Raw genomic sequence first — 57671 nt, forward strand, 5'->3', positions numbered from 1 at the left:
ATCCGCTTCAGATACCGGTAATCCGCGCCGCGGTGGAACCAGTACGTGTAGCCCTCGACATTCTTGGCGACGACGGCATCGTGGTTGGGGTGCCAAAGCAGGGCGAGCGGGTTGGCCGCCACATATCTCTTGATCACCTCGACCATCATGGCGTCGTATTTCGCCTGGTCTGTTTCGTATCGTGCGTCGTCACCGAGCTTTGTCGCGATGGCGTCGTTCCAGCCGCTGGCGTTCCAGCGCGTCGTCGCGGTCAGGAAAATCCGCGTCGTGTATTCGGATGTCGGCAGCCATGCCGTGAAGAAGTCGAAGAACATCGGCAGCCGGCGCTCGGAGACCATCGTCGTCATCTGGGCGTCCGGAAGCTTCTGAACGGTGACGTCCACGCCGATCGTGGCCAGACTCTCCTTGATCAGCGCCGCCATCGGCTCGACCGTGGTCGACATGCTCGCTGGAAAGGAGAAGGTGGTCCGGAACCCGCCGGCGTGCCCGCTCTCCGCGAGCAGCCTCTTCGCCCTATCGAGGTCGCGTCGGACCGGCATCGGCTGTGGTATCGCAGAAGACGGCGGTTCCGACCAGTCGGCGCCGAAGAGGCGCTTGCCGCGCCCGAAGATCGCGGCGTTGAACATGTCTTCGTAAGGCAAGGCCGCCGTGACCGCCTGCCGGACCTTGAGATCGTCGAAGGGCGCAGCGAGCGTGTTGAAGGCGACGGACTGCCAGGCGTTGGTCTGCGGCACCGCGATGATGCTGACGCGCCCCCTCTTCTCGAGGCCGGGGATGTCGCTGGCGGCGGCGTCGAGCGTGAGGTCGGCGTCGCCCCTCTCGACGAGGCTCGCCCGGGCGGAGACGTCGGGGATCGTCTGCACGATGACCCTCTGGAAGTAAGGCAGCTTGCCGTTCTCGCCGTTCTTCCAGTTCTCGTTCCGGCGCAGCACGACCTGCTGGCCCGGCCGGTTGCTTTCGACGATGTAGGCGCCGCCCGCGGCGGTGTTGTCCTTCAGCCAGTTGACGGCCCAGGGATCGTCGGAGGTCGCGTGCTTCTTGGCGAGCTTGCTGTTGAACATCGGCAGGAAGGGCACGCAGAAGGTCGCGAGGGTGAGCCGGTCCGGCCGCTCCGTCCTGATTTCGATCTGGCGGTCGCCGACGATCTTGAATTGGCCGGGGTCCGTCATCGAACCATTGCTCATCTGAGCTTTAGCGGTGCTCGGGGCCCCCACCGCGCGGTCGAGCGACCATTTGATATCCTCGGCCTCGACGGGCGTTCCGTCGTGCCAGGTCGCACCCTCGCGGAGATGAAAGGTGTATGTCCTGCCGTCGGCCGACCGATCGACCTTCTGGGCAAGCTCGCCGCGGATGTTGCCCATGTCGAACATCCGCCCGCCGGCCACCTGCTTCGTGCCGAAGGCGACCAGGCGATCGTAGACGTTCATCGAGAGCGGGGAACTCTCGCGCGTGGCCCCGCCGGTGGTCGGGTCGAGCGAGGTGAGGACCGCTCCCATGACGTGACGCAACGTCTCGGAGCGGGATTGCGCGGCGGCGATCGAGGAGCCGAGGGGGCCGCCAACGAGCGCGCCTCCGGCGAGACCGGCAGATCCCTTCAGGTAGTCGCGGCGATTAATGGTCATGGTCATTCCCCTTTTGTTTTAGTTTGATGCAGCTTTGGGCCGGGCCGCCCTCGGCTCGAGTTGCGGGCCCGCATGGCGCGTCAACTCGCGCCGGGCGTCACCAGATTGCGGAGCTTCGTGCCGTCGCGAAACGCGCGCAGGTTGCTCCGGCAAAGCTCATGGGCCCGATGCACGATGCCGGGGCTGCCGTAGCCAGCGGCGTGCGGGGAGAGGATGGCGTTCTCCAGCGACCAGAGCGGGCTCGACGCGTCCAATGGCTCGCGTTCGAAGACGTCCAGCGCAGCGCCCGCAATGAGGTTTCGCCGGAGGGCATCCGCGAGCGCGGCCTCGTCCACGGTGGCGCCGCGGCCGACATTCACGAAATAGCTGCCGGGCTTCATGAGCGTGAGGAAATCGCCATCGACGAAACCCGTCGTCGACGGCGAGGCAGGCAGCACGTTGATCAATATGTCCACGGTCGGGAGAAGCTCGCGAAGCTCCGACAATGCGACGGCCTCGTCGAGCAGCGGGCAATCGCGAGCGGATCGCGAGATACCCACGATATGTGCGCCGAACGGCCTTATCCGCTTGGCGATCTCCCGGCCGATCGACCCATAGCCGAGCAGAGCCACGCGCGATCCGTCGAGCGACGACAAGCTGGCGTTGAAGGCGGGCCGGTCCCATCGGCGGGCCTGCCTTCGCCTTTCCAGATCGGGGACCCTTCTGACCAGTGCAAGGACGAGTGCGACGGCGTGTTCCGCCACGACCGGCGCCCAGACCTCGCTGGCGTTGGACAGGGCGACGCCGGGCGGCACCCCATGTGCCCCTGCGCTCTCATATCCCGCCGACAGAAACTGAATGAACCTCAATCGGCCGCCGGGCTCGCGAATCGCGTTCGCGAAGTCCTGCGAATAGTCGGTCGCCAAGATGAGCAGCGCTTCGCTTCCGTGCGCAAGCCGAGCGAGCTCAGTCAGATCGTTCGCAGTGTGGAACGACGCGCCCTCGACCTCACATTTCGCCGCCGGTTCAAACCCCGGAAAACTCGCGTGATACGCTACCTTCATCGCCCGCCATGATCCATGATGCAGTGCAAGGCTAGGATCAAATGGTCTAATTAGCAATACCAAGGATCAAATGGTTCTGCGACCTACCTCGATATGGCCATGAGCGTTGGCGACCGATCCGCCAGCCGCATCCGGCCCTGGATCTGGATCGGTCAGTAGCCGCGCGACGGGCTCACGACGTTTCGCAAGGGCTGTCCGCCCAGCCATCTCGCCACGTTCTCCAGGAAGATGGCCGAGCTCGCAGCCGTATATCCGACGGAACTGTCCGACGAGACATGGGGGAAGATCGTCAGGTTCGGCACGTCCCAGAGTTCGGAGTCTGCAGGCAGGGGTTCACGCTGGAAGACGTCGAGAACGGCCCCCGACAAGTGACCCCGGCGCAGAGAATCGACCAAGGCGTCCTCGTCGATGACGTCGCCACGGGAAATATTGACCAGCCCGGCTCCTGGACGCAGCCGGCCCAATTCGAGCGCGCCGATGACCCGTCGCGTCTCGGGGGTCAGCGGACAGGACAGGAGCAGGAAGTCGACCTCGGTGAGCGCACCACGAAAATCTGCCGGCGTATACATCCGGTCCACCGCCGGGTGGGGCGCGCCGTCTCTGCGGACGCCCCATACCTGCAATCCGATGCGCTTGGCCGCTTCGGCGGCCGCGCCGCCCAGCGACCCCACGCCGAAGATCATGACGACCTTGCCGCGTATCGGATCGCAGAAGGTCCGTTGCCATGATCGGTCGCGCTGCAAGCTGGCATAATGCGGCGCGCGGTTGTTCAGCATCAACAACGCCGTCATCGAGAACTCGCCAGCCCGCGTACCGTGAATGCCTCGGCTGTTGGTCAACACGGCCGAGTCCAGAAGCCAATCGAGGGGCATGAGCTTCTCGACGCCCGCGTTGAGAGAGTGGACGATCGCAAGCTGCTTCGCGTGACGCTTCAATCTTTCCTTGTCGATCTGGCCGCCGATGAAGAAGGTCGCCTTTTCCAGGGACTGGATATTGGGCGCATCGGTCTTGGCTTCGACCACATCGATCCAAGGCGATATTTGGTTGGCGGATTCGCGGATGCTCGCGACGTCGATGCGGTGAACCGGTTCGGCATCCCTCGCATTCTCGACATAGATCAGGAATGTTCGAGCGTCAGACATCGTACTTATCCCACTAGGCAAGTTGTACTGAGAGCCAAAACGAGTTGTACTTCAGGGGAGCGCAAAGCGAGGGAGGCATGGGACGTCGCCCTCATCCTGCCGGAGGTTCCCCGCCCCCCGCGGGAGCCCGTGGCCCGGCAGAAGCCGTGTATCGGGCGCGTGGCCGTTTGATCGACGGCCCCTGCGGGCCGTCTCCGTTTCATCTGGCCGTTGCGCCCGCCAAGCCAGCTCCCGGCTAATGGATTTCCGGCTCGGGAGTGGCTGGTCCCCTCTCGAGGAAGGAGAAGTCGCAGCCTTGATGGGCTTGCGTTACCTGGCTGCTGTAGATCGCCCCATAGCCTCGCGCGAAGCGGGGTCGAGGCGCGGTCCACTTCGCGCGTCGGGCGGCGATCTCCTCGTCGCTGACGAGGAGATTGAGCTCGCGGTTCGCGACGCTCAGCTTGATCCGGTCGCCGTTCTGGACGATGGCGAGAGGACCGCCGACGTAAGATTCCGGCGACACGTGCAGGACGCACGCCCCGTAGGACGTTCCGCTCATCCGAGCATCGGAGATTCGAACCATGTCGCGGACCCCCGCGGCGAGGAGGCGTTTCGGCAGCGGCAGCATGCCCCATTCCGGCATACCGGGGCCGCCGACCGGCCCGACATTCCTCAGGACCAGAATCGTGTCCGCCGACACCTCCAGGTCGTCCCTGTTCACGGCTTCGTTCATCTCGTCATAGCTGTCGAACACGAGCGCGGGTCCGACGTGCTCGCGCAGATGGGCTTCCGCCGCATGGGGTTTGATCACCGCGCCCTCGGGAGCCAGATTCCCGCGCAGGACGACCAGCCCGCCGCGATCCTCGACGGGCTCTTCCAGCGTCCTGACGACGTCGTTGTCGAAGACGGCCGCACTCGAGATGTTGTCCATCACGGTCCTGCCATTGATGGTCGGGCGATCGGTGTGGAGCATGCCGGAAATCCGGTTCAGCGCCGCCAGGATGCCTCCGGACGCGTAGAAGTCGTCCATCAGGTATGAGCCGATGGGCTGGATATTCGCGATGACGGGAGTTTTCTCCGCGATGTCGTTGAAATCGTCCAATGACAGATCGATGCCGCTCCTGCTCGCCATCGCGATCAGGTGGATCACGGCGTTGGTGGAGCCCCCCAGGGCCATCAATGCGGTTACCGCATCGAGATAGCCCTCGCGCGAGAGAATCGTTGATGGCTTCCTGTCGAGCCAAGTCGCGTCGACAATGGTGCGGCCGCTCTCCGAGCACAGCCTGATATGCTGCGAGTCAACGGCCGGGACGGAAGAGAAACCTGGGAGCGTAAGGCCCAGTGTTTCTGTCAGAGCCGACATGGTGGAGGCTGTCCCCATCGTCATGCACGTACCCGGTGACCGGTTTATGCTCTGCTGAATAGTTTCCCACTCCTCCTCAGAAAGGAGTCCGGCACGTCGATCGGCCCAGTACTTCCAGCTGTCGGAACCCGAGCCCATCGTCTTGCCGCGATAATGCCCGCGGATCATCGGGCCCGCGCAGACAAAAATGGTGGGCAGATCCGTCGAGATCGCGCCCATGAGGAGCGCGGGCACGGTCTTGTCGCACCCGCCCATCAACACGACGCCGTCCACAGGGTAGGAGCGCAACAGCTCCTCGGTCTCGAGCGCGAGAAGATTACGATACATCATCGTCGAGGGCTTCTGGAATGGCTCGGACAAAGAGATCGCCGGCAATTCGATGGGGAAACCGCCGGCCTGGAGCACGCCTCTTTTGACGTCATCGACCCTCGTCTTGAAATGCTGGTGACAGGGGCTGATGTCGCTCCAGGTGTTCACGATGCCGATGACCGGTTTGCCGAGATATTCCTGGGGGGAATAGCCCATCTGGCCGGCGCGGCCACGGTGTCCGGAGCCGCGCAGGTCGTTGGCCGCGAACCAGCGCGCGCTCCGAAGGTTCTTGGGCGAAATCCGTCCGTCACTCATGGGGAACTCCCGACAATCTGGGCTCTTGCCGTGCGCCGGAAAAAGGCGGTGCGGCGTCGTTTTTCTCTTGAGCAGTTATAGCGTCGGGCCGAGGCCGGCTTGCAGGCCAGTCCCGCCTCGGCGCCGGGGCCTGTTGGCATGCCGCCCGCTCGCGGCGGTTCAGCCCAGGTTCTCGAAGCGGTCGATCGCGAGGCAAGCCAGATCGAGGAACATGCCCTCCGGCGACGAGGGCAGGGTCGGCGGGCTCCTGCCCTCGATCAGAGCGAGAATGGAGCGCGCGCGCCCGGACGTCCCGGCGCGAGCAGCGGACGACGGCTGACGAATGATATCGCTTCGGGAAGGCGTGTATCGACGCATGAAAAAAGCGGGGGCCGGCGCCGGCCCCCGTTCTCTTCACCTGTCGTCGTCTCGAACCCGCTTTACTGGATCCAGGCATTCCAGCGTTCGACCAGCATCGCCTGGTTGGCGTTCAGCCAGTCCAGGTTCGGCTCGATCAGGACGGTGGCCGCGCCCGCCGCCGGCAATTTCGCCTTGGCTTCCGCGCCCAGCAGAGCGAGCGCGGCGTCGCTGGGTGGGACCACGCCGGTCAACTCGGAGTAGCGGGCCTGGACGTCCGGGTTCTCCATGTAGAACTTCAGCAGCTTGAGAGCCGCCTCTCGGTTCGGAGATCCCTTTATGACTTGCAGGCTGTCGCCGATCATGAATGCCTGATTGAAGGAGACTTCGATGGGCTGCCCTTCGTCGCGAAGCGTGTTCGCACGGACCGCGAACAACATGCCCAGCACATAGTCGCGATTCCTGAAGCCTTGCTGGCTCTGGTCACCGGTGCGCCACCAAAGATCGATCTGGCGCCGGATCGTATCCAGCTTCTTGAAGGCGCGATCGACGTCCAGGGGGAACAGGTTCGACGGACTCACGCCATCGGCCAGGAGGGCCGCGGCCAGTACACGCCAGGGATCGCCGAAGCTTGGCAGCGCGCGGCGCCCGGGAAATTTCTCGACGTCCCAGAAATCGGCCCAAGACGAAGGCTTCGCGCCCGCGAAAGCCTCCTTGTTGAACACCATGGTCGTCGCATTCCGCGAGAAGCGGAGCCCGGCTGCACTGCAAGTGCCAGCCGACAGCTTTGGGCTGCCGATATAGGGCGCGCAAAATTCCGACAGATCCTCGGTAATGGCGCGGTTTCCGCTGGAGGCTGCCAAGATCTCGTGGTTGTTGAAGATATCCCATTCGACCCGGCCTGCGCGGACCATGGCGGACGCTCTGGCCCTCTGTTCCGCGTCAGTGGCGACCACGCTGATCACCTTGATACCGGTGGCTTTGGTGAAAGGGTCGAACCACGCCGTTCGCAGCGCGCGTTCGAAAGACCCTCCCGCGGTTGCCACGACCACCCGCTCTTCTGCCTTGGAGGGCACCGCGCCCAGGAGCATGCTTCCGATCAATGCGGTAGCGACCAACGCGGACCGGCGCAGCACTCCACAACGATACTTGATCGACATTATCGCGATCCTTTCATGGGTAAGGGAAGCTTCAGATGGAGACAGGCAAGGATTAATCTTGAGTCGTCGGCCGGCGCATTCTTTCGACGAGGAGCATCAAGAGGATGGAAATCAGCAAAATAACCGATGATACCGACGCGATTACCGGTGTGAGATTGTAATCGATGTCCTCGAACAGCTTTCGTGTGATGGTTTTTCCTTCGACTCCTGAAATGAAGAACGATACGGTCGCCTCGTCGAAGGATGCCAGGAAGGCGAAGATGGCCCCGGCGGCGACACCGGGAGCGATGTTCGGCAGAACGACCAGCAGGAACGCCTTGGGCCTTGAGGCGCCACAGCTCAACGCCGCGAATTCGAGACTGGGATCCAGCTTCTGCAGAGCGGATGTGACGGTGATCACCACATAGGGGACCGACAGCATCGAATGGGCGATGAGGAAGCCCAGGAAGCTGCCGGTGAGTCCGATCGGCGCGAACACAAGGTAAAGCGCCACGGCTATGACGATGTGCGGCACCACGAGCGGCGCTAGCGTCAGGACCTGCAATGCGGATGCGAACCTCAAGCGCCCCCTCACCAAGGCCAGCGAAGCGAGCGTCCCGACGATTGTCGCCATGACCGTCGTCGCGATCGCGATCTTGAGGCTGAAGAGGAACGATGCGATCCAGGCAGGATCCCTGATCAGCTCAAGATACCAGCGCAACGAAAGGCTGCGGGGCGGGAACTGGATGAAGGGCTCGCTTCCCAGCGAAATCGGGATGATCAGCAAGGACGGGACCATCAGGAAGACGAGCACCGCGGCGGCATAGGCGTTGAGGGAAAGCCGCCCCCAATCGATCGCTTTACGGGGTTGCATCGATCAGACGCCTTTTCCGATGCGGAGGAAGCGGCCGAAAACGGAGACCAGCCCGAGCGTCGCGGCCAGGAGGATGCCTGCCAACGCGCCGGCAAAGGGCCAGTTCAGCAGTTCCGTCGTCTGCTGGGCGATGAGGGTGGCGATGGTCATGCTCTGGGGGCCACCGACCAGAGCGGGGGTTACGTAAAAGCCCAGCGCCAAGATGAACACGATGATCGTTCCGGCGTAGACACCCGGCAGGCTGTTCGGGAACACCACCCGGAAGAAGCTGTCTATCGGGCCTGCCCCGAGATTCCTGGCTGCCTTGTCGAGGTCGGGGGGAATCGCGATCAGCGCCGAGTAGATGGGCAGGATCATGTATGGCAGGAGGACATGCGTCATCGCCAGCATCACGGCGGCGTCGGTATAAAGCAGTTTCAGCGGCTCGCTGATGATCCCTGCATCCATCAGGGCCGTATTCACGATGCCCTTCCGCTGCAACAACACGATCCAGGCGTAAGATCGCACGAGAACGCTCGTCCAAAGCGGGATGAGGACGCAGGCCGCGAGATAGATGACGCGCCGTCCCTTCTGGCGAGACATCACCAGCGCGACCGGATAGCCCAGCAGGAAACACATCGCCGTGACGACGCAGGCCGTCCGGATCGTCCGCATTAGCACGCCGAGATACAGCGGCTGGGTGAGGCCCTTGGCGTAATGTTCGAACGTGAGATGAGGCGCGAAAAGACTCTCGAAGATCAGGACCAGGATCGGTGTGACGAATGCGCCGGCAAGAAGCAGGGTCAAGGGCAGCAGAAGCGTCAGCGCCAGAGCGTTCGGCAGCGCGCCGCCGCTCGAGGCTTCCTTGGAGACAGTGCGCGAGTTCATTCGGCTCGCTCCGAGAAAATCGTGACCAACTCGCCGGGGAGCCGCAGCGACACGGCCTCGCCTTCGGCTAGATAGTCGCGGCCGGCCAATTGGACATCGACACGCACACCGTCGGGAAGCCGGACGGTGTAGGTGGTGTAGGCCCCCACGAACACGACGCCCTCGACGATGCCGTGCAGCGCATCGGGGCCGCCCTGCACGACGTGGAGGTTCTCCGGGCGAACAGATATCTCGACGGCCTGACCGATCTCGGCATTGCCGGGGGCCATGTATCGTGCGCGGGGAACCGACAGCATGACCGATTGAACGTTGATCGTGAGGCTGTCTTCCGAGGTGGCTGAAACGGTGCCGGGCAGGAAATTCGTCTTTCCCAGGAAGTTCGCGACAAAACTGCTTTGAGGGGTAGCGTACAGGCTCCGCGGATCACCGACTTGAATGATCCTGCCATGGTTCATCACGGCAATTCTGTCGGAAAGCGTGAGGGCCTCTTCCTGATCGTGCGTCACGTAAACGATCGTCAGGCCGAGATCGCGGTGAAGGCGCTTGATTTCGATCTGCAGATCCTCGCGCAGTTTCTTGTCGAGCGCGCCCAGCGGCTCATCCATCAAGAGGACTGGGGGTTCGAAAACGATGGCGCGCGCAACCGCTACGCGCTGCTGCTGGCCACCGGAAAGCTGCTGAGGGAGCCGGTCGCCGTAACTCTCCAGGCGGACCATCGCGAGCGTCCGCGCCACCTTAGACCGGATGTCGTCTTTGGCCAGGCCGCGCATCTTGAGCGGAAACGCGATGTTCTGCGCCACCGTCAGGTGCGGGAAGAGGGCATAGCGCTGGAACACCATGCCGATCCCGCGCTTGTTGGGCGGAACATGGGTGAGATCGCGGCCCGCCATCGTGATCGCGCCCGAGGTCGCTGTCTCGAAGCCCGCCAGCATCATGAGCAGGGTCGTTTTTCCGGAGCCGGATGGTCCCAGAAGCGACATGAATTCCCCGGGTTTGATCTCGCAGTCTATCCCACGCACGGCCTCGACCTTGCCGTAACGCTTGTAGAGATTCGTAATGGACAGGTCGGCGCCCCTTATCGCGCGACCTTCCGTGCGGTTTGATGCCAGCATGCTCCCCTCTCGACCAGCGATCGCGCCCGTTCGGGGTTCGCGTGCCTTGCTTTATCGCTGCGAAAGAGAACCAGTATGCTCCGGCCCTGACGGGCAAAAGGCCAGTTCATGAGATCCCGGGCGAGCCAGTTGGTACCCGTCCGAAAAATGGGTCTGGATGCCACGCGCATTGTTTCGGCGGAAAGGGCAGTCGCGCGGATCGCCGCTGGGCATGCGTGAGAAGAACCGCCCGAGCTGTCAGCGCCGCGGGCGCGAGCGGTTCAGAAGCCTGATAAAGAGCCCGATTTTTTCAGGTATCGTCTTCAAATCCATTCGTCCGGTCCCCAGCACGATGCCCTGCCGGCGGGCGGCCGTCAGATACATGCTCGACATATCGAAAGCTGGGATCTCGGCCGAGCGCGCGAGCCGTGCGATGTCCTTGTCGGTCAGAGGCTCGGCGGCAGCGAGCCAAGCCGGCAAGAACAGGCTGGGGGCTTCGCTGCTCAGCTCGAACAGCCCCTCGGCCTGGCGGGTTATTTCCTGCTTCGCCAGGTATTGCCTTTCGCTATAAACTTTCCGCATGCGCCGGATATGGGATTCAAGATGACCACCTTCGATAAAAGTCGCGAGAACAGGCTGAGGCGTCAGCGGTGGGAAATAATCAATATAGTAACGCGCCGATTCAATTGCAGATATGATTTCATGATGTGCGATTATATACCCTATTCTTAAATGCGATCCTATCGATTTTGAAAATGTACCCATATAGACGACGCGATTGTTGCGGCCCAAGCTGAAGAGCGGGAGTATCGGCTGCCCGGCTGCGACCAGTTCGCCATCGTAGTCGTCCTCGAAGATCCAGCCGCCCGTGCGGCTCGCCCAGGACAACAGTTGGATCCGTCGTTCGAGAGAAAGCGTCGCCCCTGTTGGATAGTGATGGCTCGCCGTCACCAGCGCGGCGCGGGCGTCGCATGCGAGGTCGGTGCCCAGTTCGACATCCAGCCCTGCCGCGTCCACGTCCACGGGAACCAGTTCTATGCCCTGCGCGCGTGCCAATAGCGCGGCCTTCGGTCGGCCGGGGTTCTCGACCATCAGCTTGTCGCCGGGGTCGAGCAAGACCCGCATCAGCAAGTCCAGCGATTGGGTGGTGCCCGACGTGATCAGGATCTGTTCGGGAGTGGCTTGTATGCCGCGTGTGCGCTGCACCAGCCTGCTGATCGCCTCGCGCAGGTCGGGGTGTCCGCCGATCAGGGGCGACATGCCGAGGCGCTTTTTTCCGCCTCCCCAGACACGCGAGTGAATACGATTCCAGATCTCGAACGGAAAAAGCGAGCTGTCCGAAGCGCCGAACAGCTGAAGCGGGTCCGTCTCGTCCCGCGAACTCATTTCCGTCAAGCGCTGGCCGAACCTGCTCAGGGGCGGCATCGAGAAGGCCGTGGCGTCGCCGTCCCGACGTAGCAATCGGTCGGAGACCATCTCCGCTGCGAGCTCGGATACGAACGTCCCGACCCCATGTTCGCTGCGCAGCATGCCTTCGTAGACAAGATAGTCGTAGGCGGTGGCGACGGTGTGCCGCGAGCATTTGATCTGGTCGGCGAGCGCTCGTGGCGACGAAAGCATGACGCCTGGAGCAAGCGCTCCGTCGAGGATCAGGCGTTTCAGCTCGCCGTAGATTTGCCGATAGAGCGGCACCTTGCTTTCATGCGCGATATCGAGGCCGGTCAGAAGAGAAATTTGAGACCGGTGACAAGGTGATCTGTCTCTCCTCTTCAGTGAGATTGCGTTGTCACGTTCAACGACGGTCATGGGCTTTGGGCTTTTCTTAGGAATGGCGCGAAGGCTCGCAGCTGCAAGAAAGAGAGCTCTCGAATGCACTGCGGCATTGATGATCTGGGCTCAGCGATGAATGGCCGAAATTGCCCACTCCACTGAATTGAAGATGCCAACCGGCGGTTAGGGCGCCGCCCCGGCAGACGGTGCGGCCTACGAGCAAGCGATCTTGTCCGGGCAGGCGAGCGTTGCGCCGGGATGAGCGATCGGTGTCGCGTCGAGAGCGTCGCAATCCGATCGGTGCTCCTCTTTCGAAGAAACGTTGCGTGGTCGCGCGCCCCATTTGCCTCAGCCGTTAAGAACCAAATGATTTACTTGACATGAGTATGGATCAAATGGTTCCAAGGCGTCAAATGGCGATGTGGAGGAGCGCGATGGCACCTGCCGAATTGGGGAAATTGCGTCATGACTTGATCGATGCGGCGCGGGCGATCATCGGTGCCGGTGGCCTGCTGTCCGAAGCGGCCGATATGGAAGGCTACCTAACCGATTGGCGCCGCAGGTACACCGGCGAAGCTCTGGCGGTCGCACTGCCGTCGGGCGCGGGACAAGTGTCCGAACTCGTCAAAGCCTGCCGTGCCCTCGGCGTGGCGATCGTTCCGCAAGGCGGCAACACGGGTTTCGCCGGCGGCGCCGTCCCCACCAAGGATCGGCCCGCGCTGCTGCTGAACCTGTCGCGGATGAACCGCATCCGCGAGGTGGACGTCGCCAACAATTCTTTCGTGGCCGAGGCGGGTTGCGTCCTCGAAATGGTCCGGCAGGAGGCTCAGAACGCGGGCAAATTGTTTCCGCTCCTGCTCGGCAGCGCGGGCAGCTGTCAGGTGGGCGGGCTGGTCGCGACGAATGCCGGTGGGACCGGCGTGCTGCGTTACGGCAACATGCGCGATCTGGTCCTCGGCCTCGAGGTCGTCCTGCCGGACGGCAGCCTGTGGAACGGCTTGAAGTCGCTCCGCAAGGACAATTCCGGCTATGATCTCAAGCAGTTCTTCATCGGCGCGGAAGGCACGCTCGGGATCATCACCGCCGCCTCGCTGAAGCTTTTCCCGCTCCCCGACAAATCCGCGAGCGCGATGGTCGCGGTGCCGGACGTCCAGGCGGCGGTCGACCTCTTGCACATGTTCATGGAGCGGACCGGGCGGAGGGTCGAGGCGTTCGAGCTCATGTCGCGCGGCCAGATCGAGAGCATCCTGGCCAATACACATGTCCGTCAGTCGCCGATGGAGCTAACGACGCCGTGGTTCATCCTGATCGAGCTTGCGGACAGCAGCGTCGACTTCGAGCCGGAGCGCCTCTTCGAGACGATTCTCGGCGAGGCCTTGGAGCGCGGCCTGGTGAGCGATGCGGTGATCGCCGGCGATTCCACGAAGGCGAACAAGATCTGGGAGCTGCGACACAGCGCGTCCGAAGCCAATGTCCGGAAGGGCTTCTCGGTCGCCAACGACACGTCGGTTCCGATCTCGAAGCTTCCCGAGTTTCTGGAGACCGTCGAGCGGAGGCTGCTAGGCGAGATCGAGCAGGCTGATGTCTTCCATGTCGGCCATATCGGCGACGGCAATATCCACGTCGTGGTCGTGCTCGATCGCGAGCGCTACGCGGACCAGTCCGATCGGGAGCAGGCCGCCGCGCTGGCCAACCACATCGTCCACGGGGTCAGCGTCGATCTGGGCGGCAGCATCAGCGCGGAACACGGCATCGGCATGATGCATGCCGCCGAGCTTGAGCAGTTCAAGAGCGCCCTCGATCTGCGGATGATGCGGGCGATCAAAACTGCCTTCGATCCCGAGAACCTCATGAACCCCGGAAAAGTGCTGCGGCGGTAGCTCGGCGTTTCGCGCAAGGGCGGATTCGCAGGTGCCGATCCGCCGGCTGCAAATTGGAGAATGATCGATGAAATTCGCTCGAATGACGCATGCCGGCCGTATCCGACTATCGGTGGTCGAGGGGGAGGTCGCGACGCTCCTGCCCGAAGCGTTCGACGACCTCGTGTCGATCATCGCGGGTGGCGAAGTTGCGCTCTCTGAGGTCAGGGCGGCCTGCGCTGCCAAAGGCGCCGAGCGTATTGCCTTGAATACGCTCGAACTGCTGGCTCCCATCGGCCGCTTCCGCCGCGATGTCCTCTGCACGGGCTGGAACTATCACGACCACTTCCAGGAGGGGCAGGGCAAGCGGGAAGGCCAGGACGCCAAGGAACTGCCGAAGGCGCCGACCTTCTTCACCAAGGCGCCCGATACGGTGATCGGCCCGCGGGATGCGATCGCCTTCGACGCAAAGCTCTCGTCCAAATGGGACTACGAGGCGGAGGTCGCGGTCATCATCGGGAAGGGCGGTCGCAGCATCCCGGAGGAGGAGGCCGCTAGCCATATTTTCGGGTACTGCCTCGCCAACGACGTCTCGCAGCGCGACCTGCAGCGGCGCCATGGCGGCCAGTGGTTCAAAGGCAAAAGCATCGATCGCACCATGCCGCTGGGCCCGTTCGTCGTCACGCGTGACGAGGTCGGCCCTCTCGGATCGGTCCGGCTGGAGTGCCTCTTGAACGGGGAGGTGATGCAGGACGCCCGGCTCGTCCAGATGGCATTCCCGGTCGAGCGGCTGATCGCCGAACTCTCCTTCGGAATGACGCTTCATCCCGGCGACGTCCTTTTGACTGGAACCCCGAGCGGTGTCGGCTTCGCGCGAACGCCGCCTGTGTTCCTGGCTGAGGGCGACGAGCTCGTGGTTCGTGCCACGGGGCTTGGCGAGCTGAGAAACCGGCTGGAGGCGACCGACCTGGCGGGCCGGTCGGGCGTCGCGATTGCGTAAACGTCGAAACGCAGACGCCCCGGCGCCCGTGCCTCCAACCGGGGCAGGTTCCGGAACGCTCGACATTCCGCCCCGTCCCGGCGATGGTCGCTGGAATTCACAAGGGCGAACGGGCAAACCCGGTTTCGGGACGCGGCCGCGATTTGCCGCTCATCGGAGTAACAGGGTGCCGGAAGATCTCATCGAACAGATCAAGGAACTTTGTTCGGATCTTTCCGGCCAGGCTGTCGACGCGGCTCACTACCTGATCAACAACCCGGACGAGGTCGCGTTTCACTCGATGCGCGAGATCGCCAGGCGCGCCGACGTCCCCCCTGTGAGTCTGGTCCGCCTGGCGCAGCGGCTGGGTTTTCCCGGCTACAGCGACCTCCGGGATCGTTTCATCGCCAAGATGAAGGACCGCCAGCAGCGGGATAAGGTTTCCTTGCAGAGGAACCAGCAAAGCGCGCAGGCGCTGATTAGCAGGAAGGGCGGTGGGATCGACGAGTTCGTCGATTCGTTCTTCACGGCGGAACTCGATGTCGTGAGACAGGCGCGGGCGCATCTGTCGGCCGAGAAGCTGAACGAGGCGGTCTCGATCCTGTCCGAAGCGCAGAAAGTCTTCGTGTTCGGCCGGAGAACGGCCTTCACGCCCGCCTACACCTTGGCCTACACGCTGCGAAAAGCCCGCCCCAATGTGATCCTTCTCGATGGGCCCGGCGGCGCGCCCGAAGGCGGGCTGGAGGACCTCTCGCCGGGCGATGCCTTCGTCGCGGTGACCTTCGCGCCATTCAACCGCCTGGTCTACGGCCTGACCGAAAGGGCGGCGCGCGCGGGAGCACGGGTGATCGCGATCACCGACAGCTTCGCCGCCCCTGTCGGGGAATTTGCGGGGCGGCTCCACTTTGTGGCCCAGACCTCCGGTCAGGCCTTTCCAGAATCGACCCTGGGGGCGATCGCGATCGCCCATCTCCTGGCTGCGCTGACGATCTCCAACATCGGTGAGCCGGCACAGAAAAGAATTCGCGAGAACGAACAATTTCTCGTCGGCTCGGGCGAATACATGTTGAATGGAAAGCCGTCCCGGCAGCGCCAATAGGCGATCGGCGCCCTCGCTCCACGCATAGTGCTGGTCGCCAGCTCACTGCACGCCTGAGGCGTGCGGTGGGGTTGCGCGTGCCGGCAGCTGAATTCACGCCCCGTCGTGGCGGCACCGCGGATTCAGTGCGGTAATGTCGCCGGGATCAAATGATCCTGTTGACATTTATATGGATCATACCGTTCAGTGTTGCCATCAGCATTCTTGGAGATGGCGATGACGGCCCCAGGCAAAGGACACAACAGCAACTCGGACAGCGCGGCTTCGTCGTCGCTTTCCGAGGCCGCCTACCGGCGGGAGGTCAAGGTCGTGCCTGGAGGTTCCATGCGCGCAGCGTCCTGGTTCAAGCCGCATCCGCCCTATGCCGCGCGTGGAGAAGGGTGTTGGGTCGTCGATCTCGACGGGCGGCGTATCCTCGATTGCGCCAACAACTTCTTCTCCTTGATCCACGGGCACGCGTTCCCGCCGGTTCTCGATGCGGTGCGGGAGGCGATGGCCAAGGGCACGGCGTTCGGCATGCCGACCGAAAGCGAGATCCAGCTCGCCGAGGCCCTCGCGGCCCGGAACCCCCGGATGGAGCAGACGCGCTTCTGCAACTCCGGCACGGAAGCCGTGCTCGCCGCGCTCAAGGGCGCCCGTGCGCTTACGGGCCGCGAGCGGATCGCGAAGTTCGAGGGCTGCTATCACGGGGCCTATGACTGGATCGAGGTCAGCCTCGATCCGACGCCGGCCAACTGGAACGACGAGAACGGCAATCCGGCATCGGTGCGGCACAATGTCGGCACGCCGGATTCCGTCCTGCGCGAGACCGTCGTCCTCCCCTATGACGACCCGCAGCGTTGCGCCGAGATTCTGCGGCGCGAGGGCCCGACGCTCGCGGCCGTGATCCTGGATCTCCACGCCTCGCGTGCGGGCACCGTCGCTATGTCCAAGGAGGTTTCCGCAGTCGTGCAGGAGGCCTGCCGCCGTGACGGCATCATGCTGATCTCGGATGAGGTCATCTGCTTCCGGCTCTCCTATGAAGGCGCGTCCCCGCTCTTCGGTCTTGAGCCGGACCTGATCACCACGGCGAAGATCATTGGCGGTGGATTGCCGATCGGAGCCGTCTCGGGACCTGCCGCGCACATGGCCGTCTTCAACCATGCCGACGGCAAGCCGAGAGTCTCGATGGGCGGCACCTTCAGTGGAAACCCGCTGAGCATGGCCGCGGGCCTCGCCTCGCTCGAGCACTACTCCCGCCCGGTCGTCGAGCGCCTGAATGGCCTCGGAGACGACTTCCGCAAGAGGGTTCGCGAGGGGCTTGCGGCGAAGGGCGTGGAAGCGACGCTCAGCGGCCTGGGCTCCTTGTTCCGGCTGCATCTGGGACCGGGCGAAGTCACCGGATACAGGACCGCGCTCCCCAGTCCGGAAAACGCCGCCCGGATTCGTCGTATCCAGCTCGCCATGCTGGCGAAGGGCGTGCTGCTCACGCCGAACTGCTCCGGCGCCCTGTCCACGCCGATGACCGAAGCAGAGATTACCCTTCTCGCCGACAAGCTCGTCGAAGTCGTTGCGAAGGAGACATCCGATCAGGCCAGCGTCGCCGCCTGACCTGCAAACCGCCGAACCGAGCAAGAAAACCAAGTCATGGGATCGCCGATGCTAGTAGCGCCTTATCGAGTTGGAGTGGACGTCGGGGGCACCTTTACCGATTTGGTGCTCGTCGATGGTCGTGGGACCGTTCAAGCGTTCAAGTCACCCTCCGTGCCGTCCAATCCGACGGATGGCGTCCTCGCCGCTGTCGATCTCGCCGCCCGCACCCTGGGCTGCGGCGTTCCCGAATTCCTGTCGAGAACGGAGCTTTTCGTCCACGGCTCCACGGTGGCGACCAATACGCTGCTTGAAAAGAAGGGCGCGAAGGTCGGGCTGCTGACGACGGAAGGGTATCGGGACTCGCTCGAGATCCGCCGCTCGATCCGCGAGAACGTCTGGGATCATCGCAAGCCTTTTCCCGACGTCCTCGTGCCGCGCTATCTGCGCCTGCCCGTGACCGAGCGCATGGAGCATGATGGGGCCGTGCGGCTCCCGCTGGATCTTGCCTCCGTCGCGGCAGCGGCGCGGACATTCGCCGAGGAGGGCGTGGAGGCCGTCGCGATCTGCTTCCTGCACGCCTATGCGAACCCGGCCCATGAGCTGGCCGCCCGGGAGGAACTCCAGAGGCACCTCCCGAATGTCTGGATCACGATCTCGTCCGAGATCGCGCCGATCATCGGCGAGTATGAGCGGACCTCGACGACGGTGGTGAACGCCTATGTCGCGCCTCGCGTTGTGCCGTATCTGGAGAGCCTGGCCGAACGGCTGCGGCAGCTCGGCCTGCCGCGGAAGCTGCTGATGATCCAGTCGAATGGCGGAGCGATCTCGATCGATGAGATCGGGCACGCTCCGGTGAGCCTGGTGCTCTCGGGCCCTGCCGCCGGCGTCGGTTCGCTGAAGTTCTTCGGCCAGGATACGGGCTCGGACCAGCTCATCTCGATCGAGGTCGGCGGCACCAGCTGCGACGTCACGCTGATGCAGCAGGGCGCCGTCAGCATGACCGATCAGATCGTCGTCGACGGGTATCACCTGAACATCCCCGCCGTGGACATCCACACGGTCGGCGCCGGAGGCGGCACCATCGCTTCGGTGGACGGTGCCGGGCTGCTGAACGCCGGCCCGGAAGGCGCCGGCTCGACGCCCGGGCCGGCCAGCTACGGCAGAGGCGGCGAGCGCCCCACGGTGACCGACGCCCAGCTCGCCCTGGGCCGTCTCAAGCCCGGCCCCTACGCGGGAGGCGCGATCACCCTGGACCTCGAGAAGGCGAGACAGGCGATCGAAATCCATGTCGCCCGCCCGCTCGGCCTCAGCATCGAGGACGCGGCCGCCGGCATCATCCAGCTGGTCGAACAGAATATTCTTCACGCGGTCGAGCAGGCGTCGCTGGAGAAGGGCTACAATCCGCGCGCGTTCACGCTGGTCGCCGCAGGCGGCGCCGGACCGCTGCATGGCGTCTCGACGGCCAGGCTCCTGGGCAGCCCGAGCCTTTACGTGCCGCGGCTGGCGGGCGTGTTCTGCGCCTTCGGCATGTGCAATTCCGATCTGCGCCACGACTACGTGCGCAGCTGGCTGCATGGACTCGACGACGAGGCGACCTCCGCCCCCGCGGTGCTCGAGCAGGCTTTCGAGCAATTGCAGGAGGCCGCGAAGGACGTTCTCGCCCGGGAAGGCTTCAGGGGGGACAAGGCCGGACTCCAGCGCGGCTACGACCTGCGCTATTTCGGGCAGCAATGGACGATCCCGGTCGAGTGCTCTTCGGCAGATCCGGCCGCAGTCAGAGCCGCGTTCGAGCAGGTCTATCAGCGTCTGTTCGGCTATGTGCAGGACAATGGCGCCATCGAGATCGTCAATCTGCGGCTTGCGGCGATCGGGAAGCTCGACGCGCTGGAGATCGCCCAGGTCCCGCCGGCGGTTTCGGAGCCCGTCCCGCATTCCCGCCGGAGCGTCTGGATCGATCGCGAGACCGGCTTTGCGGAAACCCCGGTCTATGACGGTACCGTCCTGACGCCGCGCCAGCACCTCACCGGGCCGGCGGTGATCGAGGAGGCGACGACGACGATCTTCGTCGGCCCGGGCGACAGGCTGAGGATCACCGATGCCGGCAATTATCACGTCGAGATCGCGCATGCGGGCAGTGCGGCTGATGTCGCACGGGATGCACTCGCGATGAACGCGGCGTGATCGAGCCGATCGCGCGTTTCAGTAATTGGCCATCGACGTCCACGTGAAACCGATCATGTGGCGCAGCATGGATGGGATAAGACCATGAATATCGCCAGTACCGTCCACCATGATCCTGTTCTGCTCGCGATCCTGCAGCGTCAGCTCGATCACATCACGCTGCAGATGGGCACGATCATGACGCGCACCGCGCGGAGCCCGATCTTCAGCCAAAGCCACGACTTCTCCTGCTTCATGAGCAATGCGAAGGGCGAGACCGTCGCACAGGCGGACGGGTTGCCGATCCATTCCGGCAGCGGAGGGTTCGCCGTCCGCGCCGTGCTGAGGGACTTCGCCGGCCGGATCGAGGAGGAGGATGTCTTCATCCTCAGCGACCCTTACGTCGCCGGCGGCAACCACCTGCCGGACTGGACGATCATCAGGCCGGTCTTCGTCGCCGGGGAGCTGGTGGGCTTCTGCAGCAACCGCGCCCACCAATCGGATATCGGCGGCGGGGCGGCCGGCACCTACAACGCGGCCGCGACCGAGATCTTCCATGAAGGCATCCGGCTGCCGGTGCTCAAGCTGGTCGAGAAGGGGCGGCTGCGCGACGATCTCTGGCGGCTGCTGCTCCTGAACTCTCGCTGCCCCGACCTCATGGAAGGCGACCTCGGCGCGATGCTGGGCTCGACGCGGATCGGCGCGAGCCGGATGGCCGACGTCATCGAGCAGCATGGCATCAAGAAGGGCAACAGCTACCTGACCGCGCTCCTGGATCATGGCGAGCGGAGAATGCGCCAGGCCATCGCCGAGCTGCCTGACGGGACATGGGAGGCCTTTGACATCAGCGACACCGACTGCTTCGAAAGCGTGGATGTCGAGACGCGGGTCAAGGTGACGGTCAAAGGCGACGAGATCACCTTCGATTTCACCGGCACGTCGCCCCAGATCAAGGGCTTCAAGAACAGCGGCATCGCCAACACGCATTCGTCGGTGTACTGCGCGCTGTCCTCGTTCCTCGAGCCGAGCATCCCGCGGAACGAAGGCGTCTATCGCTGCGTCAAGATCGTTGCCCCCGAAGGGACCATCGTCAACGCGCTGCCGCCTGCGCCAATGACGATGAACACGGTCTTCCCCGCGATCGACATCATGAACGCGTGCTGGGGCGCGCTGGCGCAGGCCAGCCCGGATCGCGCTTGCGCCGGCTGGGGCAAGTCGGTCTACGGCATCTCCGCCGGGACGCAGCCCTCCGGCAGCGTCTTCGTGCTCTATCACTGGCACGGCAGCTCGGGTGGCGGCGCCGTGAAGGGGCGCGACGGTTTCCCGACGAGCAGCCACCAGATGACGCTCGGGGGCATGTTCATCCCGAATGTGGAGACCTACGAGCAGTCCTATCCGCTGCGCGTGCATCGCTACCAGATGCGCTCGGACACTGGCGGCGCGGGTCAGTATCGCGGCGGCACCGGCGTGGATTACGAAGCCGACATCCTTGTCGGCGGCGAGCATCTGCTTCGCGCGGAAGGGGCGCGGAAGCCGACTGGCGCCGGGACGAATGGTGGCGGATGGGGAGCCAAGGGCTCCATCCGGACCTTCGACCTGGAGACAGGCGAGGAATTCTCATCCCCGCCCTACGGCGTTCAGCAGGTGAAGCCGTTCCGTCTGGTGATCGAGGCGTCGGCCGGCGGCGGTTGGGGCCATCCCCATAAGCGCGATCCGCAGCTCGTGCTCCGGGATGTCCGTGACGGCCTGGTCTCGCGCGAGACGGCCGAACGGATCTATGGCGTCGCGGTCGCGGCCAATCTCAAGACGATCGTCTCGACCGCGGCCAGGACCGCTCACTAGCGTCTGCCGTCCAAGACACGGATCCGAGACGGGAGAGAGCGTCTCGGATCCGTGTCGGCCGACGCGCTCCGTGCCGGTTCTCCCCGAGAGTGGCCCGCCGGCCAGCACCGTTCCAGCAGAAAGCTGCGCAACCGCCGCCGCAGAGCGCGGGCAGAACGCCAAATTCCACAAGCAAAACAGGGGAACCAAAATGACAATCGATCGTCGGGATTATTTGAAGGGTATGGCTGGGCTGGCCGCGGGCAGCGTTCTTGCTGGCGCGGGGGCTTCATCCGCCAAGGCCCAGTCGCGGTCCGAAACCCTGAGGCATGTCCTAGGGTCGCATTTCAGCTCGCTGGACCCGACCCTTCAAGGAGCGACGCGCGAAAGTTCGCCGCTTTCCGTTAACATCTACGACCGTCTCGGAAGCTTTGAGCGCAAGAAGGACGCTCAAGGCTACACCTTCGACTTCGACAATATCCGCGGCGAGCTGGCGGAACGCATCGAGCGCTCCCCCGACGGTCTGACCTACACCTTCCATCTCCGCGAGGGGGCGACCTGGCACGATGGGTCGCCTGTCGACGCGGCGGATGTGAAATGGTCGCTGGACCGCGGCGTGAACGCCAACAGCTTGTCCAGGCCCCAGCTGGCCAATGGCTCGATCGTCAAGGAAGATCAGATCGCGATCGTCGGCGAGCGGCAGGTGCAGGTCAAGGTCGACCGGCCGGACCGCCTGGCATTGGCGGTACTCTGCGTGCCCACGGTGCCGATGTTCAACAGCAAGCTCGCCAAGAAGCACGCTACTGCCGAGGATCCGTGGGCGATCAACTGGTTGAAGGACAACACGGCCGCGGGTGGCGCCTATATCGTCGAGAGCAACCGGCCAGGCCAGCAGGTCACCCTGCGCCGGAACGACAAGTGGAGGAATGGGAAGGACGGCAAGCTGCCCCACTTCCAGAGGGTCATCGTCCAGACGGTTCCGGACGTTTCCGCGCGCGCCAGCCTCGTCGAGCGGGGCGATGCCGACCTCACGCTTGACGCCGCCACCAGCGACATCATCGGGATCGAGCAGAGGGGCCGGGCGAAGGTCCTGCCCATCCCACAGAGCAACGCTTTTCAGGCGATCGGCTTCAACACCCAGAAGGCCCCGTTCAACGACGTCAGGGTGCGCCGCGCGATCGCGGCAGCACTACCCTATGAGGCCATGTTCAAGGTCGCTCTGTTCGAGCGCGGCGAGCGCCTTTTCGACGCGACCTGGACGGAGCCGAAGGAGCCCGAACTGTTGCAGGCCCTGCCGAACCGTACCGATCTGGATCGCGCGAAAAAGCTACTGGCGGAAGCCGGCATGCCGAGCGGGTTCAAGACGACCTTCTCCTTCGCGGCCAGCGCAGCCTCGCTCAACGAGCCGATGGCTGCCTTGATCAAGGAGAGCCTGGCGAAGATCGGCGTCGAGGTGACGGTGCAGAAGCTGCCCGAGGCGCAATACGTCACCATGATCCTCGAGCGGAAACTCGACATGTATTTCGAGTTCGCGACCTCCTGGTTCCCGAACGCCGAATACGTCATCAGGACGTTCTTCATGGGCAATGGTCGCTGGAACTCGTCGGCCTGGAGTGACGATCGGGTCGCGAAGCTGACCGAGGAGGCGCGGTTCGAGACGGACGCCGCCACCTACGACAGGAAGGTGATCGACATCGTCAAGCGACTGAACGAGGAGACGCCGGTCGCATTCCTCTGGCACCCGAGTCATGACGCCGTGGTGGCGCGCGATATCGAGGACTACACGTACTGGTTCCATCGCGGCGCCGATTACCGGGATCTCAAGCGGGCATAGGGTCGCGAAGCCCGATTCCGCACCCGGACGGACCGCTGGCTGACGACGGAAGGTGTCAGCCAGCGATCCGTCGCCGTTACTGAACGCAAGCGGGCCCGGCGATATCTACGAGGAAACCAGTTTCGCGCCGATCGAGAGCTTGGCGGCCAACCGTCTGCTACCTTCGGAGAGCGCCGCGAGGTTCTGCTCCAGCTTCTCGCCCATCAAGCGCTGGAGCGGCCCCGACATGCCGACGGCGTAGAGGACGAGCCCGTCGGATTGCCTGACGGGCGTAGCGATAGCGGCGAGGCCTTCGTCGACCTCTCCGATGCATGTCGCGTAGCCCTTATCCCGCACCCGGGAGAACTCCTCGCGGATCCATTCGGGATCGTTGCGCGTGTTGACCGTGAGCTTCGGGAGGTCGCCGGCAAGCGCCCGCGCGACGAGCTCCTCGCTCTGGTAGGCGATCACCGCCTTGGCGCTGGCCGCCGCGTGTGGCGGCATTTCGTGGCCGGGCCGGACATAGCTGCGCCACCGCACCTCCGGAGCTTCCGAGACGGCGACGAAGACGCGGCTGTCCACCAGTTTCGTCAGATAGCAGGCCTCCCCGGAGGCGTCGGCGAGTTCACTGAGGATCGGCCTCGCGAGCGCTTCGAGCCAGCCGGTGTCGGCGGTCGCGTGCAGGATACGGGATAGGCGCGGGCCGATCGAGTAGGATCGGCCGCCCTGGCCGCCGGTGGCCAGTTCGGCCTTGACGAGCCCCTTGAGCAAGCGATGCGCTGTCGTCTTGGGCAGATCCGACAGGTTCGCGATGTCCGTCAGTGCCAGCCGATCGGGGAATGCCGCGATCAGCTCCAAAAGCCGCATGTAGCGTTCAAGCGGCCCGTCGCGGTCTTCGATCATGGTTCCCCCTACACGACGATTGACAGGTCGGGAAAGACGCGTTTATGATTTTTTCGATTAACGGAATACTAGTCCGAAAATCGGAACAAGTCAAGACGCTGGATTGGCCACGCTCACGGAGAGCTTCGACAAGCCGGCGAAAAAACAAGGGGATCTCACATGGCGATCAGACAGCCCATCCTGCGCATCACTCTGGCGGCGGCCCTGTTCCCGCTGGCGGCATCGGGAGCGTTCGCACAGCAGCCGGACATCACGATCGGGGCGACGGTGCCGATCACGGGACCGCTCTCGCTGACCGGCAAGCAGTATCACAACGCTCTGCAGATGGCCGAGAAGGACATCAACGCCGCTGGCGGGATCAGCGGCCGCAAGATCAAGATCGTGTTCGAGGATACGCAGGCGTCCAACGGCACCGCGGTCAATGCGTTCATGAAGTTGGCCCAGGAGGCCAAGCCGGCATTTTATTTCCTGTCGAGCTACTCGACGCAGAACCTCGCCGTGTCTCCAGAGGTCAAGAAGATTGCGGCTCCCGCCATGTATGCCGGCGGTGCGGACGTCATCGCGGAGGCGGGCAACGAGTGGCTGTTCCGGGTCCGGCCAGCCGATGTTGTTTCGGCGCGGGGCATGGTCGAGGCGGCGCAACTGCTGAAGGCCAAGAAGCCGGGCATCATCTTCATTCAGAACGACTTCGGGCAGGGCGGAGCCCAGGTCGCGGCCAAGCAACTCGAGGCGCTCGGTACGCCCATCGTGGGCATGGAAGCCTACGGGCAGAACGACAAGGATTTTTCAGCGCAGATCATCAGCCTTCGTAGCAAGGGCGCGGACGTCATCCTGCTCTTCAACTACCCGCAGGACGGCGCGCTCTTCCTCCGTCAGGCGAAGATGCTCGGGCTGAAGATTCCGCTCGTCACCTCGTCCTCCGCCCTCGTGCCCGCCGTCATGCAGCTGATCTCGCCGGCCGAGCTTGAAAATGTCTGGGGCGTGGTCGATGCGCATATGGACGCCAGCGTCAGCGACCGGATGAAAGACTTCATTGAACGCTACAAGAAGCAATTCGGCATCGATCCCGACCCGTACGGCCTCGCCTATTACGATGGTGCGCTCATCATGGCCGAGGGCATGCGACAGGTCGGGCTCGAGCCGAAGGCATTGCGCGACTGGCTGGCGAAGCTTCGCGGCTGGCAGGGTATCGGCCACGTCTACAGCTTCGACCAAAAGGGCAACGGCGTCTTCGACCTGGCGGTCGTGAAGGCCAAACCCGGCACCAAGGACCTCGAGCTGGTGAAGACCGTCAAGATCGATTGAGGGCCGCATAGCGACGGGCCCTGCACCGAGGTCGGGCGGGCCCGTCCAAAGCTCCTGCTGATCGCCGCGATGGCGGCCGGACCCCAAACCCATCGATCGAATCCGCGAGCGGAAAATGACCGATTTCATACAATTGTTCATCAACGGCCTGGCGCTTGGCAGCGTATACGCGCTCGCAGCCATCGGCTTCGTGATCGTCTACTCCGCGACCGGGGTCGTCAATTTCGCCGCCGGCCAGTTCGTCATGTTCGGCACCTTCGCCGGGGTGGCGATGCTGTCCAACCTCGGGTTGCCCTGGCCGGTCGGCTACGCCGCCGCTCTTCTCGCGATGGCGGCGTTCGGGGCGCTTTTCTTCGCCACCGTCTACCTTCCGCTCCGGAACAGTCCGGTCGCCACGGTCATCATCGGGACCGTCGCCGTCAGCATCGTCATGCAGAACGCCGCGCTTCTCGGCTTCGGATCTTGGCCTTTCCGACTTGCTTCGCCGCTGGACGGCATCACCTTCGACATTGCCGGCGCGGCGATCACCGCCCATGCCGCCATGGTCATCGTCCTGACGTCACTTCTCGTCGGGCTGATCTGGCTGCTCTTCTACCGGACGTCGCTGGGCATCGGCATGCGGGCCGTCGCGCAGGACCCCGAGGCGGCGCGCCTGATGGGGCTCAACGTCAACAGACTTCTGGTTCTGTCCTGGGTTCTCGCCGCCGCCCTGGCGGGCGTCGCCGGCCTACTGCTCGGCCCGATGTGGTTCGCCGACGTCAATATGGGCGACCCGATTGCGCTGAAAGCCTTCGCGGCCACGATCATCGGCGGGTTCGGCAGCCTTCCCGGCGCGATCGCGGGCGGCCTTTTTGTCGGCCTGACCGAGCTGCTCGGGGCCTCCTACATCTCCTCGGCCTACAAGGACCTGATCGCCTTCGTCGTGATGATCCTCTTTTTGCTCGTCCGCCCGCAGGGCGTCTTCGGCGAGCGCATCCAGGACAGGGGCTGACCGTGATGCGTCCTCATTCGAGCCTTCTCGCCGCCGTCGCGGTCCTGGCGATAGGCGGTGTCCTCTCGGTCTTGCTGGCTGATTACCAACTGCGGCTGCTAAACATCTCCGTCATCTCCGCCATCGCCGTGATCGGCTTCAATTTCGCGTTCGGCCTGGCCGGGCTGATCTCGCTGGGACACGCCGCATTCGTCGGCATGGGGGCCTATACGCTGGCGATCGTCACGACGACGCTCGGCCTCTCGCCCTGGGCCGCGATTCCGCTCGCGATCACCCTGACGACGGTCTTCGCCGGCCTCATCGGCTATCCGCTGCTGCGGCTGCGCGGCCACTATCTCGCTCTGGCCACCCTCGGTCTCAATGTCAGCTTCACCATCGTGCTGACCAACTGGGTCGGATTGACCGGCGGAACGAACGGCATCTCCAACATCCCCGATCTCCGCATTGCCGGTTTCGCGTTCCATGACGAGCGGCGCTTCCTGTGGCTGGCGATGGTTTTCCTGGCCGCCTGCACTGCCGCGGCCGTCACGCTGCAACGGTCGTCGCTCGGCAGGGCCATGATGGCCGTCCGCGACGACGAGATCGCGGCCGAGATGACCGGGATCGACGTGACGCGGATCAAGATCATCGCGCTATGCCTGAGCGCGGCCTTTGCGGCACTGGCGGGCGCGCTGTTCGCGACGCATGTCCGTTTCGTCGCGCCCGAGGACTTCAGCTACGCGCATTCGATCGTCTACCTGGCCATGCTTATCGTCGGCGGCGAGGGAACCGTCATCGGCGCGATCATCGGTGCGACGCTGCTCACCTTCCTGCCAGAATGGCTCCGCTTCCTCGGAACCGCCTATCTCGCTTTCTTCGGGCTGATGCTCCTCGTGATCCTGATCTTCCTTCCGACAGGCCTCGTCGGCCTGATCAGTCGCCTGCGCCGCGGCAAGCGCGCCAGCAAATGGGGCTCAATGCCATGACCCTCCTTTCAGCCACCGGCATCTCGAAACGCTATGGCGGACTGATGGCCCTGAGCGAGGTCGACTTCACCGTTGGCGCAGGCGAGTTCGTCGCGGTGATCGGGCCGAACGGCGCCGGCAAGTCGACGTTCCTCAACGTCCTGACGGGATTGACTCCGCCATCCGCCGGCAAGGTCGTCCTCGGCGGCGCCGACATCACCCGATCGGCCACCCACAAGCGCATCAGGGCAGGTCTGGGCCGAACCTTCCAGCACGGCAGGCTATTCTCCCGGCTATCGGTGATCGAGAACGTGATGACCGGCGCGGCGATCCGTCCGGAACGCGACGCGGCCTATGTCAGGGACCACTCGCGCGGCATCCTCGCCTCCATGGGGCTCGAAGAGGTCGCCGATCGGCCGATCGGGGCGCTGTCCTACGGGCAGCGTCGGATGGTGGAGCTCTGCCGCGCGTTGGCATGCGGCCCTCGGGTGCTGATGCTCGACGAACCCGCGGCAGGCTTGAACTCAGGCGAGGTCGAGCTCCTGATGCAGCGGCTCACCTCGCTGAGGGAAAAGCACGAGCTCGCCGTCGTTCTGATCGAGCACAATATGGGCATGGTGATGCGCCTCGCGCAGCGCATCCTGGTGTTGAATTTCGGCTGCAAAATCGCGGAAGGCGCGCCTGCGGCCATCCAATCCGACCCGGCGGTTCTCTCGGCTTATCTTGGCGAAGGATACGGCAATGCTGGCAGCTGACGGGATCGTCGTCGCTTATGGCGGGAACATCGCCATCCACCAGGTCTCGCTCAAGGTCGGTGCCGCGGAGACGGTCGCGCTCATCGGAGCCAACGGCGCGGGCAAGACCACGTTGTTGCGCGCGATCTCCGGCCTGAACCCGCTGCGTTCCGGGTCGATTTCTCTCGAAGGCAGCGATCTCGCGCATTTGAGCAGTGACAAGCGCGTCGCCCTGGGCATCGCCCACGCGCCGGAAGGCCGCCGGATCTTTCCCGGCCTGACGGTCGAGGAGAACCTCGTGCTCGGGACCACGCCTTGGAGGCGCTGGGGGCAGTCGCCGGCCGACGACCTCGCCAGGGTCTTCGACCTCTTCCCGCGCCTAAAGGAACGTCGCGATCAGCTCGGCTGGTCGCTGTCCGGAGGCGAGCAGCAGATGCTCGCGATCGGGCGGGCGATCATGGCCAGGCCGCGCCTGCTGCTGCTCGACGAGCCTTCGCTCGGGTTGGCACCTCGACTCGCCGAGGAGGTCTATGAGCGGATCCGCCTGATCGCCGCGGAGGGCCTCACGATCCTCGTCGTCGAGCAGAACACGGTGCTCGCGCTTGCGGTCGCGGATCGGGGCTACGTTCTGGAGACCGGCCGGGTGGTCCTGGAGGGCAGCGCGCAGGAGCTGAGGCAGGATCCCCGTGTCCGCGAAGCCTATCTCGGGCGTTGAGCAAGGAGAATGACTATGCAGGCGGACTCAGGGCTCGGTTCTCGATCGTCACAGCGCGGTCAGCGATGACCTAACGCCCACACTCTCGAATTTCATCGTGAACGTTCGGCAGTGGCGCCCGCACGGCGCCGCACGATGCTTCACGGCCAAAAGGAAGGTCAATCAGATGTCGACCATGGTCGATCCCATAACGCGTTCCGTCGTTCAGCACCGGCTATCGTCGATCGTTGCCGAAATGGGCGAGGCGATGCTGCGAACCTCGTATTCGCAGATCCTGAACTCGAGCCGCGATTTCTCCATCGGCATCTGCGACACGCAGTCCCGGTTGATCGCGCAGGCGGACCACATCCCCGTCCATGTCGGCGCTCTGCCCTGGGCCACCCGCGCCGTGGAGGCGCGCTTTTCCGACGTCGCGCCCGGCGACGTTTTCCTGTTGAACGACCCCTATTGCGGTGGCAGCCATCTGCCGGACCTGACGGCTTTCGTGCCGGTCTTCGCGGATGGCGAACGGGTGCTCTGGACGATCGTGCGCGCGCATCAGAGCGACATCGGCGGGGCTACGCATGGCGGTTACAACCCGGAAGCGACCGAGATCTGGCAGGAGGGCCTGCGGGTGCCGCCCATCCGCCTTTACGAAAGCGGCAGGGTACGAGACGACCTCCTCGACATGCTCGCGCTCAACGTCCGCAACGGGCCCGATTTCCGCGGCGATCTCGCCGCGATGGTGGGCGCGGCTCATCTGGGGCAGCGGCGTCTGGAACGCCTTTTCGCGGAGTTCGGTCGCGAGATGGTGCGGGCCGCCATGGAAAGCATCCTCGACGCTGCCGAGCAGCAGGCGCGAGCCGTCGTCTCCGGCTGGAGGGACGGTGTCTTCTATGGCGAAGCGTTTCTGGACGATGACGGTCGCGGCCGTGAGAACCTGCGGATCGCCGCCAAGGTGACCAAGAGGGGCTCGGATATCGAGGTCGATCTCAGCGACTCCGACCCCCAGACCAACAGCTTCGTCAATTCCTCGCATGCCAACACCCAGGCGGCGGCGGCGATGGCCTTCGCCTATCTGATCGACCCGCAGACACCGAAGAACGACGGGGCGTTGCGGCCGCTCAAGCTCGTCGCAAAGCAGGGGACGATCGTCTGGGCCGATCCCGGCCGCCCGGTCACGATGTGCACGAGCCATCCCTCGAACGAGATCGTCGAGGCGATCATGAAGGCCCTTGCCGCCTGCTGTCCGGATCGGGCGATGGCGGGCTGGAGCCGGCGCTTCCGGGTGGCGATTCAGGGCGAAGATCCCCGCACCGGGCGCGAGTTCATCTGGCATCTCTTCCAGGCCAGGCCGGGCGGCGGGGCTTCGCCGGACGGCGACGGCTGGTCGTCGATCGGCGAATGGCACAGCGCCGGCGGCATCAAGTTCGGATCGATCGAAGTCGCCGAGGTCCGCTTTCCCTTGCTCTTTCGCCATCACGAATATCGCACCGATTCCGGCGGGAAGGGGCAGTACCGCGGCGGTCTCGGCGTGGCGCTCGATCTGGAACTCGAGATCGCGAAGACGGCGATGGCGAATACCGCAGGCGACGGCATTCGCCACGGGGCCTGCGGCCTGCTCGGCGGCGAGGACGGCGCCCCGCACAACTATCGCCTGCTTTCTGGCGGCAAGCCTCCGCGACCTCTCAGGACCAAGGAGGTCGGCATCGCGCTTTCGCCGGGCGACGTGCTTGAAATCCGCTCCGCCGGCGGCGGCGGCTGGGGACCGCCGGAGAAGCGGGCTGAGACGGCGATCGCGCGGGACCGCGCACAGAATTTGATTTCGGAAGGCCGGAAGGGGCTTTGACGATGTACACCATCGGTATCGACGTGGGCGGCACGTTTACGGACCTGGTCGTGGTTGGCCCGGATCGGAAGGCGTTCTTCGCAAAGTCGCCCTCCACCCCGAACGACCAGTCGATCGGCGTGATGACCGGGCTCGGGGAGTTGGCCCTGAAGCTCGGCCTCGAGCGGTCGGAACTCCTCGCGAACACCACGCGCCTGGTCCACGGCACCACGGTCGCGACCAACGCGCTCCTCGAACGCAAGGGCGCGAAGGTCGCCCTCCTGACGACTGAGGGCCATCGCGACGTCATCGAGATGCGCGAGGGACTGAAGGGAAACCGCTACGATCTGCGCACGCCGCCCCCGGAGCCGCTCGTTCCGCGCGAAATGCGGTTCGGGGTGCGGGAGAGGCTGGGGCCGGAGGGCGACGTCAGGGTCCCGCTCGACGAGCGCTCGTTGGACGAGGCGATTGCGGCCATCCAGGCAAGCGGCGCCACCTCAATCGCGATCTGCTACCTGCATGCCTACCGCAACCCTGCCCACGAGATCGCAACCACCGAGCGCATCCGCCAGGCCTTGCCGAGCGCTTACATCTCCCGGTCGAGCGACGTCTGGCCGCAGATCAAGGAGTACGAGCGCGTCTCCACGACAATCGTCAACAGCTATGTCGGGCCGGCGGTGAAACACTATCTCGGCAGCCTCGAACGGAGGTTGGCCGAGGCGGGTTTCGGGGGCAGCCTCTTCATCATCCTCTCGCATGGCGGCATGGCCCCGGTCGAGGAAGCCTCGCGCCTCGCGGCCGGCACTGTGCTTTCCGGCCCGGCCGGCGGCATCTCCGGCTGCCGCAGATGCACGGAGCTGCTCGCGGTTCCGGACCTGATCCCCTTCGACATGGGCGGAACCAGCACCGACATCTCGCTGATCGCCGAGGGGCGCGCGATGCTGACCGCCGATGCCGGCCTCGCCGGCGAACGCATCGCGCTGAGAAGCCTCGACATCGCGAGCATCGCAGCGGGCGGCGGCTCGATCGCCTCGGTCGACGCCAGCGGCACGCTGAGCGTCGGCCCGGCGAGCGCGGGTTCCCAGCCCGGCCCCGCCTGCTACGGGAATGGAGGCAGGTCCGCTACCGTGACGGACGCGAATGTGGTGCTGGGCTATCTCGGCGCCGACACCTTCATGGGCGGACGTCGCAAGCTCGACCGGGAAGCGGCAGAGGCCGCCGTCGGCGAGATCGCCGCGGCGCTCGGAATCTCGCAGCACCAGGCCGCCGCCGGCATCTACCGGATGGTCAATCTGGGCATGGCCGACGGCATAAGGCTGATGACCCTCCGGCGCGGCGTCGATCCCCGGCGCTTCGCCATGATCAGCTTCGGTGGCGCGGCCGGACTCCACGCTGTTGAGGTCGCCCGGGAGCTCGAGATCCCGCGGGTGATCGTCCCGATTGCCGCCTCCGTCCTGTCGGCATGGGGCATGCTGTCGAGCGACCTGCGCTACGAGGTCGGGCGCACCAGCATCGGTTCGGGACCCCTCGATGCAGACTCGGTCCGCAGCGTCTTTGCAGATCTCGAAACGGCGGCGCGCGACAGGATGCAGGACTGGTTCGCGGGGGAGGTCCGGATCGAGCGCTCGGCCGAGATGCGCTATGGCGAGCAGATCTTCGAGATCGACGTCGATCTCGATGGTCTCGACCTCGGCACCAAGGACGCCGTGCAGCAGATCGAGGCCCGCTTTCATCGTCGCCACGAGGACCTCTACACCTATGCCTCCCCGGACCAGGAGGTTGTGTTCGTCAACGCCCGCGTCTCCGCTGTAGGCGATGTGCCGAGAATCGCCGAGACGAACGTCCCGGAGACCGTGGCAGGCGGGCCGGTCTCGAAGTCCCGGCGGAAGGTCTATTTCGCCCAGCACATCGAGGTCCCGGTCTATTCCTTCGAGGAGCTGGCGCCGGGCTCGACCATCACAGGGCCCGCTTTGGTCGAGGCCGAGACGACGACCGTGCTGGTCGGCGATCGCGACGTGCTGACGGTCAATGCGATGGGCTGGCTCGACATCGCGATCCATCGCGCCTGAACCGGTCGGCGCCCGGAGGGTGCCGGCAATCCAAGCCAACGAAGTCATGGGAAGAAAAGTCATGGTCGAGCCGGTTGAGACGGCAGTTTCGAAAAGCGGTGGCGCGAGGGACAATTCCCTGGAAGCGGCCCTTTCCGCCGCCCGCAGAGCCTACGAGCAGGCGAACCCGAAGAGCCGGGCCCAGAACCAGCTCGCAGCGGAGGTGCTGCCGGGCGGGAACACCCGAACGGTGATCTACACGGCGCCTTATCCGCTGACGATCGCCAAGGGTGAGGGGGCCCTCCTCTGGGACATCGACGGGCACCGCTACACGGACTTTCTCGGCGAATACACGGCGGGCCTTTTCGGACATTCGCACCCGGCGCTGCGGGAGGCGATCGCGCGCGGTGTCGAGCGGGGCTTGAGCCTTGGCGGCCACAACAGCGACGAGGCGAAGCTGGCGAGGCTGATCGTTGATCGCTTTCCCTCCATCGATCTCGTGCGGTTCACCAATTCGGGCACTGAGGCGAACATGATGGCCATCACGGCCGCGATCGGGTTCACCAAGCGGACCAGGATCGTAGTATTCGAGGGCGCCTATCACGGCAGCGTGCTGCGCTATCCGGCGGGTGAGAAGCCAGCGAGCAACGCGCCCTACGATGTTGAAATCCTCCCCTACAACGACATCGGGGCCGCGACCGAGTTCCTCACCCGATCGGGCCAGGATGTCGCCGCGGTGCTGGTCGAGCCGATGATGGGCAGCGCGGGGTGCATACCGGCGACTCCGGAATTCCTGCGCGCGCTGCGCGATCTCACGAAGCGGGTTGGAGCGGTGCTGATCTTCGACGAGGTGCAGACGTCGCGGCTGGCGCCCGGCGGGCTCCAGGCCCTCCACGATATCCGGCCGGACATGACGACGGTCGGCAAATATCTGGCGGGTGGCGTGTCCTTCGGCGCCTTCGGCGGCGCCAAGGCGATCATGGACCAGTTCGACCCGCGTCTCAAAGGCGGGCTCTCCCACGCGGGCACCTTCAACAACAATTCCATCACCATGAGCTGCGGCGTGACGGTGCTCGGCGAGCTTTTCGACGACGAGGCTTGCGCCGTCTTGAACCGCCGGGGCGACCGGCTTCGGGAACGGATCAACGCGCTGGCCGCCGAGTGCGGCGTCCGGATGACGGCGAGCGGCCTGGGCTCGATCATGAACATGCATTTCGTGGACGGCCCCGTTGCCGATGCCTGGGCTGTGAAGAAGGGACCGCAGGAGCTGCGCGAGCTGCTCTGGCTCCACATGGTGAGCTCGGGCTTCTGGATCGCCCAGCGCGGGATGATGTCCCTGTCCCTGCTGATCGAAGACAAGGACACCGACGCGATCCTCGATGCGATCGGTGAGTTCATCGACCGCTACGGACATCTGTTCCCGCGCTGACGCCTGCGTCGCCCAGGACGAGATCGAAGGACCAGGAGGAAACCATGATCAATCTCGGCAAGAAGCCGACGATACTGACCTGCGCCGTCACGGGAAATCTGACGCGCCCGGACCAGCATCCGGGTCTGCCGATCACGCCGAAGCAGATCGCCGATGCCTGCATCGAGGCGGGCGAGGCGGGGGCGGCCGTCGTGCATATCCACGTCCGCAATCCCGAAACCGGTGCCCCCTCGATGGAGCTCGAACTCTATCGCGAGGTCGTCGAGCGCATCCGTGCCGCTTCGCCCCGGCTCGTCATCAATCTCACAACGGGTCCCGGCAGCCGCTTCACACCCGCGGCGGATGACCCGCGCGTCGCGGGGCCGGGGAGCACGCTGACCTTCCCGGGGAAGCGCGTCGCGCATGTCGGGGCGATCAAACCGGAGATCTGCACGCTCGATCTCAACACGATGTTCTCCTTCGGCTCGATCGTGATGAACACGCCTCCGACGGTCCGCGCCATGGCTGCCGAGATCCGCAGCTTCGGAGTGCGGCCGGAACTCGAATTGTTCGATACCGGCGACATCCAGTTGGCGAACGATCTGATCGCGGACGGGACTCTCGATGCGCGGCCCCTGGTGCAGCTGGTCATGGGCGTCAAATACGGGGCGCCGGCCACCCCCGACATGCTGGCGACGATGATCAGGATGCTCCCGGCGGACTCGATTTGGGCCGCCTTCGGCATCGGGCGGATGTCGTTCCCCTTCGTCGCGCTCTCCTTCCTGCATGGCGGCCACGTCCGAGTCGGGCTGGAGGACAACATCTACATCTCCAAGGGCGTGCTGGCGGAGAGCAACGCTCAGCTCGCCCATAAGGCGCGAGGGATCGTGGAGTCGCTCGGAGGACGTCTGGCTTCGCCGGAGGAAGCCAGGGACATCCTTCAGATTCGGTAGCGAAACCCGCCGCGCGAATTTCCTCCCGGCGTCGCCGTCGCTAGATCCAGACGAGGCATTCCATGTCCGTAGAACGCTTCATCGCGGGGATTCGCGAGGCCTTGGACGGCCCAGCGGTGGTGACCGATCCGTCCCTGCTGGCGAAATACGAGACCGATCAGCGCGCGCTCATGACGGGCCGCGCGTGCGCGGTTCTGCGACCGAGATCCACCGCGGAGGTCGTCGCGATCGTGCTGCTTGCCCGTGAGAACGGTGTCGGTCTGGTCCCGCAAGGGGGCAACACCAGCTATTGCGGAGGCGCCACCCCCGACAGCACGGCTACGCAGGCCGTTGTCAGCCTGGAGCGGATGACCAGCGTTCGCGGCCTCGACCGCATTGGGTTTACCATCTCGGTCGACGCAGGAGTGACGCTGCAGGCGATCCACGATGCGGTGGGTTCTGCGGGTCTTGCGTTCGGTCTGTCACTCGGATCCCAAGGGTCCTGCACGATCGGCGGCAACATCGCGACCAACGCCGGCGGTATCGCGGTCCTGCGTTATGGCATGGCCCGCGATCTCGTCCTGGGCCTCGAGGTCGTGCTTCCTGACGGAAGCATCTTCGACGACATGCGGGCGCTTCGGAAGAACAATTCGGGCTATGACGTCAAGCAGCTTTTCATCGGCAGCGAGGGCTCCCTCGGTATCATCACCGGCGCGGTCCTGAAGCTGCATCCGATCCCTGACACGCATGCTACCGCATGGGTCAAGCTCGCGGAGAATCCGCCGCTAGGCGAGATGATCGCCCTCGCCAGGCGGGAAAGCGCCGATCTCATCACCTCGTTCGAGTTCTTATCACCTCGCTCCCTTGCTCTTTCGCACGCGTCGCCACCGGTCCTGGAAGGCGGCTCCGGCGGTGCTCTGCTCGTCGAGCTCACCTCGTCGACCGCGAGAATCCCGCTGGACGAGGTGCTAACGGGCTTGCTCGAAGAGTTCTTCACGAGGGGCTGGGCCGAGGACGCACTCATCGCGACTGGTGGCCGACAAAGGACAGAGATGTGGCGCCGGCGCGAGTTGCTACCGGAGGACGAGAAGGCGGCAGGCGGCTCCGTCAAGCACGACATATCCACGCCGCTGTCTTCGGCCGATCGCTTCATGCGCGAGGCCGTCGACGCCGTGCGATCTTTCGACCCAGCGCTGGAGCTTTCGCTCTATGGCCATGTCGGCGATGGCAATATCCATTTTAACGTGCTGGTTCCGCCCGGAGCGGACAGGATCGCCTTCACCGCCATGATCGAGGCGGAGCTATCCCCTCGGCTTTATGAGATCGCGCTGGAACATGGCGGTTCGTTCAGCGCCGAATACGGGATCGGCCGGTTCAAGCGAGGTCTTCTTGATACCTATGCCGACGGTCGGAAGCTCGGCCTGATCAAGAGTCTCAAGACGGCCATCGATCCGGGTTTCCTGATGAACAGGGGCGTATTGCTCAGCGAATAGAATAGGCCGGTTCCGCTGTGCCCGTGCCGATATTGCCGCCGGCACCCGCCTTGTTCTCGATTACGATTCCCTGACGAGCTGTCGTGTCATGTCCTCAGTCAGGATGCGGGTCGTCACATCTGCCGGCCCGCCGACCTATTTGGGTAATCCGGTTGAGCACGCGCCCGGAAGGCATCAGGGCGGCATAGCCAATGACGTTGCGCCAGCCCCAGCAGCGCTCTGCGAGACAATTTCATGAACGCTCTCCCGATGCCCACTTCTCGGGGGCTGGTCCGGGAATGCGCGCGAGCGCTACGGCTAGCGGTATTGTCGAGACGTCATGCATGAGTTTTCGTCTGCAAGATTGCAGGGATTCAGGCACGTTCCAGCGCTATCGAGATGCCCTGTCCTACGCCGATGCACATGGTCGCTAGCGCGTTCACCTTGCCGGTCAGCGATAGTTCGAGCGCGGCGGTCCCCGCGATGCGAGCCCCTGACATGCCGAGCGGGTGGCCGAGCGCGATCGCGCCGCCATTGGGGTTCACATGGCCGGCATCCTCCGCGATGCCGAGTTCGCGAAGCACGGCGATGCCTTGGCTCGCGAAAGCCTCGTTGAGCTCGACCAGATCGAAATCGCTCGGCGACAGGCCGATGCGGGCGCAAAGCCGGCGCGTCGCCGGGACCGGGCCGATGCCCATGATACGCGGCGGCACGCCCGCGCTGGCGCCCGCGACGATGCGGGCGAGCGGGGTCAGGTCATGGCGTCTGATCGCTCCGTCCGAGGCAATGATGAGGGCCGCCGCGCCATCATTCACGCCTGACGCATTACCCGCCGTGACGGTGCCACCCTCCTTCCGGAAGGGAGTAGCCAGGTTGGCGAGTGTTGCCAGCGTGGTATCGCCGCGCGGGTGCTCGTCGGCCTCTACCCGGATCGGCTCACCCTTGCGCTGCGGGATTTCAACCGGGATAATCTCGCGCCCGAGACGTCCGTTCTGCTGGGCGACGATAGCCTTGAGCTGTGAGCGCAGCGCGAAGGCGTCTTGGTGCTCGCGCGTGATCTTGTAATCGGCGGCGACGTTCTCGCCGGTCTCCGGCATCGAATCGACGCCGTATTGCTGCTTCATCAGCGGGTTGACGAAGCGCCAGCCGATCGTGGTGTCGTGGACCTCGGCCTGCCGCGAGAAGGCGCTCGTCGCCTTCGGCATGACGAAAGGGGCGCGCGACATGCTCTCGACGCCGCCGGCGATGACAAGGTCGGCCTCGCCGGCCTTGATCGCGCGGGCGGCCGCGATCACCGCATCCATGCCCGAGCCGCAAAGCCGGTTGATCGTCGTGCCTGGAACCGAGACCGGCAAGCCCGCAAGCAACAGTGACATGCGCGCGACGTTGCGGTTGTCCTCGCCGGCCTGGTTGGCACAGCCGAAGATCACCTCGTCGATCGCCTCGGGATCGAGCCCGGCATGGCGCTTAAGCAGCGCCCGCAGCGGTACTGCGCCAAGATCGTCGGCCCTGACCGACGACAGGACGCCGCCAAAGCGGCCGATCGGCGTGCGGATATAATCGCAGATGAAAGCTTCAGTCATATACGCTTCTCCTTCGGCCTCAGCCGAGCCGGGCGAGGTCGCCACGTCTTCCGCCCGGCCCCGCGGCCGCCGCCAGCTTGTCGAGCGCAGCGTTCAGTCGCTCAGGTTCCTGGTGGGAAGCCCAATGCAGCGGACCACCCAGATGCCGCGGGAAGCCGTAGCCATTGATCAGGACGAGATCGACGTCGGAGGCACGCGCGGCAATCCCGTCCTCCAGCACCAGCAGGGCCTCGTTGACGATCGCGGTCAGCGCACGCAGCTGGATCTCGTCCCTTGCAAGCGGCTGTGCCACGACGCCTCTGTCCCGGCGCGCCTGTTCGATCAGCGCGGCGACCGCAGCGTCAGGCTCTGCCTTGCCGTCGACATAGCGATACCAGCCGGCGCCCGTCTTCCGGCCGAGCCGATGCTCTGCGACCAGCCATTCCAAGACTGGCATGTCGTGCATGCGGTCGCCCGTAACCGCTTGCTTCCGCTTCCGGTTGGCCCAGGCGATATCGAGCCCGGAGAGGTCGGACACGGCAAACGGCCCCATGGCGAAGCCGAAAGCCTCGATCGCGGCATCGACTTCCTGCGGCAGCGCGCCTTCGAGCAACATGACCTCACATTGCGCGCGATAGGCGTTGTAGATGCGGTTGCCGATGAAGCCCTCGCAAACGCCGGCTACGACGGCGACCTTGCCGAGACGGCGCCCGAGCGCGAGCGCCGTCGCGAGGGCGGCCGGTGCCGTCTTCGCGCCGCGCACAATCTCGAGCAGCTTCATGATGTGGGCGGGTGCGAAGAAGTGCAGCCCGACGACCGAATCCGGTCGGCTTGAAGCCGAAGCGATCAGGTTCAGGTCCAGATAGGAGGTATTGGAGGCGATGATGGCGCCGGGTTTGGCAAGCGCATCGAGCGAGGCAACCAGCGCCCGCTTGACCTCCAGATCCTCGAATACGGCTTCGACGATAAGGTCGCAATCGCCGAGCGCGTCGAGCCCATCGGCGATACTCAGCGAAGCGGTACGCGTCGCGTCGGGCGTACGGCAGGTGAAGCCGGCGATGCGCTCTGCCGCGGTGGCGAGTACCTCCGGCTTGAGGTCGGCCAACGTCACGGGCAGCCCGGCGAGCAGGAAGGCGGCCGCGATCCCGCAACCCATGGTCCCGGCGCCGACGATGCCGATCTTCGCGACCGTCAAGGGGGCGACGCCCGCCAGGCCCGCGATGCGGCCGGCTTCGCGCTCGGCGAAGAAGAGGTGCCGCAGGGCAGCGGACTCGTCCGACATCCGCAGACGCTGGAAGACCGCGCGCTCCTGTGTCAGCGCCGTATCCACCGGCTCGCTCACAGCCCGCCTGACCGCCGCGATGGCCTCGATGACATGAGGGCGGCCCCGGCCCTTGCGGAGTGCGGTGCCGGCCGCTTTCTCGAAGGTTTCGTCATCGACGGAGACCGGCAGCGCGTCTCGCAGCCGCCGCTTGCCGGGAAGCGCCAGGGCGAACGTCGCAGCCTCTGCCCGCAAATCGGTGACGATGGCGTCGATCATGCCGAGCCTGCAGGCCTCGGGTGCCTTGACGCGCCGGCATGACGTAATGATCTCGAGGGCTGTCGCGGCATCCGTGAGCCGCGGCAGCCGGACGGTGCCCCCCGCTCCCGGAATGATGCCGAAGGCTCCCTCAGGCAGGCCGACCACCGCGCTCACGACCGCGACACGTCCATCGCAGGCCAGCGCGATCTCAAAACCGCCGCCGAGCGCGGCACCGTGGATCGCTGCTACCACGGGCTTCGGACAGGCTTCGATCGCCGCGATGACGGCCGGCACCTGGGGATCGGCCAGAGGAGCGGAGAACTCCCTCAGGTCTGAGCCGGCGATGAAGGTCGAGCCCGCGCCGATGATGACGCCTGCCGCGAGCTCCGGATCGCGGGCGAGTTCGTTCAGCGCCTCGATCAACCCCAGCCGGACAGGTAGCGCCCCGGCATTGATCGGCGGGTTGTCGATGACGATGAAGCCGATGCTGCCTTGCCGCTCCAGCCGGACGGGCGCAAGCACGGATGCTCCGCCGCGGGTATGCTCGACGATGGTTGCCATCGGATCAGCCCTTTGGCGTTCCGGTTTTCGCGATCTTGTCCAGCACCGGCACCAGATGAGCCATGAACGCGACGTGGTCCTCGCTCATCGGGAAATGGCCGAGGCCGGGCATGATCGTCGCCTCGACGCCTGCGATGCGGCGCTTCAGATCGAGCGTGTCCTCCGGCGTGCAGGAGTAGTCGTACTCGCCCGTCAGCAGGTAGAGGGGGCATCGAGACGTATCGATCTTCGCGACCTCGTCGCGGATGTCGCCATCCTGGGTGTAGAAATAGAGATCGCCCTTGAAGATGCCCGGGCCGCCCTGCATGTAGTGCCACAGCGTCTCCCAGCGATCGGCGTCGCCGGAGAGCGGCCCGATCAACCCGGAAACGATCGCAGCGCAGGCCTCGCCGCCATGGACGTCGGGCCGATTGGCCCAGGACAGATCATAATAGGGATCGACATGGGCGCCCGATTGCAGCCCGATCGCAGCCCTGAACCGCTCAGGATGATGCAGGGCGAGATGCAAAACGACGCGGCCGCCGATCGAGCAGCCCATCACTACGGGATTGTCCAGCCCCATCGCTTCCATGATGCCCAGGATGATCGCGACGTAGTCGGCCGATGACAGCTTGTAGTCCTCGTCATGCCATCCGGCCGGGGGGGACGACTTTCCATGCCAGGGGAGATCGAACGCGACGACCCGGTAGCGCTCGAGAACCTGCGGATCATTGAGAAGATTGCGGTATTGCCGCGTGTCGGAGCCGGCCGTGTGGAGACACAGCAGCGGAATGCCCTGGCCCGCCTCTTCGACATAGATCCGGTGCTGACGGCCCAGGAGCTCGGTGCGAATATAGCGGCCGATGACGGGTTCGAATGTGGCGCTCACCGGTGGGTCTCCTCGCGCAGCGCCGCGAAAATCTCCTTGAAATAGCGGAGGTTCGCCATGAAGGGATGGAGGTCGCCCTCAATCCTGAGAAGGCGCTTCTTCAGCAATGCGAACAGGTCGTGAAAGCCCGGCTGCGGCACAGGCGCGAAAAAGGCGCTCCAGGCATCGGCGGGGGCCCGCAGGGCGAAGGTCCAACTCGGCATTACGAACGGGCCGCGTCGGACGGAGGCGATGCGCCCCTGCTCGATCTCGACGAGATAGGCCAGGTCGCCGACTTCGACGAGCATGCGCGTGGTGACGTATCGCCCGCGTCGCACGAGCGACTCGCGCCGGTTCACGGCTTCAGTGAGGCCGTCGATCATGTATTGTCCTCCCGCGGCCGTCATGGTCTCGACAGGCGTGCGAGCGCATCGACCGCGACGACACCTTCACCTTCCCGCCGGACGAGGATCGGATTGATCTCCGCTTCCATCACGCGCGGTTCGGTTTCGCCGATCCGCGAGAATTTGACCAGCGTCAGAGCCAGCGCCTCGAGGTCGCCTCGTGCCTTGCCGCGGAAGCCGCGCAATGTGGCGAAGCCCTTCACCTCGGCGATCATGGCGCGTGCGGTCTCGATCGTTACCGGAGCGAGACGTAGGGCTCGATCCTTGTAAATCTCGGTCGTCACACCACCCGCCGCCACGATCACCACCGGCCCGACCTGCGGGTCGACGCGATAGCCGATCAGGGCCTCTCCGATTCCGCGCTCCATCGGCTGCACAAGGATGCGACTGGCATCGGCGTCCGGCAGGTGCTGCCGGACATCATCGCGAATGCGTCGAGCCGCCTCGTCGAGTGCATCGACGTCGCGCAGACCAAGGGCTACCCCGCCGACATCGCTCTTGTGAGCTATGTCCCGCGAAAGCACCTTGGCTACGACCGGAAACGCGAAGGGCAGGGCCGGCCGCGGCTCGCCGACGCGGAGGATTGCCGTCGCACCGCGCGCCACGCCGATGCGGTCGCAGAGCTCATAAGCCTCCTGCTCATCGATCGGCTCGCTTTCGGCCGCCGAGATGCGCAGGCTGCGCGCGACGGGCGTGTCGCGCGCAAACGCAGCGCGAATGGCATCGGCGCAGGATTCCGGCGTGCGGAAGCCAGGCACGTCGTGGCGCGCCAGCATGTCGAGCGCTTGCGGTGCGTCGGGCACGATGAAGACGGCGAGCGGGCTGTTGGCCCTGGCCACTTCGAGAATGGGTGCGACCGCGAGATCGGGATGGTTGCGAGCCGAGGAGCCGACGACCGCGACCACAAGATCGTACTCGCCGGACGCCAGCATGGTGCCGAGCGCAGACTTCATCACCTCGGGGCGCGTCCCGGCGAGCGTGAGGTCCACGATGCGCGCGGGTTCGACGGGGGCTCCGGCGCCGGCCAGGCCGGCCACCAGGCTTTCCGAAGGGCCGGCCACCGAGACGCCGCGCACGCCGAGCTGGTCCACCACCATCGCCGCGCCACCGCCCGTGGTCGTGACGACACCTACGCGCGGTTTGGCGCCGGGCGGGAGGATGGGCGTGCGACCGAGCAGCGGTAGGGCTTCAAGGAAACCGTCCAGCGTCTCAATCCGGGCGATGCCGCATTCGCGCAGGAAGGCTTCGGCGATGTCGTCGTCACCGGCGAGCGCGCCGGTATGCGATGTCGCAAGTTCGGCGGCCTCGCTCGATCGACCCAGCTTGTAGGCAAGCACCGGCTTGCCTCGCTCATGCGCCGCCAGGGCAAAGCGCCGCAGCGCGTCGGCATGGTTGAGCGACTCCAGGAACAGCATGTAGCTGCCGACTTGGTCGTCATCGAGCGTTGCGGCGCAAATGTCACCCAGGCTCAGATCGATCTCGTTGCCGACCGAGACGAGACCCGAGAAGCCGATGCCGCGAGCCTTGCCGCGTGAAAGCAGGGCGCCGATCATGCTGCCCGAATGCGAGGCGACGAAGATCGATCCGCGCGGGAGATTGCCTTCCGCGAAGGCGGCATTGGCAGTTAGCGTCATCCCGTCATGCAGGTTGACGACGCCAAGGCTCGACGGCCCGATCAGACGGATTCCGGTCCGACGGGCAATCTCCCGCAGCCGCGTCTCGCGCTCGGCACCGATCGCGCCGGCTTCAGAGAAGCCGCTGGCGAGGATGGTCGCGACTTTGACGCCGCGTGTGCCGCATTCCGCCACCGCCTCGATCGCGGCATTCGTCCCCGTGAGGATGAAGGCGTGCTCGGGCACTTCCGGAAGATCGGAGAGAGAGGTCCAGGCTTTCTCGCCGAGAACCTCGTTACGGCGAGGGTTGATCGGGTAGACCTTGCCCTCATAGCCGGCCGCCCGCAGATACTGCAGCGGCCGCCCCGCTGTCTTGGACGCATCGTCGGAGGCGCCGATCAGCGCGACGCTGCTTGGGCGCAGGATCGCGCGGCTCCAGTCGGGCATTGCCGTCGCCATCTATTCGGCCGCCAGGGCCTGAGGCCGCCGCTGGTCGAAGCGCCGATCGAAAATGTGCTCGGCGACCCTGTTCTTGAGGATCTCGGTTGAGCCGCCGGCAATCATCCAGCCGCGTGTTCGGCGCATGCAGTATTCCGCCAGGGACTCCGTGCTGTAGCCCAGACCGCCCAAGACCTGGATGGCCTCGTTGGCCGCATCGAAGCCGGCCTGATTGCAAGCGAGCTTTGCGAGCGCGGTATCGGAGGCGGATGGAAGCTCGCCCTCCTTCACGGATGCGGCCCGGTAGAGCAGGAGCTGGGCCGCCTCGAGCTTGAGGTAGACGTCGGCGAACTTCCACTGAAGACCCTGGAACTCGCAGAGGGCCCGGCCGAACTGGGTACGGGTCGCGGCATGCTCTCGAGCGAGCTCGAAGGCGTATCGGCCAACCGCCAGCGCGCGCGACGAGTTGCCGAGTCGCTCGACGTTGAAGCCCGAGATCTGCTTCTTGAAGCCACCGGGCCCAAGCAGGACGTTCTTGGCAGGGATTCGGCAGTTCTCGAAATAGAGCTGAGCCCATTCTTCGCCGCCCATGAAGGGGGAAGGCTGGCCGATAACCAGCCCGGGCGCGTCGCGCTCGACCAGCACCGAGCCGATGCCGCCGACGCCGGGCCCGAAGCGGACATAGACGAGATAAAGGGAGGCGTCGGGGCTGTGGGTCGAGAAGATCTTGGCGCCATTGATCAGATAGCCGTCGCCATCCGGCTTGGCGGTGGTCTTCAGCTCCGTGACCGCCGACCCCGCGTCGGACTCGGTCATGCAGAGACTGATCACCTTGCGGCCAGCCAGCAGGTCGGGAAGAAAGCGCTCCTTCTGTTCGGGCGTGGCATACTCGACGAAGGTGCGTATCGGCCCGAAATTGCCGGCCTGGACCGCGTCGGCACTTCGAGGGCAGACCGCCGCGACCTGTTCGATCGCGATGATGGAATCCATCAGGCTGCCGCCTTGCCCGCCATCCTCGACCGGCATGGCGATGCCCATGAGGCCGTTCTCGCCCATCATCTGGGCGACGTCGAAGGGGAATGACGGGTTGTGGGCGCGCTCGAGGCGGCCTGCAGCGAGATGCTGCTCGGCGAAGCGGCGTACCGAGCCAGCGAACATCTGCTGTTCTTCGGATAACGTGAAGTCCATGCTGGCCACCCTGGATGCGATTTCTTCCCGGTCCGCGGCGATGCGGCGCTCAGATTTGCCAAGGTGATGCAGGCCGCGACCACATTCCGGCAAGTTCGCAGAGGTCGGAACCTCATGACTTTTGCGATGAGCGCCTGGAATGGCAAGCGCCGAAGGGGCGATGAGGGCCGGCGCGCATTCCGAAAAGTCGGTCTGGGTTTCGCTTCGCGAAGTTGTGGACCGGCCTCTTCGGTGAATAGTCGTCGACGAGCCTGTGGCGGAAAGCCACTCGCGCCTTATGCGGTGAAAACACGCGAATGGCAGCCGCGCCAGCCGACCTTGGGAGGGTCTCCGATGAAAGCCAAGTTCTCCATCGCTGCGGCGGTGGCTGCCATGTTCATGTCCGCACAGGCGCAGGCTCAGTTTAGCGACGGGAAGATCAAGATCGGCGTTCTGACCGATCTCTCCGGTCTCTACACGGACAATACCGGCCTTGGCTCGGTTTTGGCGGCTCAGATGGCCGTCGAGGATGCCGGCGGCAAGATTGGAAACACGCCGGTCGAGCTGATCTCCGCCGACCACCAGAACAAGGCCGATGTCGGTGCCGCGGTGGCCCGCCGGTGGTATGACATCGATCAGGTCGATCTCATCCTCGATGTTCCCAATTCGGCGGTGGCTCTGGCAACCCAGGCGATCGCGCGGGAGAAGAACCGCATGGTGATCTTCTCCAGCCCTGCGGCCTCGGATCTGACGGGCAAGGCCTGCTCCCCGGTCGGAGCGCACTGGACCTATGACACTTACGCGCTGTCGCAGGTGATAGGGCGCGCCGTCGTCGCCAACGGCTTCAAGAACTGGTTCTTCCTGACTGCCGACTATGCGTTTGGCCACACCCTCGAAGCAGAGACCAGCGCGGTCGTCAAATCGGTTGGCGGGCAGGTTGCGGGCGCGGTGCGCGCGCCTGCCAACACCGCCGATTTTTCGTCGTTCCTGTTGCAGGCCCAGGCATCCAAGGCACAGGTCATCGGCCTGGCGACCGCTGGTGCCGATACCCAGAACGCGATCAAGCAGGCGGCGGAATTCGGCGTGACGCAGTCGGGCCAGAAGCTTGCGACGCTTCTGCTCGCCATCAACGAGGTCCACGCGCTCGGCTTGAAGGCGACCTCGGGCATCATGCTTGCGAGCCCTTTCTATTGGGACCTTGACGATGATACCCGGGCGTTCTCCAAGCGCTTCTTCGCCCGCCACAAGGCTATGCCCTCGCTCTACCAGGCGGGCGTCTACAGCGCCGTCGCCCACTATCTCAAGGGCGTGAAGGCAGCCAACAGCGACTCGGCGGCCCCCGTCATGGCCAAGATGCGCGAGCTGCCCATCGACGACTTCATGACCAAGGGCGGCAAGTTGCGGGCCGATGGCCGCGTGGTGCGCGACATGTACCTCTTCGAGGTCAAGTCGCCGGAGGAATCGAAGGCGCCTTGGGACTATTACAAGATGGTCAGGAAGGTTCCGGGCGATGAGGCATTCCGGCCGCTGGCTGGTTCGCCCTGCCCACTAGTCTCGAACTGATCTACTCGCGGAAATAGCCGACAGCAGAAGGCCCGGCTCGCTGCAGCCGGGCCTTTCGATTCAATCGGCCTGCCGAGCAATGTCGCAAGGGTTCAACCGAACCGGAAGCGATCCTCGAAGCGGCGCACCTGCGCGATCGAGTGAAACGGGATGTGGCCGGCGAGAAGCCACGCGCCGGTGTCGGCGCAATGCGCCAGCAACCGGCGACGCGTGTCGATTGCGACGTCGGGATAGAGATCGGCACGCATCCTGAGATCCGGCAGCTCGAGTTGAATCGGGTGATGGAGCGCATCGCCGCAGATGATCGCTTCCTCCCCGTCGGCCCGTGCCCGAACGCAGCAATGCCCGAAGGAATGGCCTGGCGCAGGCATCAGCGAGACCTCGCCCTCTGCGCCCGGAACGACCACGTGGCCATCGTCGACGAAGAATGCCAACCCCGCGTCGACCACTGGCAACACGCTGTCGACGAAGGCGCCGTGGTTCACCGCGGCGGCGCCTTCCCGCTGGAAGCGGCCGAGGAAATGGTCGTATTCCTTGCGGCCGAAGAGATGCCGCGCATTGGGAAATGTCGGCACCCAGCGGCCGTTGTCCAGCCGCGTATTCCAGCCGACATGGTCGCAGTGCAGATGTGTGCAAACGACGATGTCGACGTCCTCGCACCGCAGGCCGAGACGCCCGAGATTGTCGAGGAAGGCGTTTGACCGCAGATCGTGCTGCCACGGCGCGGTCGGCCGCTGCTTGTGATTGCCGTTGCAGGAATCGACCAGGATGGTCAGGCCCTCGCTCCGGATCACATAGGCCTGGAAGGCGAGGCCGAGGGTCATCGTCGCGGGGTCGAGAAAGCGACCGTCGAGCCAGGACGAGCCGGCTTCCATCTGCTCGCGCGTCAAGGCGTCGAACAGGAAGGAGACGGGCATCATGCGATGCTCGATCTCCGGCAGCAGGTCGATCGTCATCCCGCCAAGCTGGAGCGACCGCTTCATGCGGCGGGGCGCTCCCCGCTCGCGCGCAGGCCGCTCGACCATTTTTCCAGCCACCAGGCATAAGGCTTGGGCCAGGCCTCGAAGGCGCCAGTCTGACCGAGCGCCTCGGCAGCGTGATGGGCCCAGAACGGGTCGAACAGCATCTGGCGTCCGATAGCGATGATGTCCGCCGCCCCCTCCTGCAACAGCGCTTCGGCGAATTCCGGCGACCGGATCAGGCCGACTGCCTGGCTCATGACACCAGCCTCGGCGCGCAACCGGCGCGCGAAAGGTGCCTGATAACCGGGACTGCGGGTGAGGTTCGAATTGGTCGCGCCCTTCAGGAGGTTCCCTCCCGAGGAGCAATCAACGAGGTCCACGCCCGCCAGCTTGAGTTCGCGTGCGAACGAGACGCTGTCGTCGAGTTCCCAGCCACCGTCGATCCAGTCGACCGCCGATATCCGCGCGAACAGCGGTACGTCGGAAGGTAGCGCCGCTCGGACCGCACGTGCGACCTCGAGCGGGAAGCGCATCCGGTTCTCGCGGCTGCCGCCATAGGCGTCGGTGCGCTTGTTGGCGATCGGCGAAAGGAAGCTCTGAAGAAGGTAGCCATGGGCCATATGCAGTTCGATGATCTGAAAGCCTGCCTTCAGGGCTCGCAGCGCAGTTGCGACGAAGGCGTCGCGGATCTCGCCGAGCCCGGCCTGGTCGAGCGGCTTCGGAACCGGCCAATTGTCCGAAAACGGATTGTCCGACGCTCCCAGCGGCTGCCAGCTTTCGTCGCCCTTCGCCAGATTCTCCGGCGTCAGCACGCCGTTGCCTTCCCAGGCGCGCTGGGCGCTGCCCTTCCGACCCGAATGGTTGATCTGTATGGCAGGCACCGCGCCCTGTGACCTCAGGAAGGCGGCGATGGGAGCGAGCGCTTCGGCTTGCCCATCCTCCCACAGCCCGAGGCAGCCATTGGTGATGCGACCCGTCCGCGTGATGGCCGCTTGCTCGACATACACCAGACCGGCGCCGCCCATGGCGAACTTGCCGTAATGGACCTGGTGGAACGGCACCGGGTAGCCGTTATCGGCGCAGTACATCGCCATCGGCGAGACCGCGATCCGATTGCGCAAGGTAACGCCGCGAATTGTCAGAGGCTGGAACAGCAAGGGTATCGAAGCGGGCATTGTTTTTTCTCCCTGGACGTCGCCATCCTACGGTAACGGCACCCGGCCATCAGCTTCGCTGAAGTGAATACCTCATGAGCGATTGTCGGGCTGGGTTTGCAGCAGTCAGCCTGGAATCCCGTGCGGCGCGAGGATCTGACGGAGCGCGGCGCCCGATGCCAGGCGGTCGAAACCGGCGTTGATCTCGTCGAATCCGATCACGCCGTCGAGGAGCTCGTTCACTGGCAGGACACCCTTGCGGTAAAGCTTCACGAAGCGGGGGATGTCGCGCACCGGCACGCAGGAGCCCATGTAGCAGCCGCAGATCGACTTCTCGTTGGAGACGAGATCGCCCTGTTCGAAGGCGAACTGGGCGCCGAGCGGCGCAAGCCCGGCGGTGGTAATGCGTCCACCCCGGACCGTGACGGCATAGGCCGATTTCAGCGCGGGCAGAGCGCCCGCGAAGTCCAGCGCATGATCGACCCCGCCATCTGTCGCCTCCCGGACCTTGGCGTCGAGCTCCGGATCGGTGGCGTTGAAGCAGTGCGTGGCACCGAGGCTGGCAGCCTTAGCCAGCTTGGCATCGTCGAGATCGATCGCCACGATGGTCTCGGCGCCGGCGACCCGCGCGCCCATGACGCCGCTGAGCCCGACGCCGCCGACACCGTAGATCGCAACCCTCTCGCCTGGCGAGACGCGAGCGCCGTTCACGACCGTGCCGACGCCGGTCATGACTGCGCAGCCGAACACGGCCGCCTCGATCAGGGGCAGGTCCTTGTCGATCACCACGACCGAACCGCGATGGACGACACTATATTCGGCGAAGCAGGAAACGCCCGCCTGATGGCGGAGCACATTGCCGTCGGCGTCGCGAATGCGCGATCCGCCGGAAATCAGTTCGCCCTTTGAGCGTGCGGCGGGCGCGGCCTCACAAATATTGGGGCGCCCGCTCAGGCAGGCGCGACAGCGGCCGCAAGAGACCGAGAACTGGAAAGCGACGTGATCGCCGACCTTGACGTCGGTCACCGCCGCGCCGATTTCGACGACCTCGCCGGCACCCTCATGCCCCATGACCATCGGCACGTCGCGGCCCCGGTGGCCGTTGATGACGGAGAGGTCCGAATGACACAGGCCGGCGCCAGCCACCTTGACCACGACCTCCAGCGCGCCGGGCGAGGCCAGTGTAATCTGCTCGATCGAGAGCGGCATGGTCTCGGCATAGGGTTGCGCCAGACCGATCGTCCGCAGCACCGCTCCCTTGCAGGTGATCGTCATGATGGAACCTCCCGGCCGGACATGTTGCTGCACCCGAACAGCGCAGTCGCTTTGGTTTCTCGTGCATAGCCGGTCTGCCGCGGCAAGGCGTCTGAGCGATCGTCAGACTAGCCCGACTGGAAGTTCGGCTGGGAGCCGTTTGAGGGTAGCCTCATAACCGCAGGTTTCGCTGGCCCAAACACGGGCTGGCTGTCGCGGGCTGGGGCATCATGATCTGATGCAGGCAACAAGCGCTCGAGATCGGCGCGGAAGAAGGGCGGAGGAGCCGCCGCAAGGACGGGTGTCATGCAGACGAGATCGGACGCGCTTAGCCACTACCCGCAGATCGGCCAACTCATCGGCGGCGCCTACGAAACCGGCGGCGGCCGCGCCATGCACGACATCACCGATCCGACCACAGGCCAGGTCCTCGGCCAGTACCCCACCGCCACGGAAGACGATATCGCGCGGGCGCTGGCCGCGGCGGAACGCGGTTTCGCCGTTTGGCGAAAGCGCTCGGCCTTCGATCGCGGCAGGGTCCTCCGCAAGGTCGCCGACACCATGCGCGAGCGCGCCAACGAGCTGGCCCGGCTGGTGACGCTCGAACTCGGCAAGCCCTGGAAGGAGGCCGTCGCCGAGGTCGAGCAGGCAGCCGGCATGTGGGAGTGGTATGCCGAGGAAGGCAGGCGCGCCTATGGGCGGATCATTCCTGCGCGCGAAGCCCATGCTCGCCAGCTCGTCATGCCGGAGCCGATCGGCGTCGTTGCGGCCTTCGGCTCCTGGAACGCCCCGCTGATCACGCCTTCGCGCAAGATGGCAGGGGCGCTCGGCGCAGGCTGCGCCATCATCATGAAGGCGTCCGAGGAGGTTCCGGCCTGTGCGCTGGCGCTCGGCCGCATCGCCTATGAGTGCGGGCTTCCGGAAGGAGCCCTCTCCATCCTGGTCGGCGATCCGATCCTAATCTCCGAGCGCCTGATCGATGCGCCCTGCGTGCGTGGCGTGACATTCACGGGCTCGACGCAGATCGGCAAGCAGCTCGCCGCCCGGGCAGTTTCCCAGATGAAGCGTCCGATCATGGAGCTCGGCGGCCATGCCCCCGTCCTGATCTTCGACGACGTCGACATCGCCGCGGTCGCCAAGGCCGCAGCCGCCGCCAAATTCCGCAATTCGGGCCAGATCTGCATCGCGCCAACGCGCTTCTTCGTGCAGCGCAAGGTCTATGGCGCATTCAACGAGGCGCTGGCGAAGGCGGCCAACGATCTGGTGCTCGGTTGCGGTTTCGAGGAGAGCACGACGATGGGGCCTCTGGTCAGCTCGCGCCGCGTGAAGGCGATGCAGGGCTTCGTCACCGATGCCCGCCAGAAGGGCCTCGGTATCGCTGCGGGCGGCGATGCCGTCCAGCGCGAGGGCGCCTTCTTCGCTCCGACCGTGATCACCGATGCGCATACGGAGTCGATGGTCGCCAACGTCGAGCCTTTCGGGCCGATCGCGGCAACGGCTGCGTTCGACAGCTATGACGAGGCGATCGGGCTGGCCAACCGACTGCCCTTCGCTCTTGCCGCCTACGTCCAGTCGAACAACGTCCACACCGTCAATCGCGCGATCGATGACGTCGAGGCCGGCAGCGTGATCTGCAATGGCTGGCGCGTCTCGCTGCCCGAGACACCCTTTGGCGGGCACAAGGAGAGCGGCATCTTCGCGGAAGGCGGCGTCGAGGGCCTCCAGGCCTTCCAGCACGTCAAATACGCCTATGTGGCGTAGCGCGGCGTATCTGCCGGCGCTGCTGCCGGGCGGGACGTGGATTTGGGGCGCAGCGGCGTGACATTGCCGCGAGTTGGTTCCACCTCTGCCGCGGCGGCCGCGAGCCAGTCGATGAAGCGGCGCGTCTTCTGCGTGAGCGATTTCGTCGTCGGCCAGATCGCGTGAAAGGCTGCTCCCGTCCCGACCGGCCTGGCGAAGGGCCGCACCAGCGCGCCGGCGTCGAGCTCGGGCTTCAGCAGCGCGAGTTGGCCGATCGCGAGCCCGAAGCCCTGTCGCGCGGCACTGTAGGTCAGCAGGGATGAATCGAACTCGGTCGTATTGCAGGCCCCGACCGTCACGCCTGCCCCCGCAGCCCAGATCTCCCACTCCTGTCGGCGGTATCTCGACTGCAGGATCTCGGCACCGTCCAAACGGGACGCCCGCACCTGGTCCGCCAGGCGCTCGGCGCATGCGGGGCTGCAGACCGCATCGACATATTCATCGAAGAGCGGTCGCGACTTCGCCTCGCGCCAGCTGCCGTGGCCGAGCTGGATGGCCAAGTCGAGATAGGTGCTGCGGAAGTCGAGAGGTTCGACGACGGTGTCGAAGCGCACGCGATACTGCGGGAAGAGCGCGGTGAACGATGCGAGGCGCGGCATCAGCCAATGGTTCAGGAAGCTCGGATAGATCCTAACGTTGATGGTTGCGTCGCTTTCGTCGGCGAGGATGCGGTTCGTCGCGCGTTCGATGCCGTCGAAGAGGCCAGCGATTTCCTGCCCGAACGAGCGGCCGACGTCGGTCAGCTTGACCGCATGCGAGGAGCGCTCGAAGAGCTTCACTCCAAGATAGGTCTCGAGGATGCCGATCTGGCGGCTGATCGCGACCTGGCTCACACCCATGTGGCGGGCCGCCGCGGTGAAGGACCTATGACGCGAGGCGATGGCGAAGGCGCGCAACGGGTTCAGTGGCAGGCTACGGTAACGTTCGTCCAACGTCGTTTCTCCCTGAAGCTGCGATCGGGGCGCGAAGCCTCGGCGCGTTCATTTACTGCCGCGGTAGCTTCGGCTAGCTCTGCCAGCCAGTCATCCCGTAAATGGTTGCCGCCATGACCCGCCGCATGCCGCCTCTGAACCCGCTGCACGTCTTCGAGGTGTCCGCGCGTCTGGGCGGCTTCAGCCGCGCGGCTGCCGATCTCAACGTCACGCAATCCGCCGTGAGCCGGCAGATCGCGGTGCTGGAGAGCTATCTCGGCGTCAGGCTTTTTCACCGCGAGCGCAATGGGGCCAAGCTGACCGAGGCCGGTATCAGGTTCGCAGGCGAGATCGCAGAGCCCTTTGCGCGGATCGCAGCCGCCGCAGGCCGTTTGACGGACCGCAAGCCGACGGAGCCCCTCCAGATCAGGGCGTATGCGACCTTCGCCACGAAATGGCTGATTCCGCGCCTGCCGAAGTTCCATGAGCGCTACCCCCGCGCGCTGATCCGCGTCAGCAACGTCGTCAAGCCGATCGACTTCTCGCGGGAGACGGTCGAGCTCGCGATCCAGCTCGGCGAAGGCTATTGGCCCGGGACCAAATCGATCCTGCTGTTCAAGGACGTGATCCAGCCGGTGTGCAGTCCTGCACTGCTCAAGCGCGGCAAGCTCAATACGATCGAGGATCTCAACCGCCATACCCTCCTGCATTCCTATTACAGGCGCCGGGACTGGCCGGACTGGCTGGCGGCGGTTGGGCATGCCGACCTTCCTGACGATCGTGGAATGATGTTCGACAGCTCGGTGCAGACCTATCAGGCGGCCGTCGAGGGACTGGGCGTCGCAATCGGTCAACGGGCGCTCTTGTCTCACGAGCTGGAGAGCGGCCAGCTTGTCCCCCTCTTCGATCGGCCCGTCGAGCGGCCCCTCGGCTACCATCTCGTATGGCCGACGGACCGCCCGGAGAGTCAGAAGCTCGAAACCTTCAAGGAGTGGCTGCTGAAGGAGATCGCAGCCGATCCGTCGCTCCATCTTCCGGCCTAGCGTTCTGCCGCCTGCCGTCCGATCGGGTGACGCGAACGGGCCGAGGCGGCGGGGCGCCGAGCTTCTCGATCCAGGCGCCAAGCCTGGTTAGCTGCTGAGGCGAAATCGCCTCAGGCGGCCGATAGAAGGCGATCCCCTCCATCAGTTTGCAGCGATGCTGCAACCGCCCGCCGCCTGCGGACGGAATGCCTGGTCGCCCGGAACGGTGGTGAGGACCTTGTAGTAGTCCCACGGGTACTTCGACTCCGAAGGCTTCTTGATCTGCAGCAGGTACATGTTGCGGATCACGCGCCCGTCGGAGCGGATCTTGCCGTCCTTCGTGTAGAAGTCGTTGATCGGCAACTCGCGCATCTTGGCCGAGACGGCCTTCGCCTCGTCGGTCTTCGCCGCATCGATCGATTTGAGGTAATGTGTCACCGCGCCATAGACGGCTGCCTGCAGGCTTCCCGGGGCCTTTCCGTTGAAGCGCTCCATGAAGCGCTTGCTCCAGGTCCGGGTGCTGTCGTCCATGTCCCAGTAGAAGCTATCCGCGATGATCAAGTCCTGGCCGACCTCAAGCCCCATGGCATGGGTGTCGGGCAAATTGACCAGCAAGGCCGCCATGTTCTGGCCACCAGCCGTGATTCCGAATTCGCGCGCCTGCTTAAGCGAATTGATCATGTCCGAGCCGGCGTTGGCGAGGCCGATGACCTGCGATCCGGACGATTGCGCCCGCAGGAGGAATGACGACAGGTCGGCGGTCCCCAGCGGATGCCGGGCATTGCCCTTGACCTCGCCACCATTCTCCTTGACCACGCGCGCCGCCTGTTCCTCCAGCGCGTGACCGAAGCTGTAGTCGGCGGTGAGGAAGAACCAGCTCTTCAAGCCGCGGCGGACCACGGCGCCGGCAACGACGTTGCCAAGAGCATAGTTGTCGTAGGCCCAGTGAACTCCGACCGGCGAACAGGCCTTTCCGGTCAGATCGGGCGTGCCCGGTCCGGTCGCCAGAAAGACGCGGTTCTTGTCCTTGCTGATCTGCTGTACCGATAGCGCGACCGCGGATGACACGACCTCCGTGATGGCATCGACCTTTTCGACGTCGTACCACCGGTTGGCGATCGCGGAGCCGATATCGGCCTTGTTCTGATGGTCGGCGTAAACTATCTCGATCGTCTTGCCCGCGACCTTGCCGCCGAAATCCTCCATCGCCATTCTCGCGGCAAGGACGGCCCCGGCGCCGACATTGTCCGCATAAAGGCCAGACATATCGGTGAGAACGCCGATCTTGACGACGTCGTCCGAAACCGTCTGCGCGTTGACGGCGAGAGGTTGACCGAGGCTCGCACCAACGAGCCCCGCAGCGGCGGCAATTGCGATTGTCTTCATGGCGTTTCCCGTGCCGGCGATGCGATGTTGATTTTTTAAGGCGGGAAGCTGCTGTCGCAGCCGGTCGCCGGTCTTGCGGTCAGACTTGGATAGCGCGCCGACGCGCGCAACTTCGAAGACGTCATGCCAGCCTAAGGATTTCGCATGCCCGCAGTGGCGCGCGACGCCATAGCGCTACCAAAACGTCATCCCAGCCCGACTTCTTGTTTCTTGAAGCCCGTCTTCCGCCGTCGTTAGACACGGTTCGGCCCGGAACAGTCCGGCAGACGCGCTCTGTCGACACTCCCCGGCATGAATGAGGAGCCCCTGAGCATCCTCAACCGAACAAGTCATGGGATGGACGCAGATGGTAGGGGACACAATCCTCGAAGCTCGCAATCTGACGAAGGAGTTCAACGGATTCCGTGCCGTGGACGGCGTCAGCCTTTCGGTGCGCCAGGGTGAGATCCATTCGTTGATCGGGCCCAACGGAGCCGGAAAGACGACCTGCTTCAACCTGCTCACCAAGTTTCTCAAGCCGACGGCGGGATCGATCTCGTTCAAGGGCGAGGACATCACAGGTCACGCACCGGCGAGCATCGCGCGCTTGGGCCTCGTGCGGTCCTTCCAGATTTCCGCCGTCTTCCCCAATCTCACAGTGCTCGAGAACATCCGCATTCCGCTGCAACGTCGCCTGCGCGGGGACAGCTACGATTTCTGGCGCGGGGAACAATGTCTGACGAGCCTCGACGCCGAGGCCGAAGCCCTAGCGGATTCGGTCGGCCTTGCTTCCTATGTCGACCGGCTGGCGAGTGACCTGTCCTACGGCCGCAAGCGCGCTCTCGAGGTTGCCACGACGTTGGCGCTCGAGCCGGAAATGCTGCTGCTCGACGAACCAATGGCAGGGATGGGCCACGAGGACGTCGACCGCACCGCGGAACTCATCCGTCGCGTCGCGAAGAACCGGACCATCTTGATGGTCGAGCACAATCTCTCGGTCGTAGCCACACTGTCGGACCGCATCACCGTGCTCGCCCGCGGGCAGGTCCTGGCGGAGGGGGACTATGCCACCGTCTCACAGGATCCGCGCGTGATCGAGGCTTACATCGGCTCGGGAGATGGCCATGCTCATTGAAGCCGCATCGCCAGGCGAGACCATTGCCGGGCGCGCCGCGCCTCTGCTGTCGGTTAAGCGGCTCGAAGCCTGGTATGGCGAGAGCCACGTGTTGCATGGCATCGACTTTGACGTCCGCCAGGGTGAGGTCGTCACGCTGCTGGGCCGCAATGGCGCGGGGAAGACCACGACCCTGCGTTCTATCATGGGCCTGATGGCGCGCTGCCAAGGCTCGGTCACGCTGGCCGGGACCGAAACTATCGGCCTGCCGGCGCGCCAGATCGCGAGGCTCGGCCTCGGTTATGTCCCCGAGGAACGCGGCATCTTCGCCAGCCTATCGGTCCTGGAGAACCTGCTGCTGCCGCCGCGCATCAAGGCAGGTGGCCTTTCGCTCGATCGGATCTACCAGCTCTTCCCGAACCTCCAGGAACGGCTCGGCAGCCAAGGGACGAAACTCTCTGGCGGCGAGCAGCAGATGTTGGCGATCGCCCGCATCCTGCGCACCGGCGCCGACTGCCTCTTGCTCGACGAGCCCACGGAGGGACTCGCACCGGTGATCGTCCAGCAGATCGGGCGCACGATCGCGATGCTCAAGCATGCAGGCTTCACCATCGTCCTCGTCGAGCAGAACTTCCATTTCGCCGCGACGATCGCCGATCGCCACTTCGTCGTCGAACAAGGTCGCGTCGTCGATGAGATCGCGGCCGGCGCGGTCGAAGCGAATCTCGGCAAGCTCAAGTCCTATCTCGGAGTCTGACGCCATGACGATGATCTTCGGCGTTCCGACGGTCGCCCTGTTCGGCCAGCTTCTCCTCGGGCTGATCAACGGCGCCTTCTACGCACTGCTGAGTCTCGGGCTCGCCATCATTTTCGGACTGTTGCGGATCGTGAACTTCTCGCACGGCGCAATCTACATGATGGGAGCGTTCGTCGCGTGGATGCTCCTGAACTACCTTGGCATCGGCTATTGGGGCGCGCTCGTCCTCGCGCCGGTCATCGTGGGGCTCTTTGGCGTGGCCTGCGAGCGTCTTCTTCTCGCCCGCATCGCCAATCTCGACCATCTCTACGGCTTGCTGCTGACTTTCGGGATGGCCTTGATCATCCAGGGCCTTTTCCGAAACGGCTATGGCTCATCAGGCTTGCCATACGCTATTCCGCCAGCACTGACCGGGGGGCAGAATCTCGGCTTCATGTTCTTGCCGAATTATCGCGCTTGGGTCGTCGTGGCCTCCCTCACGGCATGCCTCGCGACGTGGTTCGTCGTCGAGCGGACACGGCTAGGCGCCTATCTCAGGGCCGCAACCGAGAACCCGACGCTCGTCGGGGCTTTCGGCATCAACGTGCCGCTGCTCGTCACGCTGACCTATGGCGCAGGCCTCGGCTTGGCCGCGTTGGCCGGCGTACTCGCCGCCCCGATCTACTCGGTCAACCCGAATATGGGGGCCGACCTGATCATTGTCGTCTTTGCCGTGGTCGTGATCGGCGGCATGGGGTCGATCCTCGGTTCCGTCATCACCGGCTTCGCGCTTGGCCTCGTCGAGGGCCTGACGAAGGTGTTCTACCCCGAAGCCTCCGCCACCGTGATCTTCGTCATCATGGTGATTGTCCTGCTGATCAAGCCCGCCGGGCTGTTCGGGAAAGAAGCCTGATGACTGCCGTTTCAATGGAAGCCGCTCGCGGCGGAGCAGCACCCCGCAGCAAGGGCCGCCATCGCTCGCATCAGATCGCATTCGCCGTGATCGTGGCGCTCGTCCTCGTGTCCCCCTTCTTCGTCTACCCAGTCTTCCTGATGAAGGTGATGTGCTTTGCGCTCTTCGCGCTCGCCTTCAACCTTTTGCTCGGCTACGGCGGGCTGCTGTCGTTCGGCCATGCCGCCTATTTCGGGATGGCGAGCTACATGACCGCTTATGCGGCGAAACACTGGGGTTGGACGCCCGAGGTGTCCGTCCTGGCAGGAGTGGCTCTCGCGGCTGCGCTCGGCCTGGTCTTCGGCGCGCTGG

45 protein-coding genes (2 of these 45 only partly in view) are annotated in these 57671 nt (G+C 64.8%); 24 read left to right on the plus strand and 21 right to left on the minus strand.

Translation table 11 applies throughout. The features are described 5' to 3' along the window. The 9 genes from VGV58_RS11925 to pdxR all read right to left on the minus strand — a co-directional run. Positions 1 to 1622, minus strand: the 5' portion of a protein-coding gene (locus tag VGV58_RS11925; RefSeq protein WP_326874234.1) for an ABC transporter substrate-binding protein. The gene continues 4 nt to the left of window position 1, outside the view; the window shows 1622 of its 1626 coding nt (coding positions 1-1622); its start codon is at positions 1620 to 1622; the stop codon falls past the left edge of the window. 80 nt (positions 1623 to 1702) lie between these two features. Continuing rightward, positions 1703 to 2665 (minus strand): D-2-hydroxyacid dehydrogenase, encoded by a 963-nt coding sequence (locus tag VGV58_RS11930; protein WP_326874235.1) that lies wholly within the window; start codon positions 2663 to 2665, stop codon positions 1703 to 1705. A 152-nt stretch (positions 2666 to 2817) separates the two neighbouring features. Then, positions 2818 to 3807: a D-2-hydroxyacid dehydrogenase gene (locus VGV58_RS11935; RefSeq protein ID WP_326874236.1), complete on the minus strand. Its 990-nt coding sequence runs from the start codon at positions 3805 to 3807 to the stop codon at positions 2818 to 2820. Between the two features lie 235 nt (positions 3808 to 4042). Next, the gene (gene araD / locus VGV58_RS11940) at positions 4043 to 5773 is read right to left on the minus strand and encodes an L-arabinonate dehydratase (protein WP_326874237.1); all 1731 of its coding nucleotides are present in this window, start codon (positions 5771 to 5773) and stop codon (positions 4043 to 4045) included. A 419-nt stretch (positions 5774 to 6192) separates the two neighbouring features. Then, positions 6193 to 7269 (minus strand): ABC transporter substrate-binding protein, encoded by a 1077-nt coding sequence (locus VGV58_RS11945; RefSeq protein ID WP_326874238.1) that lies wholly within the window; start codon positions 7267 to 7269, stop codon positions 6193 to 6195. A gap of 52 nt (positions 7270 to 7321) precedes the next feature. After that, entirely contained in the window at positions 7322 to 8122 is an 801-nt protein-coding gene (locus tag VGV58_RS11950; protein ID WP_326874239.1) for an ABC transporter permease, read from the minus strand. 3 nt (positions 8123 to 8125) lie between these two features. Further along, a complete protein-coding gene (locus tag VGV58_RS11955; protein ID WP_326874240.1) occupies positions 8126 to 8908 on the minus strand; it encodes an ABC transporter permease in 783 nt (260 codons plus the stop codon). A gap of 77 nt (positions 8909 to 8985) precedes the next feature. Continuing rightward, positions 8986 to 10101: an ABC transporter ATP-binding protein gene (locus VGV58_RS11960; RefSeq protein ID WP_326874241.1), complete on the minus strand. Its 1116-nt coding sequence runs from the start codon at positions 10099 to 10101 to the stop codon at positions 8986 to 8988. Between the two features lie 237 nt (positions 10102 to 10338). Next, positions 10339 to 11886 (minus strand): MocR-like pyridoxine biosynthesis transcription factor PdxR, encoded by a 1548-nt coding sequence (pdxR, locus tag VGV58_RS11965; RefSeq protein ID WP_326874242.1) that lies wholly within the window; start codon positions 11884 to 11886, stop codon positions 10339 to 10341. Positions 11887 to 12284: 398 nt separating this feature from the next. Here pdxR and VGV58_RS11970 point away from each other — a divergent pair, with 398 nt between their 5' ends. The 7 genes from VGV58_RS11970 (at position 12285) to VGV58_RS12000 (ending at position 23174) form a co-directional block, all read left to right on the plus strand. Continuing rightward, positions 12285 to 13730, plus strand: coding sequence for an FAD-binding oxidoreductase (locus tag VGV58_RS11970; protein WP_326874243.1), 1446 nt, complete (start codon positions 12285 to 12287; stop codon positions 13728 to 13730). Between the two features lie 82 nt (positions 13731 to 13812). Next, positions 13813 to 14709, plus strand: a complete 897-nt coding sequence (locus VGV58_RS11975; protein ID WP_326874244.1) for a fumarylacetoacetate hydrolase family protein — start codon at positions 13813 to 13815, stop codon at positions 14707 to 14709. A 166-nt stretch (positions 14710 to 14875) separates the two neighbouring features. Then, positions 14876 to 15787 carry a MurR/RpiR family transcriptional regulator gene (locus VGV58_RS11980; RefSeq protein WP_326874245.1) on the plus strand — a complete coding sequence of 304 codons (912 nt, stop codon included), beginning with the start codon at positions 14876 to 14878 and terminating at the stop codon, positions 15785 to 15787. 210 nt (positions 15788 to 15997) lie between these two features. Beyond that, positions 15998 to 17377: an aspartate aminotransferase family protein gene (locus VGV58_RS11985; protein WP_326874246.1), complete on the plus strand. Its 1380-nt coding sequence runs from the start codon at positions 15998 to 16000 to the stop codon at positions 17375 to 17377. Positions 17378 to 17425: 48 nt separating this feature from the next. Next, complete coding sequence (locus VGV58_RS11990) at positions 17426 to 19540, plus strand: hydantoinase/oxoprolinase family protein (RefSeq protein WP_326874247.1); 2115 nt, start codon at positions 17426 to 17428, stop codon at positions 19538 to 19540. Between the two features lie 84 nt (positions 19541 to 19624). Then, positions 19625 to 21361 (plus strand): hydantoinase B/oxoprolinase family protein, encoded by a 1737-nt coding sequence (locus tag VGV58_RS11995; RefSeq protein WP_326874248.1) that lies wholly within the window; start codon positions 19625 to 19627, stop codon positions 21359 to 21361. A 190-nt stretch (positions 21362 to 21551) separates the two neighbouring features. Next, positions 21552 to 23174 carry an ABC transporter substrate-binding protein gene (locus VGV58_RS12000; RefSeq protein ID WP_326874249.1) on the plus strand — a complete coding sequence of 541 codons (1623 nt, stop codon included), beginning with the start codon at positions 21552 to 21554 and terminating at the stop codon, positions 23172 to 23174. A gap of 105 nt (positions 23175 to 23279) precedes the next feature. Here the strand turns inward: VGV58_RS12000 and VGV58_RS12005 are convergent, their stop codons facing one another. Further along, positions 23280 to 24056, minus strand: coding sequence for an IclR family transcriptional regulator (locus VGV58_RS12005; RefSeq protein WP_326874250.1), 777 nt, complete (start codon positions 24054 to 24056; stop codon positions 23280 to 23282). Between the two features lie 159 nt (positions 24057 to 24215). On the opposite strand from VGV58_RS12005, the gene VGV58_RS12010 reads away from it, so the two are divergent. The 10 genes from VGV58_RS12010 (at position 24216) to VGV58_RS12055 (ending at position 36433) form a co-directional block, all read left to right on the plus strand. After that, entirely contained in the window at positions 24216 to 25361 is a 1146-nt protein-coding gene (locus VGV58_RS12010; protein WP_326874251.1) for an ABC transporter substrate-binding protein, read from the plus strand. A 115-nt stretch (positions 25362 to 25476) separates the two neighbouring features. Beyond that, positions 25477 to 26352 carry a branched-chain amino acid ABC transporter permease gene (locus tag VGV58_RS12015; protein WP_326874252.1) on the plus strand — a complete coding sequence of 292 codons (876 nt, stop codon included), beginning with the start codon at positions 25477 to 25479 and terminating at the stop codon, positions 26350 to 26352. Positions 26353 to 26357: 5 nt separating this feature from the next. Beyond that, entirely contained in the window at positions 26358 to 27317 is a 960-nt protein-coding gene (locus VGV58_RS12020; RefSeq protein ID WP_326874253.1) for a branched-chain amino acid ABC transporter permease, read from the plus strand. After that, positions 27314 to 28051, plus strand: a complete 738-nt coding sequence (locus VGV58_RS12025) for an ABC transporter ATP-binding protein (protein ID WP_326874254.1) — start codon at positions 27314 to 27316, stop codon at positions 28049 to 28051. Before VGV58_RS12020 ends, VGV58_RS12025 begins: the two co-directional genes overlap by 4 nt. Beyond that, positions 28038 to 28745 carry an ABC transporter ATP-binding protein gene (locus VGV58_RS12030; RefSeq protein ID WP_326874255.1) on the plus strand — a complete coding sequence of 236 codons (708 nt, stop codon included), beginning with the start codon at positions 28038 to 28040 and terminating at the stop codon, positions 28743 to 28745. Before VGV58_RS12025 ends, VGV58_RS12030 begins: the two co-directional genes overlap by 14 nt. A gap of 166 nt (positions 28746 to 28911) precedes the next feature. After that, positions 28912 to 30573 (plus strand): hydantoinase B/oxoprolinase family protein, encoded by a 1662-nt coding sequence (locus VGV58_RS12035; protein WP_326874256.1) that lies wholly within the window; start codon positions 28912 to 28914, stop codon positions 30571 to 30573. A 2-nt stretch (positions 30574 to 30575) separates the two neighbouring features. Then, on the plus strand, positions 30576 to 32621 hold the full coding sequence (locus VGV58_RS12040) for a hydantoinase/oxoprolinase family protein (protein WP_326874257.1): 2046 nt from the start codon (positions 30576 to 30578) through the stop codon (positions 32619 to 32621). A 61-nt stretch (positions 32622 to 32682) separates the two neighbouring features. Then, on the plus strand, positions 32683 to 34029 hold the full coding sequence (locus tag VGV58_RS12045) for an aspartate aminotransferase family protein (protein WP_326874258.1): 1347 nt from the start codon (positions 32683 to 32685) through the stop codon (positions 34027 to 34029). A gap of 44 nt (positions 34030 to 34073) precedes the next feature. Next, positions 34074 to 34961 carry a beta-keto acid cleavage family enzyme gene (locus VGV58_RS12050; RefSeq protein ID WP_326874259.1) on the plus strand — a complete coding sequence of 296 codons (888 nt, stop codon included), beginning with the start codon at positions 34074 to 34076 and terminating at the stop codon, positions 34959 to 34961. Positions 34962 to 35023: 62 nt separating this feature from the next. After that, the gene (locus tag VGV58_RS12055) at positions 35024 to 36433 is read left to right on the plus strand and encodes an FAD-binding oxidoreductase (protein WP_326874260.1); all 1410 of its coding nucleotides are present in this window, start codon (positions 35024 to 35026) and stop codon (positions 36431 to 36433) included. A 353-nt stretch (positions 36434 to 36786) separates the two neighbouring features. On the opposite strand, the gene pcaF is transcribed toward VGV58_RS12055, so the two are convergent. The 6 genes from pcaF to VGV58_RS12085 are packed head-to-tail and all read right to left on the minus strand — an operon-like array spanning position 36787 to position 44547. After that, complete coding sequence (gene pcaF / locus VGV58_RS12060) at positions 36787 to 37995, minus strand: 3-oxoadipyl-CoA thiolase (protein WP_326874261.1); 1209 nt, start codon at positions 37993 to 37995, stop codon at positions 36787 to 36789. A 19-nt stretch (positions 37996 to 38014) separates the two neighbouring features. Then, positions 38015 to 40018 (minus strand): 3-hydroxyacyl-CoA dehydrogenase NAD-binding domain-containing protein, encoded by a 2004-nt coding sequence (locus VGV58_RS12065; protein ID WP_326874262.1) that lies wholly within the window; start codon positions 40016 to 40018, stop codon positions 38015 to 38017. A gap of 43 nt (positions 40019 to 40061) precedes the next feature. Further along, complete coding sequence (locus tag VGV58_RS12070) at positions 40062 to 40925, minus strand: alpha/beta fold hydrolase (protein ID WP_326874263.1); 864 nt, start codon at positions 40923 to 40925, stop codon at positions 40062 to 40064. Further along, positions 40922 to 41287: a hypothetical protein gene (locus VGV58_RS12075; RefSeq protein WP_326874264.1), complete on the minus strand. Its 366-nt coding sequence runs from the start codon at positions 41285 to 41287 to the stop codon at positions 40922 to 40924. Before VGV58_RS12075 ends, VGV58_RS12070 begins: the two co-directional genes overlap by 4 nt. Before the next feature lie 20 nt (positions 41288 to 41307). Further along, the gene (locus tag VGV58_RS12080) at positions 41308 to 43380 is read right to left on the minus strand and encodes an acetate--CoA ligase family protein (RefSeq protein WP_326874265.1); all 2073 of its coding nucleotides are present in this window, start codon (positions 43378 to 43380) and stop codon (positions 41308 to 41310) included. Then, positions 43381 to 44547 carry an acyl-CoA dehydrogenase family protein gene (locus VGV58_RS12085; RefSeq protein WP_326874266.1) on the minus strand — a complete coding sequence of 389 codons (1167 nt, stop codon included), beginning with the start codon at positions 44545 to 44547 and terminating at the stop codon, positions 43381 to 43383. A gap of 333 nt (positions 44548 to 44880) precedes the next feature. Between VGV58_RS12085 and VGV58_RS12090 the strand changes: the two genes are divergently transcribed. After that, complete coding sequence (locus tag VGV58_RS12090) at positions 44881 to 46089, plus strand: ABC transporter substrate-binding protein (RefSeq protein WP_326874267.1); 1209 nt, start codon at positions 44881 to 44883, stop codon at positions 46087 to 46089. A 92-nt stretch (positions 46090 to 46181) separates the two neighbouring features. On the opposite strand, the gene VGV58_RS12095 is transcribed toward VGV58_RS12090, so the two are convergent. The 3 genes from VGV58_RS12095 to VGV58_RS12105 form a co-directional block, all read right to left on the minus strand. Next, positions 46182 to 47072, minus strand: coding sequence for an MBL fold metallo-hydrolase (locus VGV58_RS12095; protein WP_326874268.1), 891 nt, complete (start codon positions 47070 to 47072; stop codon positions 46182 to 46184). Further along, positions 47069 to 48226 (minus strand): NADH:flavin oxidoreductase/NADH oxidase, encoded by a 1158-nt coding sequence (locus VGV58_RS12100; protein ID WP_326874269.1) that lies wholly within the window; start codon positions 48224 to 48226, stop codon positions 47069 to 47071. Before VGV58_RS12100 ends, VGV58_RS12095 begins: the two co-directional genes overlap by 4 nt. Positions 48227 to 48331: 105 nt before the next feature. Continuing rightward, positions 48332 to 49474: a zinc-binding dehydrogenase gene (locus tag VGV58_RS12105; RefSeq protein WP_326874908.1), complete on the minus strand. Its 1143-nt coding sequence runs from the start codon at positions 49472 to 49474 to the stop codon at positions 48332 to 48334. A 291-nt stretch (positions 49475 to 49765) separates the two neighbouring features. Here VGV58_RS12105 and VGV58_RS12110 point away from each other — a divergent pair, with 291 nt between their 5' ends. Further along, positions 49766 to 51220 carry an NAD-dependent succinate-semialdehyde dehydrogenase gene (locus tag VGV58_RS12110; RefSeq protein ID WP_326874270.1) on the plus strand — a complete coding sequence of 485 codons (1455 nt, stop codon included), beginning with the start codon at positions 49766 to 49768 and terminating at the stop codon, positions 51218 to 51220. Here VGV58_RS12110 and VGV58_RS12115 read toward each other — a convergent pair. Then, a complete protein-coding gene (locus VGV58_RS12115; RefSeq protein ID WP_326874271.1) occupies positions 51208 to 52191 on the minus strand; it encodes a LysR substrate-binding domain-containing protein in 984 nt (327 codons plus the stop codon). The genes VGV58_RS12110 and VGV58_RS12115 overlap by 13 nt on opposite strands. Positions 52192 to 52316: 125 nt before the next feature. On the opposite strand from VGV58_RS12115, the gene gcvA reads away from it, so the two are divergent. Then, positions 52317 to 53213, plus strand: coding sequence for a transcriptional regulator GcvA (gcvA, locus tag VGV58_RS12120; protein ID WP_326874272.1), 897 nt, complete (start codon positions 52317 to 52319; stop codon positions 53211 to 53213). A 141-nt stretch (positions 53214 to 53354) separates the two neighbouring features. Here gcvA and VGV58_RS12125 read toward each other — a convergent pair whose 3' ends face one another. After that, positions 53355 to 54578 carry an ABC transporter substrate-binding protein gene (locus tag VGV58_RS12125; RefSeq protein WP_326874273.1) on the minus strand — a complete coding sequence of 408 codons (1224 nt, stop codon included), beginning with the start codon at positions 54576 to 54578 and terminating at the stop codon, positions 53355 to 53357. A 346-nt stretch (positions 54579 to 54924) separates the two neighbouring features. On the opposite strand from VGV58_RS12125, the gene VGV58_RS12130 reads away from it, so the two are divergent. The 4 genes in view from VGV58_RS12130 to VGV58_RS12145 are tightly spaced (at most 4 nt apart) and all read left to right on the plus strand, a layout consistent with a single transcriptional unit that may run on beyond the window. Continuing rightward, positions 54925 to 55692 carry an ABC transporter ATP-binding protein gene (locus VGV58_RS12130; protein WP_326874909.1) on the plus strand — a complete coding sequence of 256 codons (768 nt, stop codon included), beginning with the start codon at positions 54925 to 54927 and terminating at the stop codon, positions 55690 to 55692. After that, on the plus strand, positions 55676 to 56428 hold the full coding sequence (locus VGV58_RS12135; protein ID WP_326874274.1) for an ABC transporter ATP-binding protein: 753 nt from the start codon (positions 55676 to 55678) through the stop codon (positions 56426 to 56428). Before VGV58_RS12130 ends, VGV58_RS12135 begins: the two co-directional genes overlap by 17 nt. 4 nt (positions 56429 to 56432) lie before the next feature. Further along, the gene (locus VGV58_RS12140) at positions 56433 to 57320 is read left to right on the plus strand and encodes a branched-chain amino acid ABC transporter permease (RefSeq protein ID WP_326874275.1); all 888 of its coding nucleotides are present in this window, start codon (positions 56433 to 56435) and stop codon (positions 57318 to 57320) included. Beyond that, positions 57320 to 57671, plus strand: the start of a protein-coding gene (locus VGV58_RS12145) for a branched-chain amino acid ABC transporter permease (protein WP_326874276.1). 632 nt of this gene lie beyond the right edge of the window; only the first 352 of its 984 coding nucleotides appear in the window; the start codon lies at positions 57320 to 57322; the stop codon falls past the right edge of the window. The genes VGV58_RS12140 and VGV58_RS12145 overlap by 1 nt, the downstream gene beginning before the upstream one ends.

The sequence above is a fragment of the Allobosea sp. genome (genome assembly GCF_035944895.1).
GTDB lineage: Bacteria > Pseudomonadota > Alphaproteobacteria > Rhizobiales > Beijerinckiaceae > Allobosea.

What these genes read in the sequence shown, in the direction of transcription:
- VGV58_RS12090 (WP_326874267.1), top strand. Translation starts at nt 44,881, where the DNA reads ATGAAAGCCAAGTTCTCCATCGCTGCGGCGGTGGCTGCCATGTTCATG.
- VGV58_RS12140 (WP_326874275.1), top strand. Translation starts at nt 56,433, where the DNA reads ATGACGATGATCTTCGGCGTTCCGACGGTCGCCCTGTTCGGCCAGCTT.
- VGV58_RS12130 (WP_326874909.1), top strand. Translation starts at nt 54,925, where the DNA reads ATGGTAGGGGACACAATCCTCGAAGCTCGCAATCTGACGAAGGAGTTC.
- VGV58_RS11945 (WP_326874238.1), bottom strand. Translation starts at nt 7,269, where the DNA reads ATGTCGATCAAGTATCGTTGTGGAGTGCTGCGCCGGTCCGCGTTGGTC.
- VGV58_RS12010 (WP_326874251.1), top strand. Translation starts at nt 24,216, where the DNA reads ATGGCGATCAGACAGCCCATCCTGCGCATCACTCTGGCGGCGGCCCTG.
- pdxR (WP_326874242.1), bottom strand. Translation starts at nt 11,886, where the DNA reads ATGACCGTCGTTGAACGTGACAACGCAATCTCACTGAAGAGGAGAGAC.
- pcaF (WP_326874261.1), bottom strand. Translation starts at nt 37,995, where the DNA reads ATGACTGAAGCTTTCATCTGCGATTATATCCGCACGCCGATCGGCCGC.
- VGV58_RS12040 (WP_326874257.1), top strand. Translation starts at nt 30,576, where the DNA reads ATGTACACCATCGGTATCGACGTGGGCGGCACGTTTACGGACCTGGTC.
- VGV58_RS12025 (WP_326874254.1), top strand. Translation starts at nt 27,314, where the DNA reads ATGACCCTCCTTTCAGCCACCGGCATCTCGAAACGCTATGGCGGACTG.
- VGV58_RS12000 (WP_326874249.1), top strand. Translation starts at nt 21,552, where the DNA reads ATGACAATCGATCGTCGGGATTATTTGAAGGGTATGGCTGGGCTGGCC.
- VGV58_RS12045 (WP_326874258.1), top strand. Translation starts at nt 32,683, where the DNA reads ATGGTCGAGCCGGTTGAGACGGCAGTTTCGAAAAGCGGTGGCGCGAGG.
- VGV58_RS11930 (WP_326874235.1), bottom strand. Translation starts at nt 2,665, where the DNA reads ATGAAGGTAGCGTATCACGCGAGTTTTCCGGGGTTTGAACCGGCGGCG.
- VGV58_RS12050 (WP_326874259.1), top strand. Translation starts at nt 34,074, where the DNA reads ATGATCAATCTCGGCAAGAAGCCGACGATACTGACCTGCGCCGTCACG.
- VGV58_RS12135 (WP_326874274.1), top strand. Translation starts at nt 55,676, where the DNA reads ATGGCCATGCTCATTGAAGCCGCATCGCCAGGCGAGACCATTGCCGGG.
- araD (WP_326874237.1), bottom strand. Translation starts at nt 5,773, where the DNA reads ATGAGTGACGGACGGATTTCGCCCAAGAACCTTCGGAGCGCGCGCTGG.
- VGV58_RS11960 (WP_326874241.1), bottom strand. Translation starts at nt 10,101, where the DNA reads ATGCTGGCATCAAACCGCACGGAAGGTCGCGCGATAAGGGGCGCCGAC.
- VGV58_RS12100 (WP_326874269.1), bottom strand. Translation starts at nt 48,226, where the DNA reads ATGCCCGCTTCGATACCCTTGCTGTTCCAGCCTCTGACAATTCGCGGC.
- VGV58_RS11985 (WP_326874246.1), top strand. Translation starts at nt 15,998, where the DNA reads ATGGCGATGACGGCCCCAGGCAAAGGACACAACAGCAACTCGGACAGC.
- VGV58_RS11995 (WP_326874248.1), top strand. Translation starts at nt 19,625, where the DNA reads ATGAATATCGCCAGTACCGTCCACCATGATCCTGTTCTGCTCGCGATC.
- VGV58_RS11990 (WP_326874247.1), top strand. Translation starts at nt 17,426, where the DNA reads ATGCTAGTAGCGCCTTATCGAGTTGGAGTGGACGTCGGGGGCACCTTT.
- VGV58_RS12030 (WP_326874255.1), top strand. Translation starts at nt 28,038, where the DNA reads ATGCTGGCAGCTGACGGGATCGTCGTCGCTTATGGCGGGAACATCGCC.
- VGV58_RS12055 (WP_326874260.1), top strand. Translation starts at nt 35,024, where the DNA reads ATGTCCGTAGAACGCTTCATCGCGGGGATTCGCGAGGCCTTGGACGGC.
- VGV58_RS12035 (WP_326874256.1), top strand. Translation starts at nt 28,912, where the DNA reads ATGTCGACCATGGTCGATCCCATAACGCGTTCCGTCGTTCAGCACCGG.
- VGV58_RS12005 (WP_326874250.1), bottom strand. Translation starts at nt 24,056, where the DNA reads ATGATCGAAGACCGCGACGGGCCGCTTGAACGCTACATGCGGCTTTTG.
- VGV58_RS12085 (WP_326874266.1), bottom strand. Translation starts at nt 44,547, where the DNA reads ATGGACTTCACGTTATCCGAAGAACAGCAGATGTTCGCTGGCTCGGTA.
- VGV58_RS11935 (WP_326874236.1), bottom strand. Translation starts at nt 3,807, where the DNA reads ATGTCTGACGCTCGAACATTCCTGATCTATGTCGAGAATGCGAGGGAT.
- gcvA (WP_326874272.1), top strand. Translation starts at nt 52,317, where the DNA reads ATGCCGCCTCTGAACCCGCTGCACGTCTTCGAGGTGTCCGCGCGTCTG.
- VGV58_RS12125 (WP_326874273.1), bottom strand. Translation starts at nt 54,578, where the DNA reads ATGAAGACAATCGCAATTGCCGCCGCTGCGGGGCTCGTTGGTGCGAGC.
- VGV58_RS12075 (WP_326874264.1), bottom strand. Translation starts at nt 41,287, where the DNA reads ATGATCGACGGCCTCACTGAAGCCGTGAACCGGCGCGAGTCGCTCGTG.
- VGV58_RS12110 (WP_326874270.1), top strand. Translation starts at nt 49,766, where the DNA reads ATGCAGACGAGATCGGACGCGCTTAGCCACTACCCGCAGATCGGCCAA.
- VGV58_RS11950 (WP_326874239.1), bottom strand. Translation starts at nt 8,122, where the DNA reads ATGCAACCCCGTAAAGCGATCGATTGGGGGCGGCTTTCCCTCAACGCC.
- VGV58_RS11970 (WP_326874243.1), top strand. Translation starts at nt 12,285, where the DNA reads ATGGCACCTGCCGAATTGGGGAAATTGCGTCATGACTTGATCGATGCG.
- VGV58_RS11975 (WP_326874244.1), top strand. Translation starts at nt 13,813, where the DNA reads ATGACGCATGCCGGCCGTATCCGACTATCGGTGGTCGAGGGGGAGGTC.
- VGV58_RS12015 (WP_326874252.1), top strand. Translation starts at nt 25,477, where the DNA reads ATGACCGATTTCATACAATTGTTCATCAACGGCCTGGCGCTTGGCAGC.
- VGV58_RS12095 (WP_326874268.1), bottom strand. Translation starts at nt 47,072, where the DNA reads ATGAAGCGGTCGCTCCAGCTTGGCGGGATGACGATCGACCTGCTGCCG.
- VGV58_RS12020 (WP_326874253.1), top strand. Translation starts at nt 26,358, where the DNA reads ATGCGTCCTCATTCGAGCCTTCTCGCCGCCGTCGCGGTCCTGGCGATA.
- VGV58_RS12080 (WP_326874265.1), bottom strand. Translation starts at nt 43,380, where the DNA reads ATGGCGACGGCAATGCCCGACTGGAGCCGCGCGATCCTGCGCCCAAGC.